The organism is Amycolatopsis sp. NPDC001319 (genome assembly GCF_042896185.1).
Lineage (GTDB): Bacteria > Actinomycetota > Actinomycetes > Mycobacteriales > Pseudonocardiaceae > Amycolatopsis.
In genome coordinates this window covers 238607-296036 of the sequence record NZ_JBIAWY010000008.1, presented here as the reverse complement: position 1 = coordinate 296036, position 57430 = coordinate 238607, and the positions used below count along the sequence as shown (strand labels likewise).

General features: G+C 71.2%; 50 protein-coding genes (1 of these 50 only partly in view). 27 read left to right on the top strand and 23 right to left on the bottom strand.

The annotated features are described in order from the left end of the window. Positions 1 to 401 carry the 5' end (the start) of a PLP-dependent aminotransferase family protein gene (locus tag ACFY1H_RS30155; protein WP_386951854.1) on the bottom strand. 1000 nt of this gene lie to the left of the window's left edge, so 401 of the gene's 1401 nt are visible here — the first part of the coding sequence; the start codon lies at positions 399 to 401; its stop codon lies off the left edge, out of view. Positions 402 to 483: 82 nt separating this feature from the next. Here ACFY1H_RS30155 and ACFY1H_RS30150 point away from each other — a divergent pair, with 82 nt between their 5' ends. After that, complete coding sequence (locus tag ACFY1H_RS30150; RefSeq protein WP_386951851.1) at positions 484 to 1695, top strand: MFS transporter; 1212 nt, start codon at positions 484 to 486, stop codon at positions 1693 to 1695. A gap of 622 nt (positions 1696 to 2317) precedes the next feature. Here ACFY1H_RS30150 and ACFY1H_RS30145 read toward each other — a convergent pair. The 6 genes from ACFY1H_RS30145 to ACFY1H_RS30120 form a co-directional block, all read right to left on the bottom strand. Next, entirely contained in the window at positions 2318 to 2731 is a 414-nt protein-coding gene (locus ACFY1H_RS30145) for an SsgA family sporulation/cell division regulator (RefSeq protein ID WP_220238926.1), read from the bottom strand. 561 nt (positions 2732 to 3292) lie between these two features. Then, positions 3293 to 4699 (bottom strand): L-fucose/L-arabinose isomerase family protein, encoded by a 1407-nt coding sequence (locus tag ACFY1H_RS30140; protein WP_366586389.1) that lies wholly within the window; start codon positions 4697 to 4699, stop codon positions 3293 to 3295. Beyond that, on the bottom strand, positions 4696 to 5709 hold the full coding sequence (locus tag ACFY1H_RS30135; RefSeq protein WP_386951848.1) for a substrate-binding domain-containing protein: 1014 nt from the start codon (positions 5707 to 5709) through the stop codon (positions 4696 to 4698). The genes ACFY1H_RS30140 and ACFY1H_RS30135 overlap by 4 nt, the downstream gene beginning before the upstream one ends. Positions 5710 to 5737: 28 nt before the next feature. Further along, a complete protein-coding gene (locus ACFY1H_RS30130; protein WP_386951845.1) occupies positions 5738 to 6736 on the bottom strand; it encodes an ABC transporter permease in 999 nt (332 codons plus the stop codon). Beyond that, positions 6733 to 8259, bottom strand: coding sequence for a sugar ABC transporter ATP-binding protein (locus ACFY1H_RS30125; protein WP_386951842.1), 1527 nt, complete (start codon positions 8257 to 8259; stop codon positions 6733 to 6735). Before ACFY1H_RS30125 ends, ACFY1H_RS30130 begins: the two co-directional genes overlap by 4 nt. Positions 8260 to 8550: 291 nt before the next feature. Next, positions 8551 to 9075: a cupin domain-containing protein gene (locus tag ACFY1H_RS30120; protein WP_386951840.1), complete on the bottom strand. Its 525-nt coding sequence runs from the start codon at positions 9073 to 9075 to the stop codon at positions 8551 to 8553. A 385-nt stretch (positions 9076 to 9460) separates the two neighbouring features. Here ACFY1H_RS30120 and ACFY1H_RS30115 point away from each other — a divergent pair, with 385 nt between their 5' ends. Next, positions 9461 to 14932, top strand: coding sequence for a biotin carboxylase N-terminal domain-containing protein (locus ACFY1H_RS30115; RefSeq protein ID WP_386951837.1), 5472 nt, complete (start codon positions 9461 to 9463; stop codon positions 14930 to 14932). A gap of 452 nt (positions 14933 to 15384) precedes the next feature. Here ACFY1H_RS30115 and ACFY1H_RS30110 read toward each other — a convergent pair whose 3' ends face one another. Both ACFY1H_RS30110 and ACFY1H_RS30105 read right to left on the bottom strand, forming a co-directional pair. Further along, positions 15385 to 16479: an iron-containing alcohol dehydrogenase family protein gene (locus ACFY1H_RS30110; protein ID WP_386951835.1), complete on the bottom strand. Its 1095-nt coding sequence runs from the start codon at positions 16477 to 16479 to the stop codon at positions 15385 to 15387. Between the two features lie 258 nt (positions 16480 to 16737). After that, complete coding sequence (locus tag ACFY1H_RS30105) at positions 16738 to 17847, bottom strand: mandelate racemase/muconate lactonizing enzyme family protein (protein WP_386951832.1); 1110 nt, start codon at positions 17845 to 17847, stop codon at positions 16738 to 16740. A 98-nt stretch (positions 17848 to 17945) separates the two neighbouring features. Here ACFY1H_RS30105 and ACFY1H_RS30100 point away from each other — a divergent pair, with 98 nt between their 5' ends. Then, on the top strand, positions 17946 to 18704 hold the full coding sequence (locus ACFY1H_RS30100) for an IclR family transcriptional regulator (RefSeq protein WP_386951829.1): 759 nt from the start codon (positions 17946 to 17948) through the stop codon (positions 18702 to 18704). 244 nt (positions 18705 to 18948) lie between these two features. Here the strand turns inward: ACFY1H_RS30100 and ACFY1H_RS30095 are convergent, their stop codons facing one another. From ACFY1H_RS30095 to ACFY1H_RS30080, 4 genes are all read right to left on the bottom strand, one after another. Next, positions 18949 to 19812 carry a PadR family transcriptional regulator gene (locus tag ACFY1H_RS30095; protein ID WP_386951827.1) on the bottom strand — a complete coding sequence of 288 codons (864 nt, stop codon included), beginning with the start codon at positions 19810 to 19812 and terminating at the stop codon, positions 18949 to 18951. A 277-nt stretch (positions 19813 to 20089) separates the two neighbouring features. Continuing rightward, positions 20090 to 21379 (bottom strand): MFS transporter, encoded by a 1290-nt coding sequence (locus tag ACFY1H_RS30090; protein ID WP_386951824.1) that lies wholly within the window; start codon positions 21377 to 21379, stop codon positions 20090 to 20092. 192 nt (positions 21380 to 21571) lie between these two features. Then, positions 21572 to 22078 carry a flavodoxin domain-containing protein gene (locus ACFY1H_RS30085; RefSeq protein ID WP_386951822.1) on the bottom strand — a complete coding sequence of 169 codons (507 nt, stop codon included), beginning with the start codon at positions 22076 to 22078 and terminating at the stop codon, positions 21572 to 21574. 69 nt (positions 22079 to 22147) lie between these two features. Next, entirely contained in the window at positions 22148 to 23278 is a 1131-nt protein-coding gene (locus tag ACFY1H_RS30080) for a nitric oxide synthase oxygenase (RefSeq protein ID WP_386951819.1), read from the bottom strand. A 358-nt stretch (positions 23279 to 23636) separates the two neighbouring features. On the opposite strand from ACFY1H_RS30080, the gene ACFY1H_RS30075 reads away from it, so the two are divergent. Next, positions 23637 to 24677, top strand: coding sequence for a CobW family GTP-binding protein (locus ACFY1H_RS30075; RefSeq protein WP_386951817.1), 1041 nt, complete (start codon positions 23637 to 23639; stop codon positions 24675 to 24677). Between the two features lie 107 nt (positions 24678 to 24784). After that, positions 24785 to 25063: a hypothetical protein gene (locus tag ACFY1H_RS30070; RefSeq protein WP_386951814.1), complete on the top strand. Its 279-nt coding sequence runs from the start codon at positions 24785 to 24787 to the stop codon at positions 25061 to 25063. Positions 25064 to 25202: 139 nt separating this feature from the next. On the opposite strand, the gene ligD is transcribed toward ACFY1H_RS30070, so the two are convergent. Both ligD and ACFY1H_RS30060 read right to left on the bottom strand, forming a co-directional pair. Continuing rightward, positions 25203 to 26204, bottom strand: a complete 1002-nt coding sequence (gene ligD / locus ACFY1H_RS30065) for a non-homologous end-joining DNA ligase (RefSeq protein WP_386951812.1) — start codon at positions 26202 to 26204, stop codon at positions 25203 to 25205. Then, positions 26201 to 27283, bottom strand: a complete 1083-nt coding sequence (locus ACFY1H_RS30060) for an ATP-dependent DNA ligase (RefSeq protein ID WP_366586429.1) — start codon at positions 27281 to 27283, stop codon at positions 26201 to 26203. The genes ligD and ACFY1H_RS30060 overlap by 4 nt, the downstream gene beginning before the upstream one ends. A gap of 254 nt (positions 27284 to 27537) precedes the next feature. On the opposite strand from ACFY1H_RS30060, the gene ACFY1H_RS30055 reads away from it, so the two are divergent. After that, a complete protein-coding gene (locus ACFY1H_RS30055; protein ID WP_366586431.1) occupies positions 27538 to 27777 on the top strand; it encodes a hypothetical protein in 240 nt (79 codons plus the stop codon). Between the two features lies 1 nt (position 27778). On the opposite strand, the gene ACFY1H_RS30050 is transcribed toward ACFY1H_RS30055, so the two are convergent. The 4 genes from ACFY1H_RS30050 to ACFY1H_RS30035 are packed head-to-tail and all read right to left on the bottom strand — an operon-like array spanning position 27779 to position 30837. After that, entirely contained in the window at positions 27779 to 28573 is a 795-nt protein-coding gene (locus ACFY1H_RS30050) for an IclR family transcriptional regulator (RefSeq protein WP_366586434.1), read from the bottom strand. A gap of 21 nt (positions 28574 to 28594) precedes the next feature. Beyond that, positions 28595 to 29536, bottom strand: coding sequence for a PDR/VanB family oxidoreductase (locus ACFY1H_RS30045; protein WP_386951807.1), 942 nt, complete (start codon positions 29534 to 29536; stop codon positions 28595 to 28597). 39 nt (positions 29537 to 29575) lie between these two features. Then, the gene (locus ACFY1H_RS30040) at positions 29576 to 29791 is read right to left on the bottom strand and encodes a hypothetical protein (RefSeq protein WP_386951804.1); all 216 of its coding nucleotides are present in this window, start codon (positions 29789 to 29791) and stop codon (positions 29576 to 29578) included. Next, positions 29788 to 30837, bottom strand: coding sequence for a Rieske 2Fe-2S domain-containing protein (locus tag ACFY1H_RS30035; RefSeq protein WP_386951802.1), 1050 nt, complete (start codon positions 30835 to 30837; stop codon positions 29788 to 29790). Before ACFY1H_RS30035 ends, ACFY1H_RS30040 begins: the two co-directional genes overlap by 4 nt. Positions 30838 to 31026: 189 nt before the next feature. Between ACFY1H_RS30035 and ACFY1H_RS30030 the strand changes: the two genes are divergently transcribed. From ACFY1H_RS30030 to ACFY1H_RS29940, 19 genes are all read left to right on the top strand, one after another. After that, positions 31027 to 31500: a MarR family winged helix-turn-helix transcriptional regulator gene (locus ACFY1H_RS30030; protein WP_386951799.1), complete on the top strand. Its 474-nt coding sequence runs from the start codon at positions 31027 to 31029 to the stop codon at positions 31498 to 31500. Positions 31501 to 31923: 423 nt separating this feature from the next. Next, positions 31924 to 33315, top strand: coding sequence for an MFS transporter (locus ACFY1H_RS30025; protein WP_366586450.1), 1392 nt, complete (start codon positions 31924 to 31926; stop codon positions 33313 to 33315). Positions 33316 to 33369: 54 nt separating this feature from the next. Further along, on the top strand, positions 33370 to 34542 hold the full coding sequence (locus ACFY1H_RS30020; RefSeq protein ID WP_386951795.1) for a M24 family metallopeptidase: 1173 nt from the start codon (positions 33370 to 33372) through the stop codon (positions 34540 to 34542). Further along, positions 34539 to 35585 (top strand): aminopeptidase P family N-terminal domain-containing protein, encoded by a 1047-nt coding sequence (locus ACFY1H_RS30015; RefSeq protein ID WP_366586456.1) that lies wholly within the window; start codon positions 34539 to 34541, stop codon positions 35583 to 35585. Before ACFY1H_RS30020 ends, ACFY1H_RS30015 begins: the two co-directional genes overlap by 4 nt. Continuing rightward, entirely contained in the window at positions 35582 to 36664 is a 1083-nt protein-coding gene (locus ACFY1H_RS30010) for an ornithine cyclodeaminase family protein (RefSeq protein WP_386951792.1), read from the top strand. The genes ACFY1H_RS30015 and ACFY1H_RS30010 overlap by 4 nt, the downstream gene beginning before the upstream one ends. A gap of 45 nt (positions 36665 to 36709) precedes the next feature. Beyond that, positions 36710 to 37219, top strand: coding sequence for a 3-isopropylmalate dehydratase (locus ACFY1H_RS30005; protein WP_386951789.1), 510 nt, complete (start codon positions 36710 to 36712; stop codon positions 37217 to 37219). Further along, positions 37216 to 38496, top strand: coding sequence for an aconitase/3-isopropylmalate dehydratase large subunit family protein (locus ACFY1H_RS30000; RefSeq protein WP_366586463.1), 1281 nt, complete (start codon positions 37216 to 37218; stop codon positions 38494 to 38496). The genes ACFY1H_RS30005 and ACFY1H_RS30000 overlap by 4 nt, the downstream gene beginning before the upstream one ends. Continuing rightward, the gene (locus ACFY1H_RS29995; protein WP_386951786.1) at positions 38493 to 39749 is read left to right on the top strand and encodes an aconitase family protein; all 1257 of its coding nucleotides are present in this window, start codon (positions 38493 to 38495) and stop codon (positions 39747 to 39749) included. Before ACFY1H_RS30000 ends, ACFY1H_RS29995 begins: the two co-directional genes overlap by 4 nt. Then, the gene (locus ACFY1H_RS29990; RefSeq protein WP_285968654.1) at positions 39746 to 40243 is read left to right on the top strand and encodes a 3-isopropylmalate dehydratase; all 498 of its coding nucleotides are present in this window, start codon (positions 39746 to 39748) and stop codon (positions 40241 to 40243) included. Before ACFY1H_RS29995 ends, ACFY1H_RS29990 begins: the two co-directional genes overlap by 4 nt. A 272-nt stretch (positions 40244 to 40515) precedes the next feature. Beyond that, positions 40516 to 41502 (top strand): ABC transporter substrate-binding protein, encoded by a 987-nt coding sequence (locus ACFY1H_RS29985; protein ID WP_386951782.1) that lies wholly within the window; start codon positions 40516 to 40518, stop codon positions 41500 to 41502. A 12-nt stretch (positions 41503 to 41514) separates the two neighbouring features. Next, positions 41515 to 42294: an ABC transporter ATP-binding protein gene (locus ACFY1H_RS29980; RefSeq protein WP_366586473.1), complete on the top strand. Its 780-nt coding sequence runs from the start codon at positions 41515 to 41517 to the stop codon at positions 42292 to 42294. Further along, on the top strand, positions 42291 to 43118 hold the full coding sequence (locus tag ACFY1H_RS29975; RefSeq protein WP_366586476.1) for an ABC transporter permease: 828 nt from the start codon (positions 42291 to 42293) through the stop codon (positions 43116 to 43118). Before ACFY1H_RS29980 ends, ACFY1H_RS29975 begins: the two co-directional genes overlap by 4 nt. Before the next feature lie 4 nt (positions 43119 to 43122). Then, on the top strand, positions 43123 to 43920 hold the full coding sequence (locus tag ACFY1H_RS29970) for an ABC transporter permease (protein ID WP_366586478.1): 798 nt from the start codon (positions 43123 to 43125) through the stop codon (positions 43918 to 43920). 25 nt (positions 43921 to 43945) lie between these two features. Further along, on the top strand, positions 43946 to 46009 hold the full coding sequence (locus tag ACFY1H_RS29965; protein ID WP_386951777.1) for a hydantoinase/oxoprolinase family protein: 2064 nt from the start codon (positions 43946 to 43948) through the stop codon (positions 46007 to 46009). After that, a complete protein-coding gene (locus tag ACFY1H_RS29960) occupies positions 46006 to 47748 on the top strand; it encodes a hydantoinase B/oxoprolinase family protein (protein WP_386951774.1) in 1743 nt (580 codons plus the stop codon). The genes ACFY1H_RS29965 and ACFY1H_RS29960 overlap by 4 nt, the downstream gene beginning before the upstream one ends. Further along, the gene (locus ACFY1H_RS29955; RefSeq protein ID WP_366586485.1) at positions 47732 to 49093 is read left to right on the top strand and encodes an MmgE/PrpD family protein; all 1362 of its coding nucleotides are present in this window, start codon (positions 47732 to 47734) and stop codon (positions 49091 to 49093) included. Before ACFY1H_RS29960 ends, ACFY1H_RS29955 begins: the two co-directional genes overlap by 17 nt. A gap of 56 nt (positions 49094 to 49149) precedes the next feature. Beyond that, positions 49150 to 49932, top strand: coding sequence for a PaaX family transcriptional regulator C-terminal domain-containing protein (locus ACFY1H_RS29950; protein ID WP_386951771.1), 783 nt, complete (start codon positions 49150 to 49152; stop codon positions 49930 to 49932). An 11-nt stretch (positions 49933 to 49943) separates the two neighbouring features. Further along, complete coding sequence (locus tag ACFY1H_RS29945; protein WP_386951768.1) at positions 49944 to 50927, top strand: amidohydrolase family protein; 984 nt, start codon at positions 49944 to 49946, stop codon at positions 50925 to 50927. A 41-nt stretch (positions 50928 to 50968) separates the two neighbouring features. After that, entirely contained in the window at positions 50969 to 51346 is a 378-nt protein-coding gene (locus ACFY1H_RS29940; RefSeq protein WP_386951765.1) for a peptidase inhibitor family I36 protein, read from the top strand. A 118-nt stretch (positions 51347 to 51464) separates the two neighbouring features. Here ACFY1H_RS29940 and ACFY1H_RS29935 read toward each other — a convergent pair whose 3' ends face one another. Continuing rightward, a complete protein-coding gene (locus tag ACFY1H_RS29935) occupies positions 51465 to 51794 on the bottom strand; it encodes a hypothetical protein (protein WP_366586492.1) in 330 nt (109 codons plus the stop codon). Between the two features lie 53 nt (positions 51795 to 51847). Beyond that, entirely contained in the window at positions 51848 to 52708 is an 861-nt protein-coding gene (locus ACFY1H_RS29930; RefSeq protein ID WP_386951762.1) for an aldo/keto reductase, read from the bottom strand. A gap of 83 nt (positions 52709 to 52791) precedes the next feature. On the opposite strand from ACFY1H_RS29930, the gene ACFY1H_RS29925 reads away from it, so the two are divergent. Continuing rightward, positions 52792 to 53379, top strand: a complete 588-nt coding sequence (locus tag ACFY1H_RS29925) for a TetR/AcrR family transcriptional regulator (protein ID WP_386951759.1) — start codon at positions 52792 to 52794, stop codon at positions 53377 to 53379. A gap of 34 nt (positions 53380 to 53413) precedes the next feature. Here the strand turns inward: ACFY1H_RS29925 and ACFY1H_RS29920 are convergent, their stop codons facing one another. Then, entirely contained in the window at positions 53414 to 54568 is a 1155-nt protein-coding gene (locus ACFY1H_RS29920) for a DUF1015 family protein (RefSeq protein WP_386951756.1), read from the bottom strand. A gap of 113 nt (positions 54569 to 54681) precedes the next feature. On the opposite strand from ACFY1H_RS29920, the gene ACFY1H_RS29915 reads away from it, so the two are divergent. Beyond that, positions 54682 to 56205 (top strand): MDR family MFS transporter, encoded by a 1524-nt coding sequence (locus ACFY1H_RS29915; RefSeq protein WP_386951754.1) that lies wholly within the window; start codon positions 54682 to 54684, stop codon positions 56203 to 56205. Here the strand turns inward: ACFY1H_RS29915 and ACFY1H_RS29910 are convergent. After that, positions 56202 to 57092, bottom strand: a complete 891-nt coding sequence (locus ACFY1H_RS29910) for a TIGR03854 family LLM class F420-dependent oxidoreductase (RefSeq protein WP_386951751.1) — start codon at positions 57090 to 57092, stop codon at positions 56202 to 56204. The two genes, ACFY1H_RS29915 and ACFY1H_RS29910, sit on opposite strands and share 4 nt — an antisense overlap. Positions 57093 to 57430: the final 338 nt, after the last annotated feature.

Genomic DNA, 57430 nt, shown 5'->3' with positions numbered 1-57430 from the left:
AGCCGGCGCCAGGTTTGCATCGGGAAGAGCCGTGCGTCGGGGACGCCGACGCGGAAGTCGTACTCCGGGTCGGCCCCCTCCGGGTCCGGCTGGGGCAGTGTCCGCCACACCTCGCGCGGCCGGGCCGAACCGGCGGGTGCGTGCCTGGTCCGGCCGGTGGGCAGCTCGGCGGACACGTAGGTGCCGGAGCCGACACGGCCGGCGAGGAACCCGTCGGCGGTGAGCCGGTCGTAGGCCACGGCGACGGTGTTGCGGGACACCGAGAGGCGTTTCGCCAGCTCACGGGTGGGTGGGAGGCGTTCGCCGGAGCGCAGCCGGCCGTCGAGGATCGCGTCGCGCAGTTCGCGGTAGATGCGCGTGCCGAGGTCGCCGCGCCCGGCGAGCGTCACGTGGAAGTCCACCTCCGGCAGCCTACATTGGCCCGGCCGTTGTGCGCGGAATTGGATCTGGTGCAGGGCCAAAGGCGGCTCTAGCGTCGACGGCATGACGACGATCGAGCGCCCCGCCTCCGTGACCGGCTCGCGGCCCGGCCGCCTGCTCGCGAGCGCGCAGCTCGCCGCCTCACTGGGCGATGGTGCTTTTCTCACGTGCTCGGTGCTGTATTTCACGCGCGTTGTCGGATTGACACCAGGCCAGGTGGGGCTCGGTCTCACGCTGGGCTGGGCGGTGGGCACGGTCGCCGGCGTGCCGCTCGGGCACGCGGCCGACCGCCGGGGTGCGCGGGGCGCGGCGGTGCTGCTGTCGCTGGCGACCGGGCTGGCGATCACGGCGTTCCTGTTCGCGGGTTCGGCGTGGACGTTCACGCTCGCCGCTTGTTGTTATGCCACCGGGCAGTGTGGGGTCAGCGCGGTGCGCCAGGCCCTGCTGGCCGCAGTGGCCGAGCCGCAGCAGCGCACGCGGATCCGCGCGCACTTGCAGTCGGCGGGCAACGCGGGGCTGGCCGTCGGCGCGGGCCTCGGCGGCCTCGCCCTGGTGGCCGACACCCCCGGCGCGTACGTCGCCGCGTTCTCCCTCGACGCGGCCGCGTTCGTGGTGTCCGCCGTGCTGCTGCGCCTGCTGCCGGCCGTCGCACCGGTGCCGCGGGCCAAGGGCGAGCCGGCGCTGGCCGTGCTGCGCGATCGGCCGTACGCGCTCGTCACGCTGCTGAACGCGATTCTGTTGCTGCGCATGCCGTTGCTGAGCGTTGCGATTCCACTGTGGATCGTCTCGCGGACCACCGCTCCCGAGTGGACGGTGTCGGCCCTGTTCGTGCTGAACACGATCGTGGTGGTGCTGGGCCAGGTGCGCGTCGCGACCCGCGTGACCGGCCTGCCCTCGGCGACGCGGCTGGTGCGGCATTCCGGGCTACTGCTGGCCGCGTCGTGCGTCGCCTTCGCGCTGTCGGCAGCGGGGTCGTCGGCGACGGTGGCCGTCGCGGTGCTCGTCGTCGGTGCGCTGCTGCAGGTGCTCGGGGAGATGCTGCAGTCGGCCGGCACCTGGGAAATCGGCTTCGACCTGGCGCCCGCCTCGCGGCAGGGCCAGTACCAGGGCTTCTTCGGCAGCGGGACGTCCGTGGCCCGCATGGCGGGCCCGGCCCTGCTCAGCAGCGTGGTGGTCCAGTGGGGAACCCCGGGCTGGCTGCTGGTGGGTGCGGTCTTCGTGGCCGCCGGGTGGGCGATGGGCCCTGCCGTCCGCTGGGCCGGCCGGCGGCGCTGAGCCCGAGAGCGACGCGGGGCTTCGGCGAGGCTCGGTGATCCGGCCGTTCGCTGAGGCAAGCCGCTCAGCGAGTCAAGCCGACCGGTAGCGCCCAGGTACCCGTGCCCTCGTGACGCGGCCGGACGGTGGCGCAAGCCCCCCGGTAGCGCTTGGGTACCAAGGCGCTCATGACCTCGTGACGTGGCGCGGCCGGTGGCGCAAGCCCCCGGTAACGCTTGGGCACCAAGGCGCCCATGCCCTCGTGACGTGGCGCGGCCGGTGGCGCAAGCCCCCGGTAACGCTTGGGTACCAAGGCGCTCATGACCTCGTGACGTGGCGCGGCCGGTGGCGCAAGCCGCCCAGTAGCGCTTGGGTACCAAGGCGCCCATGACCTCGTGACGTGGCGCGGCCGGTGGCGCAACCCGCCCAGTGGCGCAAACCACCTGGCATCGAGGTGTCCCTGATGGCACTGCCCTCGCCGGCCTTGACGCCCCGGTGATGCGGCCAACCGGCGGCTCAGGCACCTCAGCGGTGCGAGCCACCCGGCGGCGCTGAACCCCCAGCGACACCACCAGCCTGTGACACAAGCGGCTCAGTGGTGCAATCCACCCACTCGCGCGGAGTCCCCGACAGTGCCGGGGACTCAGTCGCGCAGCGCGAGCTTCGCGAGTTCCTGGTCGAAGTCGAACCAGAGGGCCTCGTCGCCGGCCGGGACCTCGTCGTAGGTGCGGTCGAGGAAGTCGGCCAGTTCGTCGGCCGGGGCTTCCAGCACGGCGGAGCCGTCGGGGGCGTTGAGCTCGACGACCACGCGGGCGTCATCGGCGGCGGGGCGCACTCGCACGTCGCCGTCGCCGGCGGGCGCGATGAGGCCGTCGGCGAGCAGGTCGCGGCCGAAGAGCCAGCGGACGACACCGGGGCCGGCGTGGTAGCCGACGGAAATGGCGTACGGGTCCGACGGGTCGTACTCGAGGTCAGCGCGCACCGGCAGCGGAACGCTCCCGAACGTGCGCAGCCCGAAGACGATCGTCGCGTGGACGACGGGGGGCTCGGTGCCCATGGCGGTACCTCCTTCATCTCGTTCTCGGGTGGAATCAACTCACGGCTCAACGTGAATGTTCCTCTATGAGTAACGCCCCGTAAGAGTACGAGCTGCCCGACAACCGATCTTTCACCCCTTTGGTGGAGACGGACGTCTCATGCGCTCACTCATCGGAATGAAGGGTGTCCCCGATCGATGACCGCAAGCTGCCGAGGGCCCCCGCGGGCCGCGCTCGCCGACGAGGCCGGGCACGACGGCGGCTGGATCCTGCGCCGCCCCGACGGCAGCCCGCGACGGAGGCGAGCACCCTCGGCGCCCGGCGCGTGCGCAACGGTGAGGTGCTTCACCTTGTGCCACGGGGCACAGACCGGCCGGAACTCGAGTACGACGACCTCGCAGCAACGGTCGCGGCCGCCGCCGCGCGCACCGGCCGGCCGCGGGCTCCCCAGCACTCGCGGAGGCTGGGCCTGGCGGGCGCCGGCGTCAGCGCGAATCCCACGGCCGGCGCCACACGCAGAAGTCTCACCGGGGCATGGTCGCTCCCGGCGCATGACGGTGGCGGCCGCCGGCCGGAAGCGGTCAGCGCGTCCACTCCTCCACGCGCACCCCGAGCAGCTCCGCCGCCACGCGCAGCTCCCGTCGCCGGTCGCCCGGGACGGCGTGGATGTGGTTGGCGCCGAACCCCCGCAGGAACACCGGCGCCTCGACGTCCAGCCGGGCGAACGCGTGCGGCCATTCCGGTGTGGACCGAGCGGCCAGCGCCGTGTTGGTGGCGTCGTCGTAGCACTCGAACTCGCCCAGGACCAGCTGCAGCCGATAGGCGCCGTCGAACCGGGTCAGCCGCGCGAGGGTCATCCGCCCCGGCGCCGCGAAGTGCGCCACGGAAGCTCCACCGGCCGGGAAGAAGAACACCGACGGATACAGGTGCACGCGGCTGAGGTTCTCCACCGGATCGTCGCTGCGGGCGGCGAACCACGTGGCATGTTGTCCGGAATTGCACAAATCCCACACGTCACGATCGGGATGGTGGTGCCGGACGTCCGCGAACAGCACCGGGGTGCCCGTGATGCGGTGCATCAGCTGCATCGTCAGCGCACCGTCCATATCGGACTCCGTGGCGGTGACGTGGACGGCCTTGGGCCCGTTCCAGTCGTACGGGTCGTTGAGCAGCGCCTCCGCCACGTCCATCGTCGCGAAGTTCTCCGTCAGCTCGGGCTGGGCCTTGATGCCGGAGAAGTCCAGGTGCCGCTCGGCCGCGAGGTCCCGCACGGCCAGGTACGTCCGGATCTGCCGCTCCAGCAACGCCGGCGTGAGCTTCTCACCGTCATAGTGGACGGTCGCGAATCGCTCCAGCCACTCGCGTCCGCGCGCGGCCTCGGCGGCGTCGGCCTTCTCCGCGCGCAGCACGAGCTCGTACTGGTCGATCTCCTCGACGTCCACCCCGAACTGCCGCATCCACTCGTCGGTGTTGGCGACGGCCGTGTTCATCCCCATCGGCCGCCCGCCGAACCGCCCGAACGTCGAGCCGCGCAGCGACGCCACGGCACCGGCCGCCCGCGCGTGCACGCCGACGTCGTCGATCAGCGCCGGGTCGTCCGGCGCGCCCCACAGCCGGGTGTGCCGCCGGCCGATCTGGTCCAGCGCCCCGCCCGCGGCGAGCATCCCGACGAGCCCCGGTTCCGCCGGATCGGCCGACGCGACGAGCAGCAACGGCGTCGTCGTCGCGTCGGCCGCCAGCATCGTGAAGTGCGGAAAACTCCACACGGCGTAGTAGAACACCGTCACGTCCACCGAAGCCGCGGCGACGGACCGGGCGGCCGCGGTCGCCGTGGTGTTGGTGGCCACGAGCCCGCCGCTGATCACGTCGTGGCCGGCGGCCGTGAGGGCGGCGCTGAACGCGTCCACTTTGGACCTGATGAACCCGGTGTTGCGCCGGTGCACGTGATCGCGACCGTCGGAGATCGCGATGATCCCGATGCGCGTCATGAGCCGTGGTTGAGCTCTGCGTAGACCTGCGCGGCGTTGTCCTTCGTGATCTGCCGCGTCTGCAGGGTCTGCGTCTTCTGGACCTGCCCGCAGTCGACGAGCAGTTTCTTCGCCGCGGCCACGGCTTCCGCCCCGCCGGTCGGGTAGATGAACGTGGCCGACAGGCGCCCGGCCTCCACCGCCTTGATGCCGCCCTCCGGCACGGGCAGCCCGTCGATCCCGACGATCGGCAACGTCGCCTTGCCCGCGTTCTGCGCCGCGAGCCGGGCACCTTCGGCCATGGGGTCGTTCTCGGAGAAGATCGCCTGCGCGTCGGGGTGGGCCTTGAGCAGCGCGTCGGCCTGCTGCTGGCCCTTGTCGCGCAGCCAGTCGGCGTCGGCCGTCCCGACGATCGTGATGCCCGAGCCCGCGATGCCCTCGGCGAAGCCGTCGGCGCGTTCCTTCGCCGGCGTCGAACCCGCGAGGCCTTTCAGCTCCACGATCTTCCCGCCTTGCGGCAGCAGGTGCTGCTTGAAGTACTGGCCGGCTTGGCGCCCGATGTCCACATTGTCTGCTCCGATGAACGACGTGTACGCGTCACCGTCCACTTTGCGGTCGAGCACCAGCACCGGAATGCCCTGGTCGTAGACCTTCTTGACGACACTGGTGAGCGGCGTCGCCTCGTTGGGACTGATGATCAGCAGGTCGATCTTCTGCGTGAGGAACGTGCTGACCTGCTCCACCTGCTTCGAGTTGTCCTGCGCGGCGTCGGCGAAGTTGACCGTGAACTGCGGGATCGACGCCGCCGCCTTGCGGATGTCGTCGTCCATCCGCACGCGGTAGGGCTCGCCGAGGTTCGCCTGGCTCATGCCGATGGTGAACTTCCCGCCCGGCCCTTTGCACGCCTGCGTGGCGGGCCCGGCGCCGGACGACGCCCCCGGCGCGTTCTCGTGCGTGGTGCCGCAGGCCGCGGCCACGAACGCGACCCCGGCGACCGCGAGCGCCGGCCCGCGGCGAGTGGTGGTGGACATGTGAGCTCCCCTTCCCTGGCCAACGTGGCTACGGCCCGGCCTGCGCGCGGCCCGGACGCAGCCGTTGCAGCCCGGCGGCGAACACGATCACCACGCCGACCACGATCAGCTGCACGTTGGAGTCGATGTTGTTGAGCTGGAGGATGTTGTCGAGCACGCCGACGAGCAGCGCGCCCGCCACGGTGCCGAGCACGGTCCCGCGCCCGCCCGAGAGGCTGGTGCCGCCGATGACGACGGCGATGGCGTTGAGCTCGTAGCCGCTGCCGTCGTTGGGGCCGCCGAAGTTGAGCTGTCCCGCGTGGACGATGCCGGCCAGCGCGGCGAGCAGCCCGCAGATGCCGAACACGAGCACCTTGACCCGCACCACGGGCACGCCGGAGAGCCGCGCGGCCTTTTCGTTGCCGCCGATCGCGTAGATGTGCCGGGAGAACGCGCTGAACCGCAGCAGCACCATGGCGAGGGCGGCGACCACGACGAAGATGAGGGCGGGGATCGGGACGGTGCCGTTGAACGTCCGCTCCCCCAGCAGCGAGAACGGCACCGGGGCCTGGCCGGGGCCGTCGCCGTAGGTGATGGACACGCCTTCGCCGCCGGACCACATGCGGGCGAGGCCTCGGGCGATCTGCATGCCGGCCAGGGTGACGATGAACGACTGGATGCGGAACCGGGCGCTCGCGACCCCTTGCACCAGGCCGAAACCCAGGCCGAGGGCGAGGATCGCGAGCACGGCGGGGACGAGGGCCCAGTCGTTCGTGGTGAGCAGTTCGGCGACGCCGACGGACGCGAGGCCCAGCACCGAGCCCACGGACAGGTCGATACCGCCGACGAGGATCACCAGCGTCATGCCGACGGCGAGGATGCCGATCTCGGAGATGGCGCGGACGACGTTGAGCAGGTTGTCCGCGCCGAGGAACACGAGTTCGCCGTCGTTCGAGGGCGAGAACACGATCGCGGCGGCGAACACCACGACGAGCCCGAAGACGCTCTGGAACCGGAACAGCGTGGCGAGCACCGTGCGGCCGGTCACCGGACGTCTCCCATGGAGGCGGCGAGCAGCTCGCCTTCGCCGGCGAGGGCGGTGTCGAGCTCGTGCACGGTCTTGCCGCCGCGCAGCACCACCACGCGGTCGCAGACGCCCACGAGCTCGGCGGGTTCGGACGACGCGAGGAGGATTCCCACCCCGGTTTGTGCGACTTCTCCCAGGATCCGGTAGATCTCGGCCTTCGCGCCGACGTCGACGCCTCGGGTGGGTTCGTCGAGCAACAGCAGATGTGGTTTTGTGAGCAGAGCGCGTCCGAGAACCACCTTCTGCTGGTTGCCGCCGGACAGCGAGCCGACCGGGTCGGCCAGTGTGCGAAGTTTGACACCGAGCTGTTCGGCCGAGGCCTCCGCGGTTTCGCGCTCCCGGCCGGCGGAGACGATGCCGAAGCGGGCCAGTGCGTCGACGATGGAGAGGACGGTGTTGGCGAGGGTCGAGTGGTCGAGCGAGAGGCCGGAGATCCGGCGGTCCTCGGGGACGAAAGCCACGCCGTTGCGGAGCGCGTCTCGTGGGGATCTCGGACGGTATTCCTTGCCGTTGAGCCGGATTTCGCCGCCGGTGATGGTTCCGGGGGACGCGCCGTAGAGGGTTTCGAGGAGTTCGGTGCGTCCTGAGCCGAGCAGGCCGGCGACCCCGACGATCTCGCCGGCACCGACGCTCAGGCTGACCCCGGCCGGTTCGCGGCGGCCGGCCTTCGGGGTGACGACGAGTTCGTCGATTACCAGAACGTGTTCACCTTCGGACGGTTTGGTTTCAGTGGTGAACATCTGCTGCACCGGCCGGCCCACCATCGCTTCGGCGACCTGCGAGGCCGTCAGCTCGCGCGCGGCGAACTCGGCGACGACTTCGCCATTGCGCAGCACCGTCGCCCGGTCCGCGACGCGTCCGATTTCTTCCATGCGGTGGGAGATGTACACCAGGGCCACACCGGCTGTGCGCAACCGGTCGATCACTGCGAACAATCGCTCGACTTCGCGGGGGGAAAGCGCCGAGGTGGGTTCGTCCATGATCAGGATCTGTGCGTTCAGCGACAGCGCTTTCGCGATGGTCACCAATTGTTGTTCGCCCGTGCGCAACCGCTCGACCGGCGTGGTGGCGTCGAGGTCCACACCGGACTGTTCGAGCAGGGCTTTCGTCTGGCGCACCATGCGCTTGTGGTCGAGCACGCCGTAGCGGGTGTGCGGCTCGCGGCCGAGGAACACGTTCTCCGCGACGGACAGCGCCGGCACGAGGTCGAGCTCCTGGTGGATCATCGCGACGCCGGCGCGCTGCGCGTCGGCCGGGCGGGCGAACCGGACCGGCACCCCGCCGATCCGGATCGCCCCCTCCTCGGCGGCCACCTCTCCGGAGAGAACCTTCATCAGGGTGGACTTGCCCGCCCCGTTCTCCCCGAGGAGCGCGTGCACCTCCCCCGCCCACACGGTGAAATCCACCGAACGAACTGCACGCACTCCGCCGTAGGCCTTGCTGACGCCGGCCAGCTCGACCAGCGCGACGCCGTCGTCGCCCATCCCCCTCGATCCCACCGTTCGAGAAATCGATTACCAGCGAAGGTAAGGGGGCCGCCGGAGTGTGTCAAGGGTCACTGGACAACCGGTTGAAAACGAGGGAAACCGGACCAGGTGGAGCGCGGATGTGCGGAAATCTTCGACTGAGTGGGGCAATCCGCTGCGCCGCTCAGTCCACGACCTGGCCGGTCAGGCACCGGCGACGGAGCGACATCCGCGGGTCGGAAAACGCAGCCCGCGACCACGTCGACACAGACCCGTCGGCCGGCTGCGCCGTTCGACAGCAGACGCCGATCAATCCCCCGCCCCACCCGGAAAATCCACCACCGCGGCACGCTCCGGCTCCCCCGCCAGCAGTCGCGTCCACACCGGACTCGTCGTGAAGTGGTTGTCGAACTGCTCCTGCGTGGCGAGCACCTCGGAGGGGTCCGCCGCACCCCGCCGGATGCGGTCGCCCAGGCGGAAGTAGTCGAAGCGGTTCTCGCCCGGGGCCTTGACGATCAGCACGTCGGCGCCGGACTCGGGCAGGGTGCCCCAGGCGTGCACCACGCCCGGAGGGACCAGCAGGTAGTCGCCGGTGGTCAGGACCACGATGTCGTCTCCGACGAGCACGCGGAGGCGGCCGTCGAGCAGGTAGAACATCTCCGGCGCGAGCCGGTGGTAGTGCGGTGGCGGACCGTCCACGCCCGGGCCCAGCGTCGTCCGCACGACGTTCATCACGCCGCCGGTGTCGGCGGCGTCCGCGAGCAGCCACGTGCGGTTCGACTCGGCGCCCAGCACCTCGGCGGCAGCACCCCGGACCAGTACCGGTTCATTCATCCCGATCGACCTCCTCGAAAGCCTGCCAAGATAATACGGCGCCGAACTATTCGAAGTCAAATCAAACCGGCAGGGTTGAACAACCGGTGACGATCACGCACCGTCCCGGCGACAACCTCGGCCACGCTCCGCACTCTCGCCGTTTCCCCAGTGCGCGCACCGTAGGTTTGCCGGGTGGTTTGTGGCAGACCTCGCGCGAAACGTGTCCCCGGCGGTGTGGCCTGGGCAACTTTTTGGCGGGTTCCCACAATGCAGCGGCTCCGGCATGCGCTATGCACGACATTGGTGTACCCGCCGGTAAGGGAGCAGGGTGTAAGCGAAGACAGGCGACGATCCGGACACGGACGTCGCCTGCTGCGCGTGGGTACTTGGGAGGCTCAGTCCGGTGTTCAGTCGTGTCGCCATCGTGAACCGCGGGGAAGCCGCAATGCGGTTGATCCACGCTGTCCGAGATCTTTCCGCGGAGACCGGTACACGGATCGAGACGGTCGCCCTTTACACGGACGCGGACCGGTCCGCGACGTTCGTGCGGGAGGCCGACGTGGCCTACTCGCTGGGGCCGGCCTCGGCGCGCCCGTACCTCGATCTCGCCAAGCTGGAGAAGGCGCTGGTCGAGACGAAGGCCGACGCCGCGTGGGTGGGCTGGGGCTTCGTCGCCGAGGACCCGGCGTTCGCGGAGCTGTGCGAGAAGGTGGGAGTCACCTTCATCGGGCCGAGCGCCGACGCCATGCGCCAGCTCGGTGACAAGATCGGCGCGAAGCTGATCGCCGAGGAGGTCGGCGTCCCGGTGGCGCCGTGGAGCCGCGGCGAGGTCGCGACGCTCGAAGACGCGCTGGCGGCCGGTGACAAGATCGGCTACCCGCTCATGCTCAAGGCCACCGCGGGCGGCGGCGGGCGCGGCATCCGCAAGGTGTCCTCGGCCGACGAGCTCACCGACGCCTACGAGCGCACCAGCCAGGAGGCACTGCGCGCGTTCGGCAGCGGCATCGTGTTCCTGGAGCGCCTGGTCACGGGCGCCCGCCACGTCGAGGTCCAGGTGATCTCCGACGGCGAGACCGCGTGGGCGCTGGGCGTGCGCGACTGCTCGGTGCAGCGGCGCAACCAGAAGATCATCGAGGAGTCGGCGTCGCCGGTCCTCTCGCCGGCGCAGACGGCCGAGCTGAAGTCCTCGGCCGAGCGGCTCGCGGTCAAGGTCGGCTACCGCGGCGCGTGTACCGTCGAGTTCCTCTACCACCCGGGCGAGAAGCTGTTCGCGTTCCTCGAGGTGAACACCCGCCTGCAGGTGGAACACCCGATCACGGAGATCACCACCGGCACGGACCTCGTGCGGCTGCAGCTGCACGTCGCGTCGGGCGGCAAGCTCGAGGGCGAGCAGCCCGCCGAGCTCGGCCACGCCGTGGAGGCGCGGCTCAACGCCGAGGACCCCGACCGCGACTTCGCCCCGTCGCCCGGCCACATCGCGCGGCTGCTGCTGCCGGCCGGCCCGGGCATCCGCGTCGACACCGGCGTGAGCGAAGGCGACACGATCCCCGCCGACTTCGACTCGATGATCGCCAAGATCATCGCCTACGGCCGCGACCGCGACCAGGCGCTCGCCCGCCTGCGCCGCGCGATGTCCGAGACCACCGTGATCATCGAGGGCGGCGCCACCAACAAGAGCTTCGTGCTCGACCTGCTCGACCAGCCCGAGGTGATCGACGCCAGCGCCGACACCGGCTGGATCGACCGCGTCCGCGCCGAAGGCCGCCTGGTCACCAGCAAGCACTCCGCGATCGCGCTCGCCGCCGCGGCCATCGAGGCCTACGAGGACGAGGAAGAGATCGCCCGCGTCCGGCTCCTGTCGACCGCGCACGGCGGGCGTCCGCAGGTGCAGTTCGAAAGCGGCCGTCCGCTCGACCTGAAGCTGCGCGGCGTCGCGTACCGGGTGAGCGTCGCGCGCATCGGGCCGAAGCGTTTCCGCGTCGGCATCAGCGGTGGCGGCGACGTGCACCCGGCCGACGTCGAGATCGAGCGCTTCGACTCCCACAGTGGCCAGATCACCGTGAACGGCACGCGCTTCCGCCTCGTCGCCGCCACCCACGGCCCCATCCACCTGGTCGAGGTCGACGGCATCACCCACCGCGTGAGCCGCGACGAGGGCGGGGTCGTCCGCTCCCCCGCGCCCGCGCTGGTGGTCGCGACGCCGCTGTCGGTCGGCGACGAGGTCGACGCCAACGCGCCGATCCTCGTGCTGGAAAGCATGAAGATGGAGACGGTGCTGCGCGCGCCGTTCCGCGCCCGGGTGCGGGAGCTGACCGTGTCGATCGGCAGCCAGGTCGAGACCGGCGCCGCGCTGATGCGCCTGGAGCCGCTGGCCGACGACGACGACGCGGCGGAAGCCGCCGACGCCGGCGAGACCGTCGAGATCGAGCTGCCCGCCGAGCCCGCGGCCGCCTCCGCCGCCGACCGCGCGGCCCGCGGGCTGCAGGACCTGCGCGGCCTGCTGCTCGGGTTCGACGTCGACCCGCACGACCAGCGCCGCACGCTCGCGGGCTACCTCGCCGCGCGCGCCGAGCAGGGAGCTTCGCGGCCGCTGGCCGCCGAGGTGGAGCTGCTGGGCGTGTTCGCCGACCTGTCGGAGCTCACGCGCAACAAGCCGGCCGGCGAAGACGTCAGCCCGGCGAGCCCGGTGCACAGCGCCCGCGAGTACTTCCACACGTACCTGCAGAGCCTCGACGTGGAGCGCGCCGGGCTGCCCGAGACGTTCCAGGCCCGCCTGCGCCGCGTGCTCGGCCACTACGGCGTGGCCGACCTGGAGCGCACGCCGGAGCTGGAGGAGGCGGTGTTCCGCATCTTCCTTGCCCAGCAACGGTCTTCGTCGGACGTCGCGATCGTCACGGCGCTGCTGCGGCAGTGGCTCACGGAGGCACCGCCGACCGGCGACCTGCGCGAGGAGGCCGGCCTGGCGCTGGAGCACCTCGTGGCCGCCACGCAGGTGCGCCACCCGGCGGTGAGCGACTTCGCCCGCGGTGTGGTGTTCCGCTGGTTCGCCCAGCCGCTGCTGCGCCGCGCCCGCGCGGAGGTCTACGCCGAGGTCCGCCGGAGCCTGAAGTACCTCGACCACAACCCGGACGCGCCGGACCGCGCGAAGCTCATCGCCGGCATGGTGTCCAGCTCCGAGCCGCTGGTGCGGCTGCTCGGCCAGCGCATCGACCGGCCCGGCACGGATCCCGCGCCGTTGCTGGAAGTTCTCACCCGGCGTTACTACGGCAACAAGAGCCTGTCCGAAATCGAACGGCGCGAGGTCGCCGAGTGTGTGTTCGTCACCGCGGAGCACGCCGAGCCCGCGCGGGTGGTCACGACGGCCGTCGACTTCGCGCGGCTGCCCGCCGCCGTCCGCGCCGCGGGTGAGCTGGCGAGCGACGCCGGCAGCTACGCCGTGGCCGACATCTACGTGACATGGGCCGACCAGCCCGACTCCGACACGATGGCCGCGCGGCTCGGCGAGGTCCTCGCCGCGCAGCCGCTGCCGGAGGCGATCACTCGCGTCACCACCACCGTCGCCGGGGGCGGCGGGGCCGTGATGCATCACCACTTCACCTTCCGCCGCGGTGGCGACGGGTTCGCGGAGGACCGGCTGATCCGCGGCCTGCACCCGCGCGTCGCCGAGCGCATGCAGCTGGAGCGGCTGCAGGAGTTCGACCTCACGCGCCTGCCTTCGGCCGACGAAGAGGTGTACCTGTTCAAGTGCGTCGCGCAGGCCAACCCCGCCGACGAGCGGCTGGTCGCGTTGGCGCAGGTGCGTGACCTCACGCCGCTGCGCGAGGCCGACGGCCGGCTCGTGTCGCTGCCCGCGGCCGAGGACACGCTGGCCGCGTGCCTCGACGCGATCCGCAACGTGCAGGCGCAGCGCCCGGCCCGGAAACGCTTCGACACCAACCGGATCGTCGTCTACGTGTGGCCGCCGAGCGACCTGACCATGGACGAGCTGAACCTGCTCGCCCAGCGCGTGCTGCCGTCGACGGCGGGCGCGGGTGTGGAGGAGATCCAGTTCCTGGCACGGCGGCGCAACCCGGAGACGGGCGAGCTGACCGAGCTGGCCGTGACGATCCGCAGCGAGGCCGGCTCGGGCGTGCGCCTGTCGGTCGGCGAGCCGTCGCAGGAGCCGGTGCAGCCGCTGGACGACTACCGCCAGAAGGTGCTGCGCGCGGCGCGGCGCGACACCGTGTACCCGTACGAGCTCACCGACCTGCTCGCCGGCGGGGGCACGTTCACCGAGCACGACCTCGACGACTCCGGCGCCCTGGTGCCGGTCGAGCGGCCGAAGGGGCGCAACAAGGCCGGGATCGTCGCGGGGGTCGTCTCGACGCCGACCGAGCGGGTGCCCGAGGGTGTCACGCGGGTGGTGCTGCTGGGCGACCCGACGAAGTCCCTCGGCGCGCTCGCGGAGCCGGAGTGCGCGCGGGTGATCGGCGCGCTCGACCTGGCCGAGCGGATGCAGGTGCCCGTCGAGTGGTTCGCGCTGTCGTCCGGCGCCAAGATCTCCATGGACTCCGGCGTGGAGAACATGGACTGGATCGCGGCGGCGCTCAAGCGGATCGTCGAGTTCACGCAGGACGGCGGCGAGATCAACATCGTCGTCTCCGGCATCACCGTCGGCGGCCAGCCGTACTGGAACGCCGAAGCCACGATGCTCATGCACACCAAGGGAATCCTGGTCATGACGCCGGATTCGGCGATGGTGCTCACGGGCAAGCAGTCGCTCGACTTCTCCGGTGGCGTGTCGGCCGAGGACAACTTCGGCATCGGCGGCTACGACCGCGTGATGGGCCCGAACGGCCAGGCGCAGTACTGGGCGCCGAACCTGGCGGGCGCGCGCGACGTGCTGATGTCGCACTACGACCACACATACGTCGTGCCGGGCGAACCCGGCCCGCGCACCGCGGTGACGGCGGACCCGGTCAGCCGCGACATGTCGGACTTCCCGCACGCGATCGTCGGCAGCGACTTCACCACGGTGGGCCAGATCTTCTCGGCCGAGCACAACCCGGACCGGAAGAAGCCGTTCGACATCCGCACGGTGATGCGCGCACTGTCCGATCAGGACCACCCGGTGCTGGAACGCTGGGCCGGCATGGCCGACGCGGACACCGCGGCCGTGCAGGACGTCCACATCGGCGGGCACCCCGTGTGCCTGCTCGGCATCGAGTCGCGCTCGGTGCCGCGCCGCGGCTTCCCGCCCACCGACGGCCCGGACACCTACACCGCGGGCACCCTGTTCCCGCGTTCGTCCAAAAAGGCCGCCCGCGCGATCAACTCGGCCAGCGGCAACCGTCCGCTGGTGGTGCTGGCGAACCTGTCGGGCTTCGACGGCTCCCCCGAGTCCATGCGCAAGCTGCAGCTGGAGTACGGCGCCGAGATCGGCCGCGCGATCGTCAACTTCGACGGCCCGATCGTGTTCACCGTGATCTCCCGCTACCACGGCGGGGCGTTCGTGGTGTTCTCCAAGGCCCTCAACCCGAACATGACGGTGCTCGCCCTGGAGGGCTCCTTCGCCTCCGTGCTGGGCGGCGCGCCGGCCGCCGCGGTCGTGTTCTCGGGCGAGGTCAACACCCGCACGGCGAACGACCCGCGGGTCTCCGCGCTACAGGCCCGCCTGGGCGAACTCAGCGGCGCCGAGCGCGCGGCCTGCGCGGCCGACCTGGCGGAGGTGCAGTCGTCCGTGCGCGCCGAGAAGCTGGGCGAAGTGGCCGCCGAGTTCGACCGCGTGCACAGCATCCAGCGCGCCGTCGAGGTCGGCTCGGTCGACGCGATCGTCAGCGTGGCGGACCTGCGGCCGCGGATCGTGGAGGCGATCGAGCACGGGTTGAAGCGCTGAGGTTTGTGGGAAACGCCGGACTCCGGGTGGGGTCCGGCGTTTTTCTTTGTCCTCAGTAGACGGAGGTGCCGCGCGGTTCGGCAGCCGGTTTTGTCCTTAGTAGACGGAGGTGGCACGGCCGGGCGCGAAGGCGGCGCCTCCGGCTCGCTGAGACGCGGCGCCTTGCGGGTGCGGCCTCGACCGGAGGCCGGCCTTCACCTCTCGGCGGCGCTGCAAGCCGCGACCACCTCTAAGGCGGATCGGTGCAGCGGTTGGATGCCCGACCGGCACGTCCTCGGTAGACGGAGGTGCGGCGGCCGGACGCGAGGACGGCACTTCAGGCTCGCCGAGACGCGGTGCCTTGCGGGTGCGGCCTCGACCAGGCGCGGGCCTTCGCCCCTCAGTGGTGCCGCAAGCCGTGCGCACCACCAAGGCGGATCGGTGCGGCCGTTCGAGGTCCGGCCGGGTTGTGCTCAGTAGACGGAGGCGAGCAGCTCCTCGACCTCGGCTTGGTGTGGTGGGCGGGGAGCGTTTTTCGTCACCGCGTCGGCCAGGGCGGTTGCGGCCAGGGTGGGCAGGTCGGCGCGGGTGAGGCCGAGGTCGCGGAGGGGGCGTTTGAGGTGGACGGCCCTGGAGATCGCGTGGACGGCGTCGAGGGCGGTCGGGGCGCCGAGGGAGGCGGCGACTTGGGCGTAGGCGGTGGCCGCGAAGGGGGCGGTGTAGGTCATGACCTCCTCGAGGACCGCGGCCAGCGCGACGCCGTGCGGGGTGCCGGTGCGGGCGGTGATGGCGTGGCCGAGGCCGTGGACCAGGCCGAGGCCCGAGCGGGTCAGGGCGTGGCCCGCGAGGTGAGCGCCGAGCATGAGGTGGGAGCGGGCTTCCAGGTTGGCGCCGTCGCGGTAGGCGATGGGGAGCCAGGTGCCGACGAGGGTGAGGGCGCGGGCGGCGTCGGCGCGTGACGTGGCGTCGGAGCCGAGGGAGGCGAGGGATTCGACGCCGTGGACGAGGGCGTCGAGGCCGGTGGCGGCGGTGATCGGGGCGGGGAGGCCGAGTGTGAGCTCAGGGTCGAGCACGGCGATGCGCGGGCGGACCGAATCGTGTCCGATGTAGACCTTGCGGCGGGCGCAGACGTCTTCCACCACGCCGAAGCCGTTGGTCTCCGCGCCGGTCCCGGACGTCGTGGGCACGGCGATGATCGGCAGACCGTCCGAAGCGGACCACAGCGTGTCGGCGTCGGCGGCGAGCGAGCCGGGGTTGCCGGCCAGCAGTGAGATGCCCTTGGCCGCGTCCAGCGCGGACCCGCCGCCAAGGGCGATCACGACGGGCGCGCCGTGCTCGCGCAGGCGGGCGGCGCCGCGGTCGAGCTCCGTCGTCGCGGGGTTGGGGCCGATGTCCTCGTGCACCACGAATTCCACGCCGGCGGCGGAGAAGATCTTCTCCACGCGCCCGACGATGCCCGTCGCGCGCAGGCCGCGGTCGGTCACCACGAAGACCCGCGATCCGCCCAGCTCAGCGGCGAACTCCGGCAGCCGTTCGACGAAGCCGGGCCCGAACTCGGTCCGCACCACGCGTGCCCCTTCCCGTTCGAGGTGGACAAGTCGACAACTCAGGCGAGATCGAGCCAAGTGGTCTTCAGCGCCGTGTACGCGTCGAGCGCGTGCAGCGATTTGTCGCGCCCCGCACCGGTCGCCTTGAACCTGCCGAACGGGGTGATGACGTCGTTCGCGTCGAACGCATGCCGGACAACGGGTCCACGAACCCGCCGGCGATGAAGGGCCGGGTCTCAGGGGTCAGGTTGCGCGCTGCGGCGAGCCAGTCTTCGTAGGTCAGATCCGCCATAGGTCCACCGCCTCCTCGTCGAGTTCGACGCCGAGCCCGGGCCGCGGCGGCACGGTGAGCTCGCCGCCCGGGGTGATCGTCAGGGGTTCGGCCAGCATGAAGTCGCGACGCTGCGGGGTCCAGCCCGGCGGGTCGTACGGGAACTCCAGGTACGGGCCGGCGCCGACACCCGCGGCCAGCGCGAGGTTCGCGAGCAGGCCGATGCCGTTGGTCCAGCTGTGCGGGGTGAACGCGCGGTGCTTCAGCTGTGCCACCTCGGCGAGGGTGCGGGCGCGGTGCATTCCCACCGCGAGCACGGCGTCCATTTGGTAGACATCGAGCACGTCCTGTTCGAGATAGCGCAGCAGGTCGGGCACGGAGTGGTGCATTTCTCCCGCGGCGATGCGAAGTCCGGGGTTTTCCGAACGCAGCGTGCGAAAACCTTGAACATCGGCGTAGGGCAAGGGTTCCTCGACCCAGAACACGTCGAGCTCGGCCAGGCGGCGCACGAGCCGGCGGGTCGCGGCGAGATCGGTGGCGGGCGCGGTGTCGCCGGCCATGCGCCAGGACTGGTTGAGATCCACCATGATGTGAAAATTCGAACCGAGAGCATCACGCACGGCGGCGACGGTCTCCACGCCCTCGTCGGCGCGGTCGCGGTCGATGCGGATCTTGAGCGCGCGGAACCCCGCTTCCCGGGCCTGTTGCGCGGCTTCGACGCGTTCGGCCGGCGGTTTGAGCTCCGCCGAGGAAGCGTAGACGGGCAGCGACCGGGCGGAGTTCCCGAAGAGCGTGGCGACGGGCAGGCCCGCGACCTGGCCGATGACGTCCCACAGCGCGGCTTCGAGCGGCCAGTAGCGGCCGCCGTGGAAGTTGGCCGTCTCAATGGCCTTGACGTGGCGGACGATGTCGAGCGGATCGGCGCCGACGAACAGGTGCTCGACGGCTTCGAAGCCCGCCATCGTGTCGCCGGAGCCGATGCCGGTGATGCTTTCGTCGGTGTGGACGCGCACGATCGTGGCGTCGAAGTGCCGCCGGGGCTCGGGGTCCCACGCCGCGTGCAGCGGGGGGTCGAGCGGCAGGCGCAGGCGGTCGAGGGTGATCGCGGTGATCTTCATCGGCTTCGACGCTACGAGCGCGCCGGGCGGGCCGACAAGGGTGCGCGGGACATCGCAACGTGTGTTGCGCTCAGGCCAACTCGGTTTAGGGTTCGGCCATGACTGCGTCGGGGTACGGCCTGCGCCGCGACCTCGACCTGCTCGAGGCGCTGGCGTCGGCCGAGGCCCAGCGCGCGGGCGGCCTCGGCGTGGTGCGGCTAGCCGCGGTGACCGGGCGCGAGAAGAGCCAGGTTTCGCGCGCGCTCAAGGCACTGGCCCTGGAGGGCGTGGTCGAGCGCGACCCCGACACTCTCCGCTATCGCATGGGCCGGCGTCTGTTTTCGCTGGTCGCGCGCAGTGCCGAGGACCGTCTCGTGCGGGCCGCGGAGCCCGTGATGCACTCGCTGTCGGCGGATCTGGAGGAGACGAGCCACCTGTGTGTGCTGCGCGACCGCGAGGTGCTGACGCTGCTTTCGGTGTCGGGGCACTCGTTCCGCGTCCACGAATGGGAGGGCCGCGGCGTCCCGGCCGCTCGCACCTCCGCCGGGCGCGTGCTGCTGTTCGACGCGACGCCGGACGAGCTCTACGTGCGCTTCCCGGACCACCCGGCGCTGCCCACGTTGTGGACCACGATCCGGGCCGCCCGTGACAAGGGGTTCGCCCGGGTGGTGGAGGAGTTCGAGCCCGGGCTGTCCGGCGTCTCGGCTCCGGTGCGGGACTTCCGGGGTCGGGTGGTGGCGGCGTTGAACATCTCGGCGCCGCACGCGCGAATCGGTTCACGGCTGGACGAGGCCGGGGCCCGGACCGTGGCGGCGGCGGATGTGGTTTCGGCGCACCTGGGCTGGGATCCGGAACCCCCGCCGGGCCGGATGACCTGAGGTGCACCGGAGTCTCGGCGGTGGCATCGAACCCCGGGTGGTTCAGGAGGGTGCTTCGATGGCGGGCAGTTGTTTCGGGGCAACGGAACGAACCGGCACTCGTCCGCCGGTCAGGCCGGTGGCGGGTGTCGATGCGTCACCACGAGCGGCAGGCGACCAGGACCGGGTCGAGCGTGACCCGGTCCTGGTGCCGGCGTGGCGGACGGGCGCCGAGTCCAGTGTGGACTCGACGCCCGTCCGGCGGTCAGTCTTCGGAGTCGTCCTGGTCTTCGGCGAGGAGGGCGTAGAGGCGGCGGCGCGCGTCGGCGAGGATCTTGCGCATCTCGGCGGCCTGGGAGTCGGTGCCGGTGTACGCGACCTGGCCCGCGGCGGCCCAGAGGTCGCCGAGCTGCTTGTGCAGGGCGGCGAAGCGGTCGGCGGCCGGGTCGTCCTCGGGAGCGTGGGACGCCCAGAGCGCCGCGAACTCCTCCTCGCGGCCCGCGACGTGCTCGCGCCCCGCCTCGGTCAGCTGCGCGACGCGGCGGCCGCCTTCCTCGGCCGAGCGGACGAGACCCTCGTCCTCCAGCTGCTGCAGGATCGGGTAGATCGAGCCCGGGCTCGGACGCCACTCTTCGTTCGAGCGACGGCGGATTTCCTGCATGAGCTGGTAGCCGTGCATCGGACCTTCGGCGAGCAGGGCCAGCACCGCCGGGCGCACGGGCCGCGCCGGTCCCCGTGACCCGCGGCCGCCCCACTGACGGCCGTCGAACCAGGCGCGCGGACCGCCGGGGCCGCCCGGGAAACCTGGTCCGCCGGGGAAACCCGGTCCACCGGGAAACCCGGGCCCCGGCGGAACCGGCGGCATCGGCGGCGGCGGAGGAAAGCCGCCCGGCCCGCGCGCCGCATCGGGCGCAAAGCCGAAGGGCTCACCGGGGCCGTGGTGGGGGCCGGGCCCGTGATGGCCGCCGAAGAACTCGGGGGCGCCGGGGCCGTGGTGCTCGAATGCGTGGTGCTCGCCGTGGCCGGGGGCGTGGTGTTCGAAGCCGAAGTGGGCAGTGTGGTGGTGGCCGTGGCGCTCGGGGCCACCGAAGCCGCTGAACATGTGGTGGGCGCCTGCTGTCCTGGTCATGAGAATCCCTTCGTGTGCTATCGCCGACATAGCCACGATATATCGGCGCACTATCGTCGGCAACCCCGCAGGTCAGAGCGTTGAAGGGTGACTTTGAGGCCGTCCGGGCCACAGATCGGCGCCCGCCGGCGTGCGGATCAGCATGGTGATCCGCACCGGTGGGTGCGCCCGGCTGACGGGTCGCGCGTTGGACGCGAGCGGCGAAGGGGCAGCCGCAGCGGAACCGGCCTTTCCGTGCTGCCCGAGAGCCGGGCAGCACGGGAAGGGCCGACCGGTACTACTGCACGCTCGTCGCCGGCGCGGTGGTGGCCGCTTCGCCGCCGAAGCGGATGGACTTGGCTTCCTTGCCGACGGCGGTCAGCACGGCGACGCCGACCAGCGCCGGAATGACTGTCCACAAGAGAGCGGCCGAATAGCCCTGCGACTGGGCGATGGCTTCCTGGATCGGCAGGTTCAGCGCGGCCAGCAGGTTGCCCAGCTGATACGTGACGCCGGGGTAGAAGCCGCGGATCGCGTCGGGGGACATTTCGGTGAGGTGGGCCGGGATGACGCCCCAGGCGCCCTGCACCATGATCTGCATGAGGAACGACCCGAGGGCCAGCATGCCGGCGCCGTGGTCGAAGGCGAAGATCGGGATGATCGGCAGGCCCAGCACGGCGGCGCTGACGATGGTCACGCGCCGCCCGAAGCGTTCGGACAGGGCGCCGAACGTGAGGCCGCCGATGATCGCGCCGATGTTGTAGATCACGGCGATCCACGTGCTCGTCGACGCGCTCAGGCCGGCGCCGCCGTGGTCGGTGGACTTGAGGAACGTCGGGTACACGTCCTGCGTGCCGTGGCTGAGCCAGTTGAACGCCGTCATCAGGATGATCAGGTACACAAAGCGGCGGATCACCTTGCCGTTGAGCAACACGTCCTTCACCGACGTACGGGTGACCCGCATCTTCTCCTGCGCCGCCTCCCACACCTCGGATTCCTTGACGCGGGCGCGGATCAGCAGGCTGATGAGCGCCGGGAACACGCTCAGCACGAAGATCCAGCGCCAGTCCAGGTCGAGCGCGGTGTGGAACAGCAGGTACGCCAGCGCGGCCACGAGGTAGCCGCTCGAGTAGCCGGCCTGCAGCACGCCCGAGAAGAACCCGCGCCGCTGCACCGGAATCTTCTCCATGGCCAGCGCCGCGCCCAGGCCCCACTCGCCGCCCATGCCGATGCCGTAGACGAACCGCAGGATCAGCAGCACGGTGAAGTTCGGCGCCACCGCGCAGAGCACGCCGGCGACCGAGTACAACAGCACATCCACCATCAACGGGATCCGCCGGCCGACGCGGTCCGCCCACAGCCCGAACACCAGCGCCCCCACCGGCCGCATCACGAGCGTCGCCGTGGTGATGAACGCGAGCTGCGTCGCCGTCGCGCCGAAGGACTTGTCCTTGGCGATGTCGGCCAGGATGAACACGACCAGGAAGTAGTCGAACGCGTCCATGGTCCACCCGAGCCAGGCGGCGATGAACGCGTTGCGCTGGTCGGAGGTGAGTTTGGGTTTCTTGCCCGCCGTGGCATCCGGCACCGGAGTCCCCCTGCTCGTTGGTGAGTTTCGAGGTGTCGCCGGTGTTGGTCTACACCTGAGTGAGTGACCGGGCAACCGATGTGGTTTGGCGGTTTTGGTGTCATTCAAGGGGTTTGCGCGGATTCCGGCACGGCCGGAGCAGGGCGCGCGACGATCGGGAAGACGCTCGTCACAGTTGAAACGGGCAGGTGGTCAGAGAGAAACGTGCGAGCTCACGTGGTGGCCGACATCGCGGGCCCACGTGCGGATTCGGGCCCAGTCACGGAAATCGCCGGCACGGGACCCACGCGCCATCAGCCGCGGCAGAATCCCCCGGACTAGCGCGGGGTCCAACCGCCCGCCGAACGTGGTGGTGCGTTCCGCGTCGATGCTCGCCGCCAGGAGGGCCACGGACGCGGGCAGGCTCACGTGCACGAGGGACGCGCCGGGGCCGCACGGGCCACTGTGGAAGAGCCAGACCTGGCGTTCACGCAAGGCTTCCACGTTGCGCTCCAGCAACCGCACGGCCGACGGGCGCCAGCGCGAGTAGTACAGCGCGCTCCCGACCACCACGGCCGCATAGCCCGCCACGTCGGCGACGTCGGCCGCGTCCCGCGTGTCCACGGTGTGGCCGAGGGCGCGCAGCTCCTCCGAGACCACCTCGGCGATCTCGCGGGTGCCGCCGTTCTTGCCTGCGTGGGCGACGAGCACTGCGGTCATGTCCCCATTGTCCGCCCTCCGCGGACCGTCGGCGCCCCCAGTTCGCAGGGATCCGCCGAACGGCTGTTCTCATTGACCAGGGAGCAGGAACGCCGGCCGCGTCGCGGGGTCGGGTTCGTCGTAGTAGCGGTGGAAAACCGGCGTCTGCGCGCCGGAAATCGGTGGCACGAGCCAGCTCCAGTCGGCCGGGCACGACCGGCCCGCTCGCTCCTCGCGCTCGAGGTGCGTCAGGAACCGCTGTGACTCCGAGTGGTGGTCGGCGATGGTGACCCCCGCTTGGTCGAACGAATACTGCACGGCCAGCGTCAGCTCCACGAGCGCACGGTCGCGCCACAGCGTGCGGTCGTCGTCCGTCGCCAGGCCCATGAGGCCGGCGATGACGGGGAGCAGGTTGTAGCGCGCGACGTCGGCGAGGTTGCGCGCGCCGATCTCCGTGGCCATGTACCAGCCGTTGAACGGCGCCGCGGAGTAGCGCACGCCGCCGATCTCCAGCGGCATGTTGCTGATGGCGGGCACGGCGTGCCAGCGCAGGCCGAGGCCGGCGAACCAGCGGTGGTCCGGGTGCGTGAGCGGCACCTCCAGCACGGCGTCGGCGGGCAGGCCGAACAGCTGCGGCGAACCCGGTTCCGCCTCGACGAGCAGCGGGAGCACGTCGAACGAACCGCGCCGCTCGGGCGGGCGCCAGCCCAGCTCGCGCACGGTGTCGGTGAACTCGACGTACTGCGGATCGCCCAGCACGGAGCCGTCTTCGAGGCGGTAGCCGGCGTAGCGGATGAGCTGGTCGTTGTGGATGCGCGGGCCGGGCGTGGTCGGGCTGTCCGGCGCGAACACCGTGAGCGTGGGCCGGATCCGACCGCCGCGGGTCGCTTCGCGCAGGTGCGTGACGCATTCGGCGGCGACTCCCGCGGCGTCGCGCACGTCGCGCCGGTCGCGCACGCGCAGGCCGCGCCAATAGAGCCGGCCGATGCAGCGGGCGGAGTTGCGCCACGCCACGCGCGCGCCGTGGGCCAGTTCGGCGTGGGTGTGCCGGTAGGAACCGGTTTCGGCGATCTCCTCCTTGATCTGCGCGAGCCGCTCGTCGACGCGCAGGCCGGGCACGGCGGCTTCCGCGTGGCAGAGCCGGATGAATTCCTCGGCCTCGCCGTATTCGACGGTTGTCACCCTTTCGGGCGCCAACGGTGCGTCGAAATTCACTCGCATGGACGCAATGGTCACCGGGCTACTCCACTGGCAGAAAGCACAACCCGCGACACGCAGGCAAGACCCACTGTTCCTCCGTCATTCGGTGCTGATCCGAGCCGGCGGCGACAAATCCCGTAGCCCCAAGGGTTTCGCCAGAACGGGAAGCGTACCCGAAGCGGCGTTCCAGGCAACCGCCGAATGTGCCGGGCACCGCCCGCGAAATGCGGAATTCGCAGGTAGGCGGCGGTGCTGCGGGCGCGGAAATAATTGCGTCACCTCGACCTTGCACAATGTGTCCGGAAATTGATCACGACCTGGAAGCGGTTCCGTGATCACTTGGCGGTAAGGTCGGTGCGACGGCGGGAGGGGTGTGATCGTGGCCAGGCAGCGGATCCCGGTGGTCCTCGTCACGGGGTTCCTCGGCTCGGGCAAGACCACGATGCTCAACCACCTGCTCGCCAACCGCCAGGGCGCGCGGGTCGGCGTGGTGGTCAACGACTTCGGCAGCGTGAACATCGACGCGCTCGCCGTGTCCGGCCAGGTCGACACCATGGTCTCCCTCGGCAACGGCTGTCTCTGCTGCGCCGTCGACGCGAGCGGGCTCGACGCGATGCTCGGGCGGCTGTCGAGCTCCGAAGCCGGCATCGACGTGATCGTGGTCGAGGCCAGCGGCATCGCCGAGCCGCGCGACCTGCTGCGGCTGATGATCGCGAGCGAGAACCCCGACATCCGCTACGGCGGCCTCGCCGAAGTCGTCGACGCCGCGGAGTTCGAGAGCACCCGCGAACGCCACCCCGAGCTGGCCGACCACCTGCGCATCGCCGACCTGGTCGTGGTCAACAAGGCCGACCGCGCCACGGCCGACGAGCTCGCCAAGCTGACCGCGACCGTCGAGGAGTTCGCGCCGGGCGTGCCGGTGCTGGTGACCGACCACGGCCGGGTGGACCCGGAGCTGTTCTTCGACCCGAAGCCGCGCGAACGCTTCGGCCAGCTGTCCTTCGACGACCTGCGCGAAGACGACCACGACCACTCGCAGCACCTCCACGCGGCCTACGAGAGCGTCACCTTCACCGCCGACCGCCCGCTGTCGCCGCGGCGGCTGCTGGCATTCCTCGAACAGCGCCCGCCCGGCCTCTACCGCGTCAAAGGCCACGTGGACCTGGGCCCGCGCGCGCGGTTCGGGCTGCACACCGTGGGCGCATTCATCCAGCTCGACCGCTCCCCCTGGCCCGCGGGACGGCCACACCGCACCGAGCTCGTGCTGATCGGCGCCGGCCTCGACGCCGACGACGTCACGCGGCGCCTCACCGAGTGCGTGGCCGAAGCCGACGACATCGACGAACGCGGCCTGCTGCGGATCTTGCGTTACCTCAACGAACCGGCGCCTGACCAGGCAGAAGAGTCTCCAGAGGACTGAGCGCGCCACGCCGAACACCGCCAAACGCACGGATTCCCGCACCGCGCGACGGAAGATGGCTGTGACGAAGGAATGAAGCTGAACCGGCCTCCCAGGAGGACAGTTCCATGGCGACAATCCCCACAGTCCACACCGCGACGCGCTGGTACCTCGTCGGCGTCCTGCCCGACGACGCGCCCGTCGCCCATCTCATGACCCGCGCCGGCGACCTGCGCTACCGCCGCTCGGTCTGCGGCGAACGCGAGTCCCGCACGTGGACACCGGTCGACCTCACGGCCCCGGGCACCGGCGACGTCACCCCGTGCCCCACCTGCGCCGCGACCCTGTCCGGCGCACCACCAGGAGACGGCGACGGTCAGCTGGCGTTCGACCTGCCGTTCGCGTGACGCGCGAGGTCTTCGACGGAGCAGCCGCTCTCCGGGTCGTTCTCGTGCGCCGGGAACGCGGGGATCCGCCGGTCGCCTTCGCGCTCGTACAACCGCCTCGCTGCGGGCTGCCGCAGGCCGGTCTCGAGCCGCAGCCGGCTCAGCTCTTCTTCGCGCGGCTCGGCGCCACGCGCGGCGGCTCGCCCGGCATCTTCGGGTACACCGGCGGCCAAGGGGCGTCCATCAGGCCCGACGCGAGGTCCGTGCGGGACAGCTCCAGCAGCGGTTCGATGGACTGCGGCCGGTCGTTCGCGCCGGCCCAGGGGTCGCCGTGCTCGGCGACGAGAGCGGGCACCGAGGTCAGGGTGAGCGTGTCCGGGATGACGGTGGCGAGGTCGGCCCACGAGATCGGCGTGGACACCTGGCCGCCGACGCGCGGGCGGACGCACCACGCGCCGAAGACCGTTTTGTGCGGGGCGTTCTGGTTGAAGTCGACGAAGACGCGCGCGCCGCGTTCCTCCTTCCACCACTGGGCCGTGATGAGGTCCGGGTGGCGGCGTTCGAGAGCCCGCGCGAGGGCGACCGCGGCGGCGCGGACCTGGTAGCCGTCCCAGCGGGGTTCGAGGATGGCGTAGAGGTGCAGGCCGCGCGAGCCGGAGGTCTTCACGTGGACCTCGATGCCCAGCTCGGTCAGGAACTCGCGCACGAGCACCGCCGCGTCGCGCAGCTGCGGGAAGCCGATGCCGGGCGACGGGTCGAGGTCGATCCGCAGCTCGTCGGCGATGTCGAGCGACGCGGCACGGTTGGGCCACACGTGGAAGCCGAGGCAGCCCTGGTTCACGGCCCACAGCACGTGGGCGAGGTCGGCGGCCACGAGGGCGTCGCTGGTCGTGCCGTTGGGCGTGGAGACGACGGTGGTGGTCAGCCACTTCGGGGCGGTCTTGGGGACGCGTTTCTGAAACCAGCTCTTGCCGCCGGCACCGTCCGGGTAGCGCTCCAGCAGCAGCGGGCGGCCGCCGAGGCGGTCGAGCAGCGGGCCGGCCACGGCCTGGTAGTAGCGCACGAGGTCGAGCTTCGTCTCCCCGCGCTCGGGGAAGTACACCTTGTCCGGGCTCGAGATCGTCAGCTCGACACCGTCGAGCTCCAGCACCACGCCGCTCATCTCGTCTCCCCGAACAACGTCGCCAGCTCGGCCGGCGGCGCCTCCTCCAGCTGCGCGTACGTGCACGAAGCCGGGTCACGGTCGGGGCGGAAGCGCACGAGCCGCCCGCCGTGGCGGAACCGGCCGCCCTGCAGGTGCTCGTAGCGGACCTCCGCGACCCACTCCGGCCGCACGGCCTCCCACGACAGGTCCTTCTGCGGCGCCCACCGGCTGTTCGCGCCGGGCCGGCGGCCGGGCTCGGGCTCGTACTCGGCCCAGGTGCGCCACGGGTGGCCCTCCAGCGCGTTCTCCCGCAACGGCGCCAGCTCCTCGACCAGCTCGCGGCGCCGCTTGGCGGTGAAACTGCTGGCCACGCCCACGTGGTGCAGCGCGCCGGCGTCGTCGAACAGGCCGAGCAGCAGCGAACCCACGCCCTGCCCGTCCTTGTGCCAGCGGAACCCGGCGACGACGCAGTCGGCCGTGCGTTCGTGCTTGACCTTCCACATCACGCGTTTGTCCTGCTCGTACGGCTGATCGGCCGGCTTGGCCATCACACCGTCGAAGCCGGCGCCCTCGAAGCGGGTGAACCAGTCCTCGGCCGTGTCCGGATCCGTGGTCAGCGGCGTCAGGTGGACGCGCTGCAGGCCGCCGGACGGGTTGTCGCCGAGCAGGTCTTCCAGCATCCGCCGGCGCGTGCGGAACGGTTCCCCGGTGAGATCGCGCTCGCCCAGGGCCAGCAGGTCGAACGCGATGAAACTCGCCGGCGTCTCCTCGGCCAGTTTCCGCACGCGGCTCGCCGCCGGGTGCAGCCGCAGCTGCAGCGACTCGAAGTCCAGGCCCCGCGGCGTGACCAGCACGATCTCGCCGTCGACCACGCACTTCTCCGGCAGCGCGTCGCCCAGCAGCTCGACCAGCTCGGGGAAGTAGCGCGTGAGCGGGCGGTCGTTGCGCGAACCCAGCTCCACCTCGGCGCCGTCGCGGAACACGACGCAGCGGAACCCGTCCCACTTGGGCTCGAACCAGAGCCCCTCGGTCCTCGGGACCTCGTGCACGGCCTTGGCGAGCATCGGCCGCACGGGCGGCATCACGGGAAGCTCCACGCGCCGATCCTAGGCCGAGCCGCCGCTGACCAGCACCGTTTTGACCTTCCTCGCCCGTTCGGGAAGAAGTTTCCCCGCTGCGGCGAAGACGTGGTGAAAGCTGTCCCGACTGGGAGGAACCCCCCGCGTGAGGAGAGGCAGAGAAACGACCGCACCGGTGGGCGACGCCGGGCCGGCCGCGCGGTTCCGGCTGGAGCCCGAGGCGTTCACCGAGGTGCACGACCGCAGAGTCCGGTGAGGGCCACGAAAGCCGCGTGGTCTCGGCGATCACGGCCCGCGGCACGCTCGCGGCCGCGCCGGCCGAGCTCCCGCACGGCGAGCGCGATGTGCTGTTGCTGCTGGCGCTCGCGCAACTCGATTACAACGAGGTGGCCCCGGCCCCGCCCGCCACGCCGACCGTCGTCCAGTCTGGACAGCGGGTGCTGCCCGCCGCCGCGACCGTCGCCGAGCGCACGCCCGACGCGACCGGCACCTGCTGGCACGTGCCGCAGTAGGTCACGGGCGGGCGCGGCCCGCCGGGAACACCCGCGCCGGCCCGCCCGCCAGGGCCCGGCCGATGCCGCGCGCGGCCGCCATCACCAAGGGCGCCAACGCGGCCGGCTGGGCACTGCCGGCCCGGACCACAAGGGACACTGCCGCCGCGACCGTGCCGTCGGCGGTGGACACCGGGGCGCCGACCGACAGCGCGTCGACGGTGACCTGCCCGTCGCTCACGGAGTAGCCCTGTTTGCGGACGTCGGCGAGCACGCGGCGCAGCCGAGCCGGATCGCAGACGGTCTTCGCGGTGTAGCCGTGCAGGGGCCCGCCGAGCACTTCCTCCTGCACGGCCGCGGGCGCGTGGGCCAGCAGCACGAGGCCGACGCCCGTGGCGTGCAGGGCGAACCGGCCGCCGACCCGGGTCCAGACCGGCACGGCGTCGCGCCCGGCGATGCGTTCGACGAACACCACCTCCAGGCCCTCGCGCACGGCGAGCTGCACGTTCTCGTGCGTGACCTCGTACAGGTCCTCCAGGAACGGCATCGCCGCGTCACGCAGGCCGAGCCCGCGCGGCGCGAGCGACGCGACCTCCCACAGCCGCAGCCCGATGCGGTAGCGCCCCGCCGCGTCGCGTTCCAGCGCACCCCATTCGACGAGCTCGGCCGCGCGCCGGTGCGCGGTCGCGAGCGAGACACCGGACCGCCGGGCCAGCTCGCTGAGACTCAGATCCGCGGCGTCCGGGGTGAAAGCCTCGAGCAGCGCCAGCACCTTGCTGGTCACGGAGGTGCCCGTCGCCGGGGCTTGCCGGGTCATCGCCTCACGCTACCCGCGGGGTCAGAGATCCAGAACCAGTCGCGCACCGGCGCAGCGCGACACGCAGATCATCATCACGTCGCCCGCCTCGCGCTCCGGGCCGGTGAGCACGGAGTCGCGGTGGTCCGGCACCCCGTCGAGCACGCCGGTCTCGCACGTGCCGCACGTCCCCTCCTGGCAGGAGGACAACACGGGCACCCCCGACTCCTCCAGCACCTGGAGGATCGAGCGGTCCGCCGGTACCTGCACCGTCCGGCCCGACTGGGCGAGTTCGACCTCGAACGCATCGCGCGGACCGGTGTCGGGCAGCGCCGTGAACCGCTCGAGGTGCAGCAAATCGGGCGCACACCGCTGTTCGACGGCCGCCAGCAGTGGTTCCGGGCCGCAGCAGTAGACGGCCGCGCCCGGTGCCGCGGCCAGCGCCGCGTCGAGGTCGAGCAGGCCGCGTTCGTCCTGCGGCACCAGCTCCACGCGGTCGCCGTAGCGTTCGCGCAGCTCAGCCGCGAAGGCCATCGACGCGCGGGTGCGCCCGCCGTAGAGCAGCCGCCACTCGGCCCCCGCCGCCTCGGCCGCGGCGAGCATCGGCACCAGCGGCGTGATGCCGATGCCGCCCGCCACGAACAGGTAGCGCGGCGAAGGCACCAGCGCGAAGTGGTTGCGCGGACCGCGCACGCGCAGCCGCTCGCCGCCGGTCAGGCCGTGGACGTGCGCCGAGCCGCCGCGTCCGGCCGGCTCATGCAGCACGGCCACCTGCAGCACCGACCGGTCGGCCGGATCGCCGCACAGCGAGTACTGCCGCACGAGATCCGGGCCCAGCACCAGATCCACGTGCGCGCCCGGCTCCCAGGCCGGCATCGCCGCGCCGTCCGGGTCGCGCAGGGTCAGCCGGACGACGCCGTCGGCCAGCCGTTCCGGGGCTGCCAGCACCACGTCGAGCTCCAGCTCCGTGGCCAGGACGCTCATCGTCTCCTCCTCATGAACCGGTCAGATCTCTCAGACCGCTCAGACCGCGACGGCCACGCGCTCCGGCGGGACCACCGGCACCGCCGGACCGCCGTGCCCGACGGGGTGGGCCAGCAGCCAGTCCCACAGCTCCACCGGGTCCTCCGACTCGTGCTCGGCCCCGCAGTGGCACACGCCGACGAGCACGTCGGTGCCGAGCTTCCAGTGGATGCGCACCACGTTCTCGCCCCGCAGCATCGCCACGCGCTCGCTCACGACGACACGACCTGCGCGCTCTCGCCGGCCGCCAGCCTCTTGAGGATGCGGCGCGCGGCCAGCCCGCCCGTGTCGATGTTGACCGAAAGCTCCTGGTATCCCTCGGGTTCGGCCTCGATGACGCGTTCGAGGATGTCGAGCGCCCGCACGTCCTGCAGCACGACCGTGCGGTTGTTCTCCGCGAGGAAATCGGACACGGCGGTGTCCTCCAGCGCGAAGTCCCTTGCCACGGCCCAGAAGTCGTGGGTGCTGTGCTCGGTCTCCGGGGTGATCGCGTAGACGACCTCGACGTGGAAGCCGTCGGGATCGGTGCCGTCGGAGTTCGGCAGCACGCCGACGGGCGCGATGCGGCTGTGCAGCAGGTACAGGCACGGCGGGTGGTACTCGATGTCCTGCCAGCGCGTGATCCGGCCTTCGATGCCGGTGGACTTCGCGTAGAACGACGGGCACTCGGCGTCGGCCATGTGGCGGCTGACGTAGATGATGCCGCGGTCCTCGTCGACCTCCGTGGTGATCGGCGTGTTCGCGACCTCCGGCGTGCCGATGTAGCCGCCGTGCAGGTAGGTCTCGTGCGAGAGGTCGAGCAGGTTGTCCACGAGCAGCTCGTACCGCGCGGCCAGCGGTTCCATGCCGCTCACGCTGGTGTACGCCGGGTCCGCGAGCCACGGCGCGCGCGGGATCGTGGACTCGTCGGCCAGCTCGCGCTCGCCGATCCACACCCACACGAACGAGTCCTGCTCCACCACCGGGTACGAGGGAACCCTTGCCGTGCGCGGAATCCGGGCCTGGCCGGGGACGAAGACGCACGAACCGGCGCTGTCGTAGGTGAAGCCGTGGTAGCCGCAGACGATCTTGTCGCCGTCGAGCCGGCTCTCCGAGAGCGGGTAGCGGCGGTGCACGCAGCGGTCGGCCAGCGCGACGACGTCGCCGGATTCGGTGCGGTAGAAGACGATCGGCTCGCCGAGCACGGTCCGGGAGAACAGCTCCCGGCCCACCTCGCGGCCGTATGCGGCGACGTACCACTGGTTTCGGGCGAACGCTGCCATCGACGCCTCAGAGCTCCTTCGGTCGGGGTCGGTTTCCGAAGCTCTCACCCGCGGTGCGCCGGGGACCATCCGGGTTTTCACCCACTGAAAGACTCTCGTCGTCACGAAATCACCCCTTCCCACAGCGCGGGGGCGGACGTACAGTCGGCGGCATCGTTATTTCGGGTACCGGAACGTACGGGGACCAAAATGACCACCACCGACACCGAGACCTTCGACGAACTGGGCCCGGAAGCGGGCCTCGGCGAGGTCCTGCTGGCTCTGGGCGGGCGCTTGACCCGGCTCCAGACGGAGCTGCTCGCCGGGCTCGAGCTGCCGCTCACCATCCGGCAGTACCGGATCCTGTCGAGGGTCGGGAGCGGCCACACGTCGCTCACGGCGCTGTGCAAGCTCGCGCACCGCAACCCGTCGACGATGTCGGAAAGCGTCGACAAGATGGTGAACCAGGGCCTACTCTCGCGCCGTCCCTCGGCCACGAGCCGGCGCACGATGCAGCTCGAGCTCACCGCCAAGGGCGTCACCGCGCGGGACACCGCCCGGCGCACCCTCGACAAGTTCGCGGCCGAACTGACCGCGGGCCTCGCCCCCGAGGTGCGCGACCAGCTGCTGCCCGCGCTCTCGCAGATCTACTTCGACGTCCAGGGCAACCTGGACGACCGGTGACGGAAGAAGACCCAAGGGGGGTCAGCACCACCGCACGACACCGGATCGGAACCGTTTGACGCCAGGCCATCCGGCCCTGCGCCACGGGTTTCGAACCGGACGGCTTCGAGCCGCCGGCCGACATCCCTCGGCCTCCGCACCGCCGGGCTTTCGAGCCGGGCCGCTTCGGAGTGCCGTGGTGCCGGAGTCTCGAAGCCATCGGGTGGCAACCGATCGGTTCGACACGGCCGGACGCACGCCGGTGGCCCACAAGGCCGCCGACCGGCGAACCGGACCGCCGATGGGTTGCCGGCCAACGGGTTCCACGCCGTTCGACCACCGCGTCGGGCGGCGAGGAGCCACCGGGTAGCACCAGCCGCCGTCCTACGAGCTGCTGGGTTTCACAAGCCCTGGGTTGTTCCAGCCACAAGGAGGTGGCCCCACATGCCCCCGTCCCCCGCGACCTCGTCCCACTCCCTGCTCTCCCGCCTCGACGAGTCGGCGTTCACCGCACGGCACCTGAGAATCTACGTGACCGTCCTCATCGGACATTTCCTGTGCGGGTTCGTGATCAACCTGACCGGCGTGATCCTGCCGGGTGTCATCAAGACCTTCCACCTCACCAGCGAGTCGGCCGGCGTGTTCTCCTCGGCGCTGTTCGCGGGCATGCTCGTGGGCGCGGCCGTCGCCGGCACGGTGTCCGACCGGTTCGGCCGGAAGGTGCCGCTGTCGATCACGGTGATCGTCTACGCCGTGTTCTCGCTCGCCGCGGTGTTCGCGCCCAGTTTCGGCGCCCTCGTCGCGTTCCGCGCGCTGCAAGGGATCGGGCTCGGTGCCGAGATCGCCGTGGTCCTGCCCTACATCGCCGAGTTCGTGCCTTCGCGCCACCGCGGCCCGCTCGTCACCGCGGCCACGGCGGCGTGGCTGATCGGGCTGCCGACGGCGGCCGCGGTCGGCACCGCGGTGGTGCCGGCGTTCGGCTGGCGCGCGATGTTCGTGATCGCCACCGTGCCGGTGGTCGTCGGCGTGTTCATGCTGGCGACGCTGCCGGAGTCGGTCCGCTACCTGCTGCGCCGCGATCGTCTCGCCGACGCCGCGGCCATCGTCAGCGGCCTGTGCCGGGGCGGTAACCCCACCGAAGCCCCCGCCGGCCGGCACGCGGCACCCGAGAGCGGCGGCACCGTGCGCACGCTCGTCGCCCGGCACTACCTGCGCTACACGATCGCCATCTGGTTCATGGAGGTCTGCGCCGGCGCATTCCTCTATGGGCTCTCGAGCTGGCTGCCCTCGGTCCTGGAAGACCAGGGCGTGGATCTGCTCAAGAGCTTCGGCTACACGGCGATCATCACGGCCGCCGGCGTGGTCGGCGCGATCCTCGCCGGGCAGCTGATCAACCGGATCGGCCGCCGCGTGGTGCTCGGCGGGGCGTTCGTCCTCAGTGGAGTGTTCTGCCTCGCCTGGGGCACCACGTCGGCGACCGGCGCGGTGATCGTGCTCGGCTCGCTGGCCACGTTCTTCGGCAGCGGCCTGGCCGGCAGCACGCTCTTCGCCTACGCCAGCGAGCTCTACCCCACGGCCAGCCGCGCGACCGGGCTCGGCTGGGCGGCGGCGTGGCAGAAGGTCGGCGGCCTCATCATGCCCGTGCTCGTCGGGTTCATCCTGGCGGCACACGCTTCGCAGTTCCTGTTCTTCCTGGTCTTCGGGATCATCTCGATCCTCGCCGGGATCGCCGCGCTCGTGGCGACCTTCGAGACCCGCGGCCGCACCGTCGAGCAGATCACGAGCGAGATCACCGGCGAAGGGGCGCCCGCCGCCCTGGCCCCGGCGCGCTCCTGACTGCCCGAGTCACCACCGGAAACCGACCCCACCACAACCACAGTGGAGGTACCCATGACGATCGACCACGCCCCGGCACCCGCCGGAGCGGGCCTGTCCCCCGAGGACCTCGCGGAGCTGCAGCTGCGGCACCGCAAGATCCGCGACGCGATGGCCGAGCAGGGCCTGGACGTCGTGCTCGCCTACGGCCCCGCCTGGCGGCGGGAGAACATCCGCTACTTCACCGACGTGACCCCGGCCGGCAGCGCCGCGCTCGTGGTGTTCCCCGCCGAAGGTGACGCGGTGGCGTTCTCGACCCGGCCTTCGGACCTCGCGGCCTTCACCGCGCAGGGCTGGGTCGGCGAGGCCCGGCGGCTGGACCCGGCGAACCCGGCCGAGCTGGGCGTGGTCCTCAAGGAGCTGGCGCCGCGGCGCATCGGCATCGCCCACCACGAGCTCGTGCCGCTCGTGCTCATGGAGACGATCCGCGCCGCGGCGCCGGGCGCCGAAGTCGGGTCGGCCACGAAGCTGCTCGACACCGCGCGGCTGGTGAAGAGCGAGTGGGAGCTGGCGCGGATGCGCCGCAGCGCCGTCGTGTGCGCGGCCGGCTGGGAAGCGTTCGTGGACGTGCTCGAACCGGGGCTGCCGGAGTACCGGATCGTCGCGGAGGTCGAGGCGCGGCTGAAGAACCTCGGGGCCGAGGACAACTTCATGCTCATCGCGTCGGGCCGCGACGAGGTGCGCGGCATGACCCCGCCGGGCGACCGGCTGCTCGAAGCCGGCGACATGGTGCGGACCGAGCTCACGCCCAAGATGGACGGGTACTGGCTGCAGATCTGCCGCTCCGCCGTGGTGGGCAAGGCCGACGACGGGCAGCGCAAGTCGTTCGACCTGTTCAACGAGGCCGTCGAGGCCGGCATCTCCGTGGTGCGCCCCGGCATCACCGCCCACGAGGTGGCGATGGCCGAGAACGACGTGTTCCGCAAGTACGGCTACGGCGAGTACTGCAGCAGCAACTACACCCGCGTGCGCGGCCACGGCCACGGCCTGCACCTCGACGAGACGCCGATCATCGAGGGCAACCACACCGCGCTGCCCGAGAACTCCGTGTTCATCATCCACCCCAACACCTACACGCCGCTGGCCGGCTACCACGTGCTCGGCGACCCCGTGCGCGTGACCGCCGACGGCTGTGAAGTGCTGATCACGACCGAACGGAAGCTGTTCGAGACAGGAGACGTGGCGTGAAACGAGGTCTGCACGTACTCGACCCCGCGGAAACCCCCGACCAGGAGTGGGGCGACCGCGTCGCCGCGCTGCAGAAGGCCATGGCGGCCCAGGGCATCGACGTCGCGTTCGTCTACGCCGACGTGTCGCGCTCCGACGACCTCGCCTACCTGACCAACCTGTGCCTGTACTGGAACGAAGGTGTGCTGGCGATCCCCGCCGAGGGACCCGTCACGTTCCTCACCAAGCTCTCGCTGCGGGTGCAGAACTGGATGAAGGCCTCGTCGAAGGTCACGGAGTTCAGCGGTGGCAAGAACTTCGCCGACCTCGTCGCGAAGTACCTGCTGGGCAAGAAGAACGGCACGATCGGCCTGGTCGACGCCGCGCTGTGGCCCGCCGACGTGGCCGACGAGATCGTGGCCGCGGTGCCCGGCTGGCAGGTCGAGCGCCTCGGCGGGCTGGTGCGCGAGCAGCGCCTGATCCCGTCGGCGGCCGAGACCGAGCTGCTGCGCGCGGCCGGCCGGATCCTCGACGACGCCGCGGCCAAGGCCACGGTGGAGGGCAGCACCGCCGGCAGCCGCGTCGAGACCGTGGAACGCGCCCTGCGCGGCGGCGGGTTCCTCGACCTGTACCCGAGCTCGCTGTCCACTTCGGACGGCGTGACGTCCTTCGGCGTCACCGGGCAGTACCGGATGAACTGGGTGTACTCGAGCCGCGTCCTCGGTGACGGCGCCGGCTGGCCGGGTGCGCTGAAGGACGCTCTGACCGCGGCCATCGCCTCGGCCAAGGCCGGCGCGAGGATCGGCTCGCTCGCCGAGGCCGCCGCACCCGCGCTGGCGAAGCTGCCGGAGGGCGCCAAGGCCGAGGTCCGCTGGGTCAACCAGGCCGACCTGTCCACCAGCGGCGAGTTCCGCGCCCAGGACCCGGCCGCCGTACTGGCCGAAGGCGAAGCGGGCGCGGTGTCCGTGGAAGTCGCCTTCGCCGACGGCGGCAACGCGGCCGTGGCCGAGACCGTCCGCGTCACCGCGGGCGAACCAGAACACCTGACAGGAGCACAACGGTGAGGATCCTTTCCAACGGCGACATCGAGCAGGTGCTCACCGCCGGCGAGACGCTCGACGCGCTGGAGACGGCGTACAAGGAGCTCAACTCCGGCCAGGGCGCCAACCGGCCGCGCAACCACACGTACTTCCCGGTCGAGGACAGCCGTCACCCCGGCTTCCGCTTCCGGTTCAAGTCGCAGGAGGGCGGCAACGTCTCCAGCGGCGTGTGGGCGCTGCGGATCACGTCCGACATCGCCGGCGTCGAGACGCTGCCCTCCGGGGTGCAGCGGCGCCGGCTCATCCCGGCCGCGCCCGGTGGCCGCTACGTCGGGCTCGTCACGCTCTACAGCCTGACCACGCTCGAACCGCTCGCCATCATGCACGACAGCTTCATCCAGAAGATGCGCGTCGGCGCCACCTCGGCGCTCGGCATCCGCGAACTGTCCAACCCGGACGCGACGGTCGCCGGGATGTTCGGCTCGGGCTGGCAGGCCGAGGCGCACCTGGAGTGCCTGCTCATGGTGCGGCCGAACATCGAAGAGGTCCGCGTGTACAGCCCCACGCCCGAGCACCGCGAACACTTCGCGAAGGTGTGGAGCGAGAAGACCGGGCGCAAGATCGTGGCCGTGGACGAGCGGCGCGACGCGGTGGCCGGCTGCCAGATCGTCACCTGCGCCACCGCGGCCATGGAAGCCTGCTTCGACGGCGCCTGGCTCGACCCCGGCACGCACGTCACGGCCATCACCTCGCCCGACGGCACCGCCACCCGGCGCGAGCTGGACGACACGACGTTCGACCGCGCCGCGCCGCACATCACCGTGCTCTCGCGCGAGCAGGTGCACCACGACAAGCAGTACGACATCCTCGGCCCGGTCACCCGCGGCCTGATGGAGTGGGACGCCATCCGCGAGCTCGGCGACCTGCTGCTGGGCGAGGCGCCGGGCCGCACGAGCCCCGAGGACATCACGGTGTTCACGAACAACACCGGCATGGGCGTGCAGTTCGCGGCCGTCTGCGCGCGGGCGCTGGCCCTGGCCGAGAAGCGCGAGCTCGGGCACACGGTGCCGACCGACTGGTTCCTGGAAGAGACGAGCCCGTGACCGGAAACCGCCGCACACCAACGGATCCACGAGCGGAGACTTCCCATGGGCAGTGATTTTCGTGTCGGAGGCCAGGTCATCACCTTCGGCGAGAACGTGAACACCGACGTCATCATCCCCGGCCGTTACCTCGTGAGCATCGACCCGGCGGAGCTCGCCGAGCACGCTTTCGAGCCACTGGGGCCGGAGACCCAGGCGCGGCTGCGGGCGAGCGACGTCGTGGTCGCCGGCCGTAACTTCGGCTGCGGCAGCGCGCGGGAGCAGGCCGCCACGTGCCTGATCGGCGCCGGGATCAAGGCGGTCGTCGCCGCCTCCTTCTCCCGCGTCTTCTTCCGCAACGCCATCAACACCGGGCTCGTCGCGGTCGAGTCGCCCGCCGCGGCCGAGGCCGCCACCGACGGTGGCGAGATGTGGGTCGACTACGACGCGGGCACGGTCGAGGTGGACGGGCAGACCTTCCCGTTCAGCCCGTACCCGCAGGTGCTGCGGGAGATCATGGCCGACGGCGGCCTGATCCCGCACCTGATGACGAGCTTCGCGGGAGGAAAGCAGTGACCGCCAAGACCTTCGCGCAGAAGGCGATCGAACGCGCGTCCGGGGTCGCCGACCTCGTGCCGGGCCAGATCGTCGACGCGTTCCCCGACCTGTACATGAGCCACACCGCGAGCTGGCGGTGCATCCGGACGCTCGAGAAGATGGGCGTCGAACAGCTCTACGACGTGAACCGCGTCGCCATGGTGATGGACCACCTGTCCCCCGCCATGAACGCCAAAACGGCCGCGGACCACGCCCTGTGCCGCGAGTTCGCGCAGAAGATGGGCGTGAAGAACTTCTTCGACGTCAACAGCGGCATCGCGCACATCGTGCTCATGGAGCACGGCCTCGTGCGGCCCGGCCAGTTCATCATCGGCACCGACTCGCACTCGACGATCTACGGCGCGCTGGGCGCGTTCGGCACCGGCGTCGGGTTCAGCGAGATCACCGCCGCGTGGGTCACCGGCAAGCTGTGGGTCAAGGTGCCCGAGTCGGTGCGGATCGTGATCGACGGCGACCTCGCGCCGGGCGTCTACGCCAAGGACATCATGCTCAAGCTCATCGGCGACCTCGGTGCCGACGGGCTGACCTACGAGTCGGTGGAGTTCTCCGGCTCCTACGTCGAGGGCATGTCCGTGTCCGAGCGCATGACGTTCTGCAACCTGGCCATGGAGATGGGCGCCAAGAACGCCTTCGTGGCCCCGGACGACACCACGCTCGCCTACCTCGACGAGGCCGGCGTGCCGCGTGACGAGCTGGACATCCTGCTGCCGGACGAGGACGCGACCTACCGCGCCACCGTGCGGCTCGACGGGCCGACGCTCGCCCCGCAGATCGCGGTGCCACACACGGTCGACAACGTGGTGGGCGTCGGCGACGTCGCCGGCACGAAGCTCGACCAGGTCTTCATCGGCTCTTGCGCCAACGCCAAGTACGACGACCTCGTGATCGCGGCCGACGTGCTCGCCGGCCACCGCGTGGCCCCGGGCCTGCGGCTCATCGTCACGCCCGCGTCGGCGAAGATCATGGCGCAGGCATCGGACAGCGGCGTGCTCACGAAGCTGATCCAGGCCGGCGCGATGATCACCAACCCCGGCTGCGGCGCGTGCGCGGGCAACGGCGGCGCGATGGCCGACGGCGAGACCACGCTGTCGACCGCCAACCGCAACTTCCAGGGCCGCATGGGCAGCTACGACTCGAAGATCTTCCTGTCGAGCCCGGCCACGGCCGCGGCGTCGGCGATCCGCGGCGTCATCACCGACCCGCGCGAGATCGTTGCGACGGCGGTGGTCGCGTGAACCTCGTCGAGAAGATCCTCGCCCGCGCCAGCGGCCGCGAGTCCGTGGCGCCCGGCGAGATCGTCGTGGCCAAAGTGGACCGCCTGATCATGCACGACCTGTCGGGGTACCTCACCTCGCAGGTGTACGAGAAGCGCGTGAACGTGCCCATCCCCGACCCGGAGCGGGCCGTGATGGTGTTCGACCACCACTTCGCGCCGCCGACCGAGCAGCAGGCGGACGTGCTGCAGCACAACCGCCGGTGGGCCCGCAAGCACGGCCTCAAGCTGTACGACTGCGGCAACGGCAACCTGCACCACGCCGTGGTCCGCAACGGGCACATCAAGCCCGGCATGATCGTGGTCGGGTCCGACAGCCACACGCCGGTGCACGGCACCATGGGCGCCCTGGCTGTGGCGCTCGGCAACGACTCGCACGCCGGAACCGTGCTGCCGTACGGCAAAGCGTGGTTCAAGGTGCCGGAGACGACCCGCATCCACCTCGAAGGCACGCCGAAGCCCGGCGTCACCCCGCGCGACATCGCGCTGTGGCTGGTCGGGCGCATCGGCGAGGGCGAGCTGAACTACCGGGCCGTGGAGTTCGGCGGCCCGTACGTGCGCGGACTGTCCTTCTGGGACCGTTGGCTGTTCCCGCTGCTGTGCGTGGACCTCGGCGCCAAGTGCAGCTTCGTCGAGCCGGACGAGATCACCGAGGCGTTCGTGCGCACGCTGCCCGGCGGCGACGCCGGCCTGCTCGTGCACGGCGACGGTGAGGAAGCCGCGCAGGTGCTGCGATTCGACGTCGGCGAGGTCGACCCCACGGTCGCGTGCCCGCCGACCGTCGGCAACGTCAAGCCCGTTGCCGAGGTCGCCGGCACGCCGGTGCAGTACGCGGAGCTGGGCGGCCACGGCGGCGGCCGGCTCGAGGACTTCCGCGCGGCGGCCGAGGTCCTGGCCGGGCACAAGGTGCACCCGGACACGCGGTTCCACCTCGTGCCGTCCAGCCGCGAGGTGTTCGCGGAGGCCGCGCGCGAAGGGCTTGTGCTCGCGTTGCACGAGGCCGGTGCCACGTGGTTCCCGCCCAGCACGGGCTCGAACCAGGCCTACAACATGGGCGCGATGGCGTCCGACGAGACGATGATCTCCACCCACGCCCGCAACTTCCCCGGCCGCAACGGCAGCCCGGACGCGTCGATGTACCTGGCGTCTTCGGAAACCGTTGCCGCGTCGGCCGTCGCGGGGGTCATCGCGAGCCGTGCAGGAGGGAAAGCGTGAAGTTCGAGGGCCGCTGCTGGCGGTTCGGGGACAACATCCCGACCGACCGGCTCGTGAAGACTCAGTACGTGTTCGAGCCGATGGAGATCCTCGTGCAGCACGTGCTCGAAGACCTCAACCCGGAGTTCCCGAAGCAGGTGCAGCCCGGTGACATCGTGTTCGCCGGCAAGCACTTCGGGCAGTCCTCGGGCCGCGCCATCGCGACGAAAGCGTTGCAGGCCACGGGAATCGGGTGCGTGGTCGCGGAGACGTTCGCCCGGACGTTCTACCGCAACTGCTTCGAGGTCGGCCTGCCGGCACTCGAAGTCGGCCTCAACCCCGACTTCGCGGCCGACGGCGACCGCGTGCGCGTGGACCTCGCCACCGGCGAGTTCACCAACCTCACCACACAGACGACGATCCGCGGTGCCGCGGCCGACCCGTTCCTCGTCGACATGCTCGAGGCGGGTGGGCTGATCAGCCTCGCGAAGAACCGGCCGGAGGTGTTCCGCTAGGACGGACGTGCACGGTGAAACCCCCTGGCGGACAAGGACTTCGCGTCCGCCGGGGGTTTCGTCGTGCCCGCGGCGCGGACCGGAAACCCGCGGAAATCGATGTTTCTCAGCTTCTTGACGCGCGTCGAGATCGAGAGTCACACTGACCGGAGCACAAAGAGGTGCACCTCCCGATGCTTCTCATGGTCGACACCTCGCCCGATTCCAGACCGGGGCGGAAAAAGCTCCCCCGCGTCCCGGTCTCCCCTCTGGACACAATCGAGGTCTCCCCCGTGCCATGGAAAACTCTCCGCCGGACCCGGCTCGCGTTACCGGCTCTCGCTCTCGCCCTCGTCGCCACCGCGTGCGGCTCGGGTGGTGGTGGCGCCTCGGGCGGCGACACGATCACCCTCGGCCTGCCGGTGCAGGCCACCACGCTCGCGCCGGTCTACCTGGCCGACGACCTGAACCTCTGGAAGCAGCACGGTCTCACCGTCAAACCCGTCACGTTCAAGGGTGACGCCGAGCTCGCCAAGGCCGTGCTGTCCGGCGACGTCGACGTCGCGGTCGGTTCGCTCACCGGGCCGCTCACGGCCGAGGAAGCCGGCCAGGACGTGAAGGTCATCTACGGCGGTTTCGACATGACTGCGTTCGCCTGGTACGCCGTGCCCGAGATCCACACCGTGGCCCAGGGCAAGGGAAAGAACTGGGGTGTGACGACCATCGGCTCGTCCACCGACCTGCTCACGCGCTTCGCCGCGGCGAAGGCCGGCCTGGACCCTAACAAGGACATCAAGGTCGTGCAGGGCGGCGCCTCGGCGGCGCGCCTGGCGGCCATGAAGGCGGGCCAGCTGCAGGCCAACATCTTCACCGAGCCGCAGACGGTCTACGCGCAGAAAGAGGGCTACAACAAGATCCTCGACCTCAAGGATCTCGTCGACAGCTACCCGATGCACGTCACCTGGAGCAAGCCGGGCTTCGTCAACGACAACCCCGACCGCGCCAAGAAGTTCGTCGACACCCTGTCGCAGGCCATGAAGATGACCAAGGACCAGCCCGACGACGCGGTGAAGTCGATCGCGAAGAACCTCAAGATCAGCACCGACGACGCGAGGGCCAGCATGGCCGAGTGGATCGACCAGCTCTATCCCGACGGCCGCATGCCCTCGGCGAAGGCGATGGACGACTTCTGGCAGATGGGCCTGCAGGGCAAGGTGTTCGCGAAACGCCTGCCCGACTCGCAGTGGCTCGACACCCGCTTCCTGCCCAAGACCAGCTGAGCGGAGCACGAGATGGCAGACATCACCTTCGACCAGCTGCAGATCTCCTACGCCGGCAAGGGCGAGCCGTTCGTGGCGGTGAACGGGTTCGAGGCGCACGTACGCGACGGCGAGTTCGTGACGATCGTCGGCGCCAGCGGCTGCGGCAAGAGCAGCGTGCTGCTGGCCGCCGACGGCCTGCTGAAGCCGTCGGGCGGGCAGATCCGCATCGGCGAGAAGATCGTGACCAAACCCGGCCCCGACCGCGGGGTCGTGTTCCAGGACGCGTCGCTGATGCCGTGGCGCACGATCCTCGCGAACGTCGCGTTCGGACTCGAGATGCAGGGTGTCGACAAGGCGACGCGGCTGGACCGGGCGCGGCACTTCATCGAACTGGTCGGCCTGGGCGGGCGTGAAGAGGCCCACCCGCACCAGCTCTCGGGCGGCATGCGCCAGCGCGTCGGCATCGCCCGCGCGCTGGCCACCGACCCCGAGGTGCTGCTGATGGACGAGCCGTTCGGCGCGCTGGACGCGCAGACGCGCGAGCTGATGGCCACCGAGCTGCTGCGGATCTGGGACCTGGACCGGAAAACGGTGCTGTTCGTGACCCACGGCATCGACGAGGCGGTGTTCCTCGCCGACCGCGTGCTCGTGATGGGCGGCAGCCCGAGCCGCGTGGTCGAGGTGATGGAGATCGACCTGCCGCGCCCGCGGGACGCCGCGGTGCGCGCGAGCGAGGCGTTCGGCAAGTACCGCACGCACCTGGCCGAGTTGCTCTTCGGCGCGCAGGCCGGGGCGGCGGTGCCGTCATGACGCAGGGCTTGCGAACGCGGCCGCCGCGCCCGGTGGCCGCGGCGCCGCCGAGCCGCGCGGTGGGCCTGCGCTGGCTGCCGCCGGTACGGGCGCGGTTCGTGCTCGGCAGCGTCGTCGTGGTGCTCGCGCTGTGGCAACTGGCCGCCTCGACCGGCCTGGTCGACGTGCAGTTCACCAGCACCCCGGTCGCGATCGTCCGAGCCGGCGGCGACCTCCTGAGCTCGGGTGAGCTGTGGGACAACGCGCAGACGACGCTCGTCGAGTTCTTCACGGGCTTCCTGCTCGCCGTCGTGGTCGGCGTGCCGGTGGGCATGCTGATGGGCTGGAAGCTGCGGATCCGCCAGACGCTGGAACCGGCGCTGATCGCGCTCTACGTGACGCCGTCGCTCGCGTTGCTGCCGCTCGTGGTTCTCGCGCTGGGCATCGGCGAGGCGTCGAAGATCGCGATGGTGTTCATCGAGGCCGTGATCACGATCGCGGTGAACGCGATGGCCGGCATCCGCGAGACGGACCCGAAGCTCGTGCAGGCCGCGCGGGCGTTCTGCGCCGGTGGCGGTGCGATGTTCGGCAAGATCCTGTTCCCCAGCGCGCTGCCGACGATCATGGCCGGCCTGCGCCTGGGCGCCGGGCGCGGCGTGATCGCGGTGATCGTGGCCGAGCTCTACGGCGGCACGGACGGTGTGGGCCAGCTGATCTCCACGTACGGCCAGAACTTCGACGTCGCGCCGCTGCTGTTCCTGACGCTCGTGGTCGGGATCTTCGGGTACGTCGTGACCGCGCTGCTGCGCGTGCTCGGCACGGCCGCCACGGCTTGGGAGAGGTGACCCGATGACCACCACTGTCAGTCCCCGGAAGCGGCGGGTGCCGGAGAAGGCCATGCCGATCGTGCTCGGCGGCGGGTTCCTCGTGCTGGTCGCGATCCTGTGGCAGATCGCCGCGTGGGCCGGCCTCGTGAACCCGTTCCTCACGTCCTCCCCCGTGCTCATCGCGGGCTCGCTCGGCGACCAGATCGGCTCGGGCCTGCTGCTGCACAGCCTCGGCACGAGCGCGCTGGAGCTGGTGATCGGCTTCGGGATGGCCGCGATCGTCGGTGTCGCGGTGGGGCTGCTGATGGGCCGCTACCGCTACGTCGACTACGTGGTCGAGCCGTACGTGTGGCTCCTGTACTCCGCCCCGATCGTGGCCCTGTTCCCGTTGCTGGTGCTGATGTTCGGCCTCGGCAGCCCGTCGGTCGTGGCCATCACGTTCCTGATGTCGGTGATCCCCGTGATCGTCAACTCCGCCCAGGGCGTGCGCAACGTCGACCCGAAGCTGATCCGCACCGCCGTGTCGTTCGGCGCGGGCGAGACGGCCTTGCTGCGCAAGGTGATCCTGCCCGCGTCGGTGCCGACGGTGATGGCCGGGCTGCGCCTGGGCGTGGGCCGCGGGCTCGTCGGCGTGGTCGTGGGCGAGTTCTTCGCGGGCGACGGCGGGATCGGCTACAACATCAGCTTCTTCGCCGGCCACCTCGGCACCACGGAGGTGCTCGCGTCGGTGTTCGTCGTGATCGTGGCCGGTGTCCTGCTCAACGTTGGCGCCCGCAAGCTCGAATCCCTCGCCGACTCCTGGCGCACCGAACTCCCCTGACCGCTTTCGCAGAAAGAGGTACCCCGTGAAGCAGATCGCCGCCGACATCGGCGGGACGTTCACCGACCTGACCGCCGTGGACGAGCACGGCGTCTTCAGCACCGCCAAGACCCTCACCACCCCGCACGACCACGCGGAGGGCGTGCTCGACGGCCTCGACAAGCTCGGCGCGCACCTGCCCGACACCGAGCTGTTCCTGCACGGCTCCACCATCGCGATCAACACCGTGCTGCAGCGTGCCGGCGCCGCGACCGCGCTGATCACCACCGAGGGGTTCCGCGACGTCTACGAGATCGGGCGCGGCAACCGGTCCGAGCCGTACAACCTGTTCTTCGGCAAGCCCGACCCGCTGGTGCCGCGCCGGCTGCGCCGGGAGGTGCGCGAGCGCGTGCTCGTGGACGGCAGCGTGCGCACGCCGTTGGATGTCACGGCCGCGCGCGAGCTGATCACCGAGCTGAAGTCGTCGGGCGTCCAGTCCGTCGCGGTCTGCCTGCTGCACGCGTACGCCAACCCGGAGCACGAGCTCGAGCTGGGCCGGTTGTTCACCGAGCTGTGGCCCGAGGCGTACGTGACGCTGTCGCACCAGATCATGCGCGAGTACCGCGAGTACGAGCGCACGTCGACCGCGGTGCTCAACTCCTACGTCGGCCCGGTCGTGTCGCGCTACCTCGACTCGCTGACCACGCGCCTGGAGGCCCGGGGCTTCCGCGGCCGGCTGCTCATCATGCAGTCCAACGGCGGCATCATGTCCGTCGAGACCGCGCGGCAGAGCCCGGTGCGCATGATGGAGTCGGGTCCGGTCGCGGGTGTCATCGGCGCATCGGCGCTGGCCGCCGGGCTCGACCTGCCGCGGCTGATCTCGTTCGACATGGGCGGCACCACGGCCAAGACCAGCCTGGTCAAGGACGGGCAGGTCGACATCAGCCCGGGCTACTTCATCGGCGGCTACGCGACCGGGCACCCGATGGCGCTGCCCGTGGTCAACATCGTCGAGGTCGGCGCGGGCGGCGGCAGCATCGCGTGGGTCGACCCGGCGGGCGCGCTCAAGGTCGGCCCGGTCAGCGCCGGCGCGGCGCCCGGCCCGGCGTGTTACGGCCGCGGCGGCGACCGCCCGACGGTGACCGACGCCAACCTCGTGCTCGGCCGGCTCGGCGCGAGCCGGTTCCTCGGCGGCGAGATGCCGCTGGACCGCGCGGCCGCCGAAGCCGCGATCATGACGCACGTGGCCGAGCCGCTGGGCCTCGACCTGCTGGCCGCCGCGCGCGGGATCGTGACGATCGCCGACGCGCAGATGTCGCTGGCCGTGCGCGCGGTTTCGGTGGAGAAGGGCGAGGACCCGCGCAGTTTCGCGCTCGTGGCGACCGGCGGTGCCGGACCGCTGCACGCCGTGTCGATCGCGCGGGAGCTCACCATCGGCACTGTGGTCGTCCCGGTCCTGCCCGGGCAGTTCTCGGCCAAGGGCATGCTCTACTCCGAGGTGCGCCACGACCTCACCCGTACGCACCTGGCCAAGTTCGAGTCGTCCACAGTGGAGCAGTACGCGATCACGCTCAAGGCGCTGGGCGCCGAGGCGTGGGCGCGGCTGCGGGCCGACGTCGGCGAGCCGGCGACCGCGCCCGTGTTGCAGCACTTCCTCGAGCTGCGTTACCAGGGCCAGGAGTTCACGATCCCCGTTCCGGTGCCCGAAGAGGGACTGTCCACTTCGAACCACGCGGCCGTGCGCGCGCTGTACGACGAGATGCACAACCGCCTCTACGGCCACCACGCGTCGGACGAGACGGTGGAGGCCGTCGGTGTCCGCACGGTGATCTCGCTGCCGCTCGAAACGACCGCGGGCACCGCGGCCGAGGTCGAGACCGCGTCGGGCGACCCGGAACCGGTCGAGCACCGGCCCGTGGTGCTGCACGGCGGCGGCCCGGAACCCGTGTCCTGTCCCGTCTACGACCGTGAGGCGCTGCGGCCCGGCCACCGGATCACCGGTCCCGCCGTGGTGCAGGAAGCCACGTCCTCGGTCGTCTTCTATTCCGGTGACGTGCTGACCGTCGCCGCCGACCTGTCACTCGTCGTCTCCGTGGGGAGCCCCGCATGACCATCGACCCCGTCACGCTCGAAGTGGTGCGCTGCGCGCTCGTGGCGTACTCCGACGAGATGGCCACCGCGCTGCGCCGCGCCGCCTACAACCCGATGATCTTCGAGGTCCAGGACTACTGCGTGGGCCTCGTCGACACCGCGGGCGAGCTGATCGCCCAGAACCTCGGCGGCCTGCCGATCTTCCTGGCCGACCTCGGCGTCTCCGTGGCCGACGGTATCGAGCGCCACGGCCTCGAGGGCTTCGAACCCGGCGACGCGCTGGTGATGAACTACCCGTACGTCGCGGGCCAGCACCTCAACAACGTCGTGGTCTACACGCCGATCTTCGTCGACGGCAAGGTGGTGGCGTTCCCCGCGGTGCGCGCCCACTGGGTCGACATCGGCGGCTCGCGCATCGGCTTCGGCTCCACCGCCACCACCGACATCTACTCCGAGGGCCTGCAGCTGCGCTCGATCAAGGTGATGAAGGCCGGCGGGTGGGACGCCGACGTGATGCAGATCCTCAAGGACAACATCCGCATCCCGGAGTCGTCGCTGGGCGACCTGCGCGCGGCCATCGCGGCCTGCCGGCTGGGCGAGCGCCGCATCGCGGAGCTGTGCGAGCGCTACGGCCTCGACACGGTGATGGCCTGCATCACCGAGATGCGTGACCAGTCGGAACGCCTGTCGCGCCACGCGGTCGCGCAGATGGCCGACGGCGAGTACACCGCCTCGGCGTGGATGGACAACGACGGGCAGGACCTCGACAAGCGCATCACGCTCGACCTCAAGGTGATCGTGAAGGGCGAAGAGCTCACGATCGACTTCTCCGACATCAACGAGCAGGTCAAGGGCCCGCTCAACTCGGGCAAGTCGGGCGGCGTCGCGGCGGCGCGGGTGGCGTTCAAGATGCTGACGCTGCCGACGCACCCGGTCGACGAGGGATCCTTCCGCAACCTGCACGTGGTGCTGCCGGAAGGGAAACTGCTCAACGCGAAGTCGCCGGCCGCGCTGGGCCAGTGGAGCATCTCGCTGCCCACGGTGGTCGACACGATCATCCGGGCGCTGGCCGACGCGCTGCCCGACCAGGTGCCGGCCGCGCACAAGGGCGACATGTCCGGGTTCACCTTCCACGGCATCGACGAGAAGACCGGCTCGCGGTTCGTGTGCCTCAACATCAACGGCGGCGGCTGGGGCGGGCGTCCGGTCGGCGACGGGCCGAGCGCGTGCGTGTCGGTGTGCCAGGGCGACGTGCGCAACATCCCCATCGAGATCCAGGAAGCGCGCTACCCCTTGGTGTTCACGCGCCACGAGCTGCGGGCCGACAGCGGCGGCGCGGGCCGGCACCGCGGCGGGCTGGGCCTGGAGATCGACGTGGAGCCGCAGCAGGCGATGTTCACCAACATCGCCAACGAGCGCACGACCTGCCCGCCGTGGGGCCTGCGCGGCGGCCAGGCGGGCGCGGTGAACGACACGATCGTCACGCAGCCGGGCGGGCAGCCGGAGCACGTGAAGAAGCACACCGGGCTGGCGTTGCAGAAGGGCTCGAAGGTCACCTTCCGCACCGCGGGCGGCGGGGGCTGGGGTTCGCCGGCGGAGCGGCCGGCCGCGGACGTGGCCGAGGACGTGCGCGACGGCTTCGTGACGGCCGAGGCCGCGCGTGAGCTGTACGGCGTCGCGCTCACAGCCGACGGGCGGGTGGACGAGCCGGCGACCGGCCGGCTCCGGGCCACGCAGGCAGATGTCGCTCGTCGGTGAGCTCGCCGCGCGGGCGCACTCGGTCGGTTCCCGGCCGGTGCCGCCCGCGGTCCGGGTCGCCGCCCGGGCCCACCTGACCGACGCCATCGGTGCCCTGATCGCCGGCCACACCACGCTGGCCGGCTCCGTGGCCGGGCTCGCGCGCACCCTGTCCGCGGAGTACGGCGCCGCGCGGCGGACCGCGTTCCTCGGCGGGGTGTACGCGCACGGCTGGGAAGCGGGCGACATCCACCGAGGTTCGGTGCTGTGCCCGGGTTGTGTGGTGTTGCCGGCGACGCTGGCGGTGGTGCCCTCGACCGCGTCGGCCGAGGATTACGAGCGCGCGTTCCTGGCCGGCTACGAGGTCGCGCTGGCCGCGGCGGCCGCGATCGGGGGCGAGGCGCTGATCCGGAACGGGTGGTGGCCGACGGCGCTGCTGGCCCCGCTCGGCGGTGCGGCCGCGGCTTCGGTGCTCCTCGACCGGCCGCTCGCCGTCACCGCGTCGGCGATCGCGCTGGCCGCGCAGCACGCGGGCGGATCGATCGCGGGCGCGACGGACCGGGCCGACGGCAAGTACCTGCTGGCCGGGTTCGCGGCGGAACGCGCGGTGACGGCGTTCCTCGCGGCCGACTCCGGCTGGACGGGCCCGCTCGACATCCTCGACGACCCGCGTTCGCCGCTGCGTCGTTCGGAAGCCGCGGTGCCGGAGCCGTTCCTGCTGCCGGAGACGAGCCTGAAGCCCCACGCGGGGGCGAAACACCTGCAGGGCGCGATCGACGCGGTGCTGTCGTTGCGTCCCGCGGGCGGCTGGGCGCCCTCGTCGGTGCGGCGGCTGAGGTGCCTGTTGCCGGCGCAGCTGGCCGGGATCGTCGACCGGCCGCCGCCGTTCGGCTCGGCGCTGAGTGCGTTGGGCAGTGCCCAGTTCGTGCTGGCCGTGTCGGCGCTGCGGGGGCACTGCACGCCGTGGGACTTCGAGGACGGTGCGCTGCGCGACGAGGCCGTGCTGGAGCTGGCGCGGGTCGTCGAGGTCGGGTCGGCGGACGATCTGACGGCCGCGTATCCCGCCAAGTGGGGCGCGCGGGTGGAGATCACCACCGCGTCGGGGGCCGTCTCGGCGGATCGGCTCGACGCGCGGGGTGACCCGGGGAACCCGTTGCCGGACAACGAGATCGTCGGCAAGTTCACCACGCTGGCCTCGCGGGAGCTGGGTCCGGTGCGGGCGCGCGAGGTCGCGGAGTCCTTGCTGGGCCCGGATCCCTCGACGGTGTCGGTGCTGCGCGAGCACGTGCTGCCGTTGCTCGGGGGTACGTTCGTCAGGTCACCGGAGAACGCCGCGGCGGGCGTGAGAACAGGGGGTTCGTCCTGACCACCGACCGACCCGCACCCGACCTGAGCCGCGCACCGACGCCGCAGACGGTGCTGATGACGATGCTCGGCCGCTACTGCCTCGAGGAGAACCCCGAGATCGCGACCGCCGGGTACATCGACGTGCTCGCGCGGATCGGCGTGTCCGCGCACGCCACGCGGCTCACCGTGTCGCGGATGGCCGAGCGCGGCCTGCTGGAGCGTTCCCGGCAGGGCCGCGCGGCGTACTTCCGCGCGTCGGAGGTCGGGCTGCGGGTCGTGCGCGTGCAGCAGCAGCGGACGTTCCACGACACGGGTGAGGAGCCGCAACCGCCCGGTGCGTGGACGGTCCTGTGCTTCTCGCTGCCGGAGTCGCACCGCAAGGAACGCCACCTCCTGCGGCGCAGCCTGGCGTGGGAGAGCTTCGGCCTGCTGCGCGACGGCGTGTGGCTCGCGCCGGGCGAGCGCGACGTGTCGGCGATCCTCGCGCAGCTGCCCGGCGCGGGCGTCGACCAGCACGTGGAGGTGTTCACGGCGTACCCGAGGTTCGACGACGTGCAGGGGATGATCTCCCGCACGTGGCACCTGGACGAGCTGGCCGCGCGCTACGACCGGTTCCTGCGGTCGTGGGACGTGCCCGATCCCGTGCCCGAGGCGCTCGACGACCTGGGCCGCGACCTGATCCTGGCGTCGGCCTGGCGCCAGCTGCTGCGCGAGACCCCGCGCCTGCCCGCCGAGCACCTGCCGGGCGACTGGCCGGCCGCGCGCTGCCACGAACTGTTCCGCACCCTGCACGAGAGCTACCGCCCCGATGCCGACCGCCTCTTCGCCGGCATCCTCGCCGAACACCGGATGAGCTGAGGAGAATTTCGATGCGCGTGGTGGACACCCACTTCCACTGGTTCCCCCGGTCCCACTTCGAAACCATGGCCGCACGGGCGGCGTTTCCCCGCACCGAACGCGTCGGCGACGGCTACCGCTACCTGTACAACGAAGGCCGCGGCTTCATCCCCCTGCCGGCCGTCTGGTTCGATCTCGACGCCGGCTTCCAGGCGGCTTTTGCCGCCACCGGCCCCGACACGGTCGTGGTCTGCACCACCGGCGTCCTGGCGGGGATGCTCGACCAGATGCCGGCGGACGAGGCGCTGGACGAGGCGTACGCGTACAACGAGGAAATCGCTCGCGCGCAGCGCCTGAACCCGGGCCGCTTCTTCGGCACGGCCGCGATTCCGTTGCAGGACACGGCAACGGCGCTGAAGGTGCTGGACCACGCGGTGGGCTCACTCGATCTGCGCGGGGTGAGCTTGCCTTCGATGATCGGCTCGGAAACCGTCGATGTCTCGCGGCTGGAGCCGTTCTACGCACGCGTCGCGGAACTTGATGTGCCCCTCATCGTGCACCCGACGGACCTCGCCTTCAACGAAGTCCTGACTGGTTACCAGGACGGCATCCAGCGATCCATCGGCCGCCTCCTCGACTCCAGCGTCACCGTGCTGCGCCTCATCTTCAGCGGCATCCTGGAACGCCACCCGTCGCTTCGCGTCGTCCAGACCCACGCCGGCGGCCTGCTCCCCTACCAGGCCGGGCGCATCGACAAGAACGCCCGCATCGAAGGCCTGCCGCGGCTTCCTTCGGAGTACCTGAAACGCATCTTCGTCGACACCGTCGCACCCCAGTCCCTGACCATCCGCACGGCCCTGGAGTACTACGGCCCCGACAACATCCTCTACGGCACCGACCACCCCTGCTGGAGCCCCCACGCGGCGGTCTCGGTGCTCGACGAGTCGGCGCTGTCGGACGAGGTGCGCACGAAGATCTACTCGACGAACGCGGAGTCGGTCTTCAAGCTGACGTGACATTCACGGTGAACCCTCGACGGTGAATTTCTCATCGGAAGGTGGTCGCATCGGGTGAACACGGCGCCGAACTTTCCGGAGAAAAATCTTCGCGTGCCAGAATTCTGACCCGTTCTGCGCACACGGGGCGCGGAACGGGTCAAGGTACCGACTGCGCCCGCCACGGAATTTGCGAGGTCGGCGAATTCTGTGTGTACCACGGCTATGACCTATCCGGATCATTGTCGGACTTCACCACGTCGATTCCGAATTACGGCAGTTCCCAGCCTGGCTGCGACGAATTCAAGAGCCGCGGCGTCGACCAGTATCAGTGTGTGAAGAACAATGCGCTTTCGGTCTACAACCAGCCCAACCATGTGGTCAAGATCTTCTACAAACAGCAACTATGGGGGCATCTCCGTGACCTTCCAGTCCGGTGAAGCTCGAGACGGAGGCCTGGGCCCGCTCGACGGGGAGAACGCCTCGCACGAGTTCTTCTGATGAGGTGAATCAGTCACTGCGGGAGCCGTAACGCCGACGGTCGGTCGCGCAGAGCCATCACTCCCCCGGTTCGACGACTCCCTGGCGTTCGCCGCCGGTGTCGAAGAAGCGGGTCACGTAGTCCTCCGGTGCGAGGGGGCTGTCGCGGAGCAGGGAGAAGACTTCGGTGCCCGGGCCGAGCTCGTGGGTCTCCGCCAGGGCATAGGCCTGGGCGAAGTCCAGGAAGGTCACCCCGTTCTCCGAGGCGTAACGACGAGCCTCGCGCTCCGCGCAGTCGAGGGCGGAGGCGAGGCTGGACGCGCGCCAGAGGGTGATCCGCTCCTCGAACGGCGCGCCGGCCGCCCGCTCCCACTGGAACACGCACCGGACCGCGTACCACTCGAACATGCCCGCTCCCTCGGATCCCGGCCAGAACGACACCGAGCACCACACCACATCGATCAGGCGGGCAAGCCGAGCGCCACTCGGGTTTCGGTGTCGAACGTGATCGTGGCGGCCGCCAGGTTGGCTTCGAGGTGGGTCTTGTCGGTGGTGCCGGGGATGAGCAGGACGTTCGGCGCGCGGTGGAGCAGCCAGGCGAGGCCCACCTGCGCGGGCGTGCGGTCCAAGGCGGCCGCGGCGGCGAGGACGGACGGCTCGTCGGTCACCTTCGGCAGGTCCGGACCGGCGCCGCCGAGGGGGAAGTAGGGCACCCACGCGATGCCTTCGGCGGTGCAGATGTCGAGCAGCTCCTCGTCGTCGCGCGCGGCCAGGCTGTAGGCGTTCTGCACGCAGACGATGCCGGCCGGCAGGGCGCGCCGCAGTGTCTCGAGGGACACGGCACTGAGGCCGATCGCGCCGATCTTCCCCTCGTCGCGCAAGGCCACCAGCTCGGCGATCTGGTCATCGACATCGACGACCTGATCACCCTGCGCACGCATGGGCGCCGGGCCGGTGTCCGTACGCCGCAGGTTGACCACCGGGACCTGCTCCAGACCCAGGCCGGCGAGGTTTGCCTCGACGGACGCCCGAAGCTGTTCCGGCCGTTGCGCGACGCGGATCGGGTGCGGCCCGGTCGGGTCCGGGTCGGCACCGACCTTGCTGACGATCAGCACCCCGTCCTCGGGGCGCACCGCCTCGCGCAGGAGGTCGTTGACGAAACCGTCGCCGTAGAAGTGGGCGGTGTCGATGTGGGCGACACCGAGGTCCACCGCGTGGCGCAGCAAGGCGATGGCGGCGGCACGGTCGTCGCGCAGCCCGCGTAGCTGCATCGCGCCGTAGCCGATCCGGGAAACGGCGCGGCCGGCCAAGGGGAAAGCCATGGGGAACCTGCCTCCGTGACAGAATGCCAGAAGCGGAAGGTCTTCCGCTTCAGTTACGCTAGCAGAAACGGAAGGGCTTCCGCTTGACTGGATCGGCAGGTCGCGCCGACGCGCGCCGCAACAGGGACAAGATCCTCGCCGCCGCCCGCGGCATGCTGGGCGCGGACGGCGGGTCGCTGGCGATGGAGTCCCTGGCTCGCGAGGCCGGGGTCGGCGTCGGCACGCTCTACCGGCACTTCCCGAACCGGGAAGCGCTGATCGAAGCGATCTACGCCGCCGAGCTCGACGACATCACGACCAGTGCCGCGGAGCTGCTCGAACACCACCCACCCGAGGTGGCCCTCCGGCTGTGGATGGACCGCTACGCCGCGTTCACCGCCACCAAGCGGGGCATGCTGGACACCCTCCGCGGCAGCTTCGCCGCCGGACGCATCGCGCCCCACACGCGAGAACGCGTCACCGCCGCCTTCCGGACCATCCTCGAGAGCGGGGTGCGGGCCGGCACCCTCCGCGCGGACGTCAACCCCGAAGACGCCACCACCCTGCTGCACGGCGTCTTCCTGGCGACGGTCGACGGCGACGTACCTGAACGCTCCCACCGCCTGCTCGACCTCATCGCCGACGCGGTGCGAGCTCCGGGCGTCACCCGCGGCGCACCGGATCGCGGCTGAGGCGTTCGCACACAGCCGCTTCGCTCTCGAACGCTCAGATCTCCGCCAGAACCAGCCCGCCCCGAGGTTTCGGGGTGAAGTACGTCGCCTTCCGGGGCATGCGCAGGCCGGCCGCGTGGACCTTCAGGACCGTCGAGAAGTCCACCGGGGCCAGTTGCAGCACCGCGTCGGCGTCGGCCGGTGCGGGGCGGCTCGCCGGCAAGGGCTGCACGTGCGGGCCGTCCAGATCCAGGCTGAGGGCCTCGCCCAGCAGCAGCTGCTCGACCACCGCGTGATCGATCGTCAGCTCGTCGGCCGGCGGCAGCACCACGCGCAAGAAAGACGGCCGGGCCAGCACCACCACCGAACCCGGGACCGCGGGCGGGGTGCCGTCGGCGACCTCCGAAACGTCCAGTCCGACCCGGCGCCAAGCCGCGGCCAGCGTGTCGGACGTCAAGCCCGTGCCGGTCAGCACCCGATGGATGGCCCCGATCCGCAGCCGCGGCCCGCCCGTCACGAGGGCCAGCAATGAGCCCGTCTGCGCGGCCGCGGCGACCCGGTGGTTGCCGTCGGCCACCAGCAGGTCCGCGGCCGACACGGCCCCCACCAGGCGTTCCTGCAAAGTCCCCGAAGGAACCACCCACAGCTCGTGCCGGCGGCCCGACTGGTCCACAGTGGACACATCCGGCGGTCCCAGCCCCGCGCACGCCGCCTCCACGGCCTCGGTCAGCGCCTCGCCGCCGGAGGACGGCACGAGCAGCGCCGCGCTCGTGGCGGTGCCCAGCCCGGCCAGCACGGCGGCGCGCTCGGCGACCACGTGCGGGTACACCTCCTCTGTGTGCCGCACGTGGGACCCGCCCGCCGTCAGCTCGCGGACGTCGACCAGGCAGAGCACGCCCACCGCCACGCCGTCCGGGCCCGAGATGCGGTAGGGCGCGACGAACCCCGCCACCGACCGGTAGTGCCGGGCCCGGATGCGGGCCAGCGCGGCGCGTGCGGAAGGCAGCGCCGCGGTCAGGTCGAGGCCACGCGCCAACGCCGCCGGCGTGCGAGCCGGGTGCTGCACCGCCAGCAGCGTGTCGCCGGCCGCGCCGGGGGACGCGAGGGCCGTGACCACGGCGTCGGGCTCCGCGAACTCGTCGACGTCCGGGCCCGGCACCTCGCCGCGCACCACCCACCCGCGGCGGATCGGCCGCACCCACGTGTCCATCCCCTCATCATGGCTGGCCCGCCAAGACTGTCCGACAGTCACTCTTTCGTGAAATGCTTACCGTTGCGAAACAGTTGTCCCCGGCCCCAGGGAACCCCGAGGAGAGCCCGCCGATGAGCACCCCCGCCGAGACGCCGGCGCCCACGAAGAAGGCCGTCGGCCTGCGCTCCGAACGCGGGCCGGTGCTCGCGGCGGTGATGCTGAGCACCGGGCTGGTCGCGCTCGACAGCACGATCATCGCCACGGCCGTGCCCTCGGTGGTCGGCGACCTGGGCGGGTTCTCGCAGTTCCCGTGGCTGTTCTCGGTCTACCTGCTCACCCAGGCGGTCACCGTGCCGCTCTACGGCAAGTTCGCCGACGTCCTCGGCCGCCGGCCGGTGATGTTCTTCGGCATCGCCGTGTTCCTGCTCGGCTCGGTGCTGTGCGGCGCGGCCTGGAGCATGCCGGTGCTCATCGCCGCGCGCGCCCTGCAGGGCGTCGGCGCCGGGGCCGTGCAGCCGATCAGCATGACGATGGTCGGTGACCTGTACACCGTCGAGGAACGCGCGCGCGTGCAGGGTTACGTGGCCGGCGTGTGGGCCGTCGCGTCCGTGCTCGGCCCGGCGCTGGGCGGCGTGTTCTCCGAGTTCCTCAGCTGGCGCTGGATCTTCTTCGTGAACCTGCCGCTGGGCGCGATCGCCGCCTGGATGCTGTACCGCAAGTTCGCCGAACGCGTCGAACGCACCCGCCACCGCATCGACTACGCCGGCGCCGGCCTGCTCATCACCGGCTGCACGCTGCTGATCCTCGGGCTGCTGGAAGGTGGCGTGGCCTGGGGCTGGGGCTCGGTGGTGGGCGTGCTCATCTTCGTCGCCTCCGCGGCGGCGCTGGTCGGGTTCGTGCTGGTCGAACGCCGCGCGGCCGAGCCCGTGCTGCCGCTGTGGGTGTTCACGCGGCGCACCCTCGTGGGCGGCACGCTGGTGGCCCTCGTGGTCGGCGCGACCCTGATGGGGCTCAGCTCGTTCCTGCCGACCTACGCCCAGGGCGTGCTCGGCCACGACGCCCTCACGGCCGGCTTCGCCCTGGCCGCGCTCACCGTCGGCTGGCCGATCGCTGCGTCGCTTTCGGGGCGGCTCTACATGCGGATCGGGTTCCGCGACACCGCGTTCATCGGCGCCGGGCTCATCGTCGTCGGCGTGGCGCTCACCACGCTGCTCGGCGAGAACACCTCGCTCTGGAGCGTCGCCGGCGCCGCGTTCGTGGTCGGCGCGGGCCTCGGCCTGGCGTCGAGCCCCACGATCGTGGCCAGCCAGTCGAGTGTCGGCTGGGAACGCCGCGGCGTGGTCACGGCCACGAACATGTTCGGCCGGTCACTGGGCAGCGCGGTCGGCGCGGCGGTGTTCGGCGCCATCGCCAACGCCACCCTCGCCGACCGCTTCGCCCACCCGCCCGCCGCCGTCGCCGGCCACCTGCCCGACAGCGCCGACGCCACCAGCCTGGTCCTCGGCCAGAACGACCACTCGGCGGCCGCGGAGTACGTCCGCGACTCGCTGACGGGCGCCACGCACAACGTGTTCGTGGCGATCGCCGCCGTCGCCGCGCTCAGCATCGTCGCGCTGGCCCTGATGCCGCGCAAGACGGAGCAACTGAAGTTCTAGTTCTGCAGCGGCAGCAGTTCGCGGTGCAGCCCGTCGAGGAACCGCCGGTAGTCGCCCGAATGCCCGGGCCGGATCACGAACTTCGACAGCCCCGCGTCGATGTGCTGCTCCAGCAGGCGCCGCGCCTCGGCCCAGCTCGTGGCCACGAGCTCGGTCACGGGCGTGCCGGGCCGGCGCTTCGCGGCGACCTCCAGCATCCGGTCGGGCATCCCCTCGCTCGCCACCAGCAGGCTGAGGCCGAAGTGGTCGGGCTCGATCTCGCGCCCGGCCTCGGCCGCGGCGTCCTGGATCGCGATGCGCGCGGCCCGCGCCTGCTCGGGTGAGTGGAAGCTGCCGAGCCAGCCGTCGGACAGCCGCCCGGCGCGGCGCAACGCGGCGGGCGCACTGCCGCCGAGCCACACGTCGAGGCGCTTGGCCGGGCGCGGCCCGATCGTCACGCCGTCGACCTGGTAGAACTCGCCGGCGAAGTGCACGTCGTCCTGCTCCAGCAGCAGCCGCAGCAGGGTCAGAGCTTCGTCGAACACGGCCGCGCGCGGGCCCGCCACGGGGAACAACGAGTGTTCGGCCGCATTGGCCGGCCGCAACCCGAACACCGGCAGCACCCGCTTCGGCGCCAGCCCGGCCAACGTCACCAGCTGCTTCGCGACGAGCACGGGGTGGCGGCCGGGCAGGATCGCGACCCCCGTGCCGACCTTGAGGTTCGTCGTTCGCGCCAACGCGTGCGCCATGCCGACCAACGTGTCGACCTCCGGCGCGTACACGAGCTCCGAAAGCCACAGCGAGTCGACTCCGGCCGCCTCCAGCGTCTCCGCCAGCCCCGCGAACTCCGCGGGCCCGGTCCCCGGCGCCGGCGCCACCCCGATCCGGATCTTCAGTTCCTCGCCCACCCGTGCTCCTTCCGCAGCCGTCCCTGTGCGCAACGCCCTCGGGACCGCCCGGTATGCCCGCAAGACGAAGGCCCCCTCCCGGATGGGGGCCGGAAGGAGGCCTTCTGCTCGCGGCGGCCGGTGTCCACGCCGGCCGGATTCCGCGCCCGCTCATCCTGGAAGATGGGCATACAAGAGCTGTATATATTGCCCCGGCTCCGCCGGGGCGTGCGAGATCGCTGAGTCTTTGGCCCCGGCTCCGCCGAGGCGTGCGAGATCGCCTTTGAGCCGGCTTCCGGATGGGGCGGTCGGATCGGCCGGGGCCCGATCGCACCGCCCCATCCGGAAGCCGGCGCGAT

Bases quoted from the DNA above. Each gene is read 5' to 3' on its own strand.
- ACFY1H_RS29950 (WP_386951771.1), top strand. From the start codon at position 49,150: ATGACGATGCTCGGCCGCTACTGCCTCGAGGAGAACCCCGAGATCGCG.
- ACFY1H_RS29970 (WP_366586478.1), top strand. From the start codon at position 43,123: ATGACCACCACTGTCAGTCCCCGGAAGCGGCGGGTGCCGGAGAAGGCC.
- ACFY1H_RS30125 (WP_386951842.1), bottom strand. From the start codon at position 8,259: ATGGGCGACGACGGCGTCGCGCTGGTCGAGCTGGCCGGCGTCAGCAAG.
- ACFY1H_RS30140 (WP_366586389.1), bottom strand. From the start codon at position 4,699: ATGACGCGCATCGGGATCATCGCGATCTCCGACGGTCGCGATCACGTG.
- ACFY1H_RS30095 (WP_386951827.1), bottom strand. From the start codon at position 19,812: ATGACCAGGACAGCAGGCGCCCACCACATGTTCAGCGGCTTCGGTGGC.
- ACFY1H_RS29960 (WP_386951774.1), top strand. From the start codon at position 46,006: ATGACCATCGACCCCGTCACGCTCGAAGTGGTGCGCTGCGCGCTCGTG.
- ACFY1H_RS29915 (WP_386951754.1), top strand. From the start codon at position 54,682: ATGAGCACCCCCGCCGAGACGCCGGCGCCCACGAAGAAGGCCGTCGGC.
- ACFY1H_RS30030 (WP_386951799.1), top strand. From the start codon at position 31,027: ATGACCACCACCGACACCGAGACCTTCGACGAACTGGGCCCGGAAGCG.
- ACFY1H_RS29955 (WP_366586485.1), top strand. From the start codon at position 47,732: ATGTCGCTCGTCGGTGAGCTCGCCGCGCGGGCGCACTCGGTCGGTTCC.
- ACFY1H_RS30025 (WP_366586450.1), top strand. From the start codon at position 31,924: ATGCCCCCGTCCCCCGCGACCTCGTCCCACTCCCTGCTCTCCCGCCTC.
- ACFY1H_RS30085 (WP_386951822.1), bottom strand. From the start codon at position 22,078: ATGACCGCAGTGCTCGTCGCCCACGCAGGCAAGAACGGCGGCACCCGC.
- ACFY1H_RS30045 (WP_386951807.1), bottom strand. From the start codon at position 29,536: ATGAGCGTCCTGGCCACGGAGCTGGAGCTCGACGTGGTGCTGGCAGCC.
- ACFY1H_RS30120 (WP_386951840.1), bottom strand. From the start codon at position 9,075: ATGAATGAACCGGTACTGGTCCGGGGTGCTGCCGCCGAGGTGCTGGGC.
- ACFY1H_RS30080 (WP_386951819.1), bottom strand. From the start codon at position 23,278: ATGCGAGTGAATTTCGACGCACCGTTGGCGCCCGAAAGGGTGACAACC.
- ACFY1H_RS29975 (WP_366586476.1), top strand. From the start codon at position 42,291: ATGACGCAGGGCTTGCGAACGCGGCCGCCGCGCCCGGTGGCCGCGGCG.
- ACFY1H_RS29930 (WP_386951762.1), bottom strand. From the start codon at position 52,708: ATGGCTTTCCCCTTGGCCGGCCGCGCCGTTTCCCGGATCGGCTACGGC.
- ACFY1H_RS30050 (WP_366586434.1), bottom strand. From the start codon at position 28,573: ATGACCCGGCAAGCCCCGGCGACGGGCACCTCCGTGACCAGCAAGGTG.
- ACFY1H_RS30005 (WP_386951789.1), top strand. From the start codon at position 36,710: ATGGGCAGTGATTTTCGTGTCGGAGGCCAGGTCATCACCTTCGGCGAG.
- ACFY1H_RS29980 (WP_366586473.1), top strand. From the start codon at position 41,515: ATGGCAGACATCACCTTCGACCAGCTGCAGATCTCCTACGCCGGCAAG.
- ACFY1H_RS30135 (WP_386951848.1), bottom strand. From the start codon at position 5,709: ATGTCCACCACCACTCGCCGCGGGCCGGCGCTCGCGGTCGCCGGGGTC.
- ACFY1H_RS30145 (WP_220238926.1), bottom strand. From the start codon at position 2,731: ATGGGCACCGAGCCCCCCGTCGTCCACGCGACGATCGTCTTCGGGCTG.
- ACFY1H_RS29935 (WP_366586492.1), bottom strand. From the start codon at position 51,794: ATGTTCGAGTGGTACGCGGTCCGGTGCGTGTTCCAGTGGGAGCGGGCG.
- ACFY1H_RS30070 (WP_386951814.1), top strand. From the start codon at position 24,785: ATGGCGACAATCCCCACAGTCCACACCGCGACGCGCTGGTACCTCGTC.
- ACFY1H_RS30020 (WP_386951795.1), top strand. From the start codon at position 33,370: ATGACGATCGACCACGCCCCGGCACCCGCCGGAGCGGGCCTGTCCCCC.
- ACFY1H_RS29920 (WP_386951756.1), bottom strand. From the start codon at position 54,568: ATGGACACGTGGGTGCGGCCGATCCGCCGCGGGTGGGTGGTGCGCGGC.
- ACFY1H_RS30035 (WP_386951802.1), bottom strand. From the start codon at position 30,837: ATGGCAGCGTTCGCCCGAAACCAGTGGTACGTCGCCGCATACGGCCGC.
- ACFY1H_RS29945 (WP_386951768.1), top strand. From the start codon at position 49,944: ATGCGCGTGGTGGACACCCACTTCCACTGGTTCCCCCGGTCCCACTTC.
- ACFY1H_RS30150 (WP_386951851.1), top strand. From the start codon at position 484: ATGACGACGATCGAGCGCCCCGCCTCCGTGACCGGCTCGCGGCCCGGC.
- ACFY1H_RS30100 (WP_386951829.1), top strand. From the start codon at position 17,946: ATGACTGCGTCGGGGTACGGCCTGCGCCGCGACCTCGACCTGCTCGAG.
- ligD (WP_386951812.1), bottom strand. From the start codon at position 26,204: ATGAGCGGCGTGGTGCTGGAGCTCGACGGTGTCGAGCTGACGATCTCG.
- ACFY1H_RS30105 (WP_386951832.1), bottom strand. From the start codon at position 17,847: ATGAAGATCACCGCGATCACCCTCGACCGCCTGCGCCTGCCGCTCGAC.